Below are 41,918 nucleotides of genomic sequence, written 5' to 3'. Positions count from 1 at the left end.
TTCATAGGCTTTGACTTTTAGTTAATTGTTTTTGCCAATTTCTCTTTGAACAAATCATACCTTAGTTCAGCAACGCCAATAAGCATTTTAAGTGGGTGTGAGGGCTGGAACCCTCCGATATCTAGGAGGACTTCAGTCCTCGCTACAAAGACTTTTATTCAGGTCGTGCGATCGCACATCATATCGATTAGTATTATTTTTCTTTAGGAAACGATCGCACGCCTACAAATAGCATTGCCAGACCACCTGCCAGAATTGCGAAGGCAAGTAAACCTACCACTAAATCTAATCCCGATGTATTTTCCATTAAATTAAATCGTTCTCCAATTAAATACAATTATCGGTATTGGTTCATAGTTGAGTGCTTGCACACAATGGGGAAGATCGCAAGAAAAAAATTAGCCCTTAACTTCTTAGAAAAAAAGCCTATTAATTTCTTCCGTCTTCCCTAAACATCCATCCCTTAAATCCGTTAAATTCTGTACACTGCTGATTTGCCGAACTTCTTATTTTGCCAATTCTCGATCGATAGCAGCGATCAGTTCGGGCGAATCGGGGCCAACACTGCTGCGGAATCTGGCAACCACTTCACCCTGTTTGCTAACTAAGAATTTCTCAAAATTCCAGGAAACCTCACCTTTGGGATCGACTGCACTCGTAAGCTTAGCGTACAGCGGGTGCTGTTGAGTGCCTTTAGCGCGTACTTTGTCAAATAATTCAAAGGTGACGCCGTATTTTGTAGTACAGAAATTGACGATTTCTGGATTACTTCCGGGTTCTTGACCTCCGAAGTCGTTACAGGGAAATCCTAACACACGGAGTCCAGCCGCGCTGTACTTCTGGCTCAATTCTTCGAGCCCTTTGTATTGAGGTGTATAACCACATTTGGAAGCTACATTAACTATCAAGAGTACCTTGCCAGCGTACTCTCCTAGCTGCTTGTCTTCGCCTGCGATCGTTTTTACTTTAATGTCGGAGATTGTGCTGGGCATTTTCAAATACTTTTAAATTTGACCACCACAATTTTACCGCAATTGGCTACAATTTTGTCTAGAGGTCGATTGCTAAAAATTTCAATATCCCGGTCGGGGCGGGTTGACCGATCTCGCCCTTACATTACAGATATGGGTGAACCCGCCCCTACCAAAATTACGGTTAATTTACCGAACACGATCTTAGTAGAAGGCGGTGAACTTTCTCCCCAGCACGACTCGCCACAGTCCGCTCTTAGATTTAAGTTTCTCGCTAATCGCTAAAATCTACACCCAAAAGGACGAAGATTTTAACTCTCTGAGTGGTGTTCCGTCATCCATTTTTGGTAAGTATCCTCAAGTTGCTTGTCTTCCAGAACGAGTTCTAGGCGGACTTTGACGCAACCGTGACGGGGTTGAGAGGCGATCGAATTTAAGATCTTGCTAGCTTTCTGGACAGAGGTAAATTCAGCCTTAACTGTCGGTTCTTGGCGATCGCTCTTAATCTCCGTCAAATCTATACCGGTGATGTTTCCCTCACCTAAATCTATTTCTGCCAACACCTTCGGATCGTCGCCGACTTGTTCGACAATCAGCTTTTCCCACTGGATGGGTACTTGGACCATCCTAGTTTCAATTTCTTTACGCACTATGACTTCGCCGACTTTGCGCTTGCTGCGATTGATCACCAATCGTTCTTCTAGCAGGCGAATTACTTCTTGATCGACAATATCGAAGTTTTCCTCATCCTGATCTGTCTCCAAATTTGCATCTGTGCGATCGGCATCTGTTAGATTTGACATATCTGTTGAGGGATTGGTTAACTCACTGTTGTTAAATTCGCTATGCGTTTCAGAGGGATTTTCTAAATAGGGATTACCCCCATTTGCCGAAACTATCGGCAGCAGATCGACTTGATCCGAATTAATAGTTACAAACAGCGACTTTTGGTGATAATCGACTTTTTTGAGCAGCTTAATACTTAATAAAAAAGTGCGGGGATTTTCGCTACCTAGTCCGGCTACTACAAAGTTTAACTGACCTTTAGCATCAAAATAGACATCTTTAATTTTGCCTACCAAGTGACCTTTGTTGTCTTTGACGGTAAAACTTTTTAGCTTAGTTCTGACTTTTTCAGGCACCCGGTTGAGACGGGTGATTGATTTGGCAGTTGCTATCTTTTCTGCTGATGCTTGACCGTTCATTTTTTAAACTTTCCTGCTTAGGGATTTTTATTATGAAGTGGTAAGGGGAAATTGGTAAAGGCGGGGAAAGGGCATCAACTTTGCCAAAACTAGACAAGTGTTGTACCCCCGCCCCCGCTCACATAGGAATTGCGCGATCGCTACCCATCAAATCAAGCCCGCGCCCTGACAGAATTATGTCATTAAGGCGAAATTCCTATGCAATACCTGTTGCGGTTGGTTTAGATATTTTTATTATCTACAACCGCAGTTCCATCGGTCTTAACCTCTAATTCTTCACGACGCAAGGTTTCTTCGCCCTCAACAGTGGTGCGAACAACTTCTTTTCTGACGTTGACTTCTTCCCGGACGAAAGCTTCCTTGTGGATGTCGGCCGTTTCTTCGTAGACTTCCATGCGTGCAACTTCCCCTGATTGGAAGTCAGCCTCACCGACTGAAACTACTCGACCCGCTTCTACCGGGGTTACTCGATCGATTACGACTCGTTCTTTTTCAATGGGGACTGAAGCTCGCGCTGTTTCAGTTTCGACGCGCTTGCCCACTGTTACTTCGCCTGTTTTTGCGCGGTGTTTGTTGGCAATCAAGCGTTCTTCATAAAGCTTGAGATTTTGGTGCTGCTGTTCGTTGGTTTCGTAGAGGGGGCGGTCCATATCGTAGTTGTAGCTGCTGCGATCGTAGCTAGACGCAGTTGCAGTGCTTGGAGCGGCAGTTTCTTGATTGCGGTAGACGCCTCTTACCTGTTCTTCGCGATCGTAATCTACTGCTTCTAATTCATTGTAAGCCGGCAATTGTTCTGCTTGAGCTTTGTTGCGAAGGCCTGTGGCGTGGACGCGACGGGCTCCGTAGTCGAAGCGAGCCGAGCCGATTGGCAACAATACTTTTTTGCCAAAAATCCAAATACCGGTATCAATTACCAGATAGCGGAAACGACCAGTGTCATCAACCAAAGCATCATAAACAGTGCCTACTTTTTCATCAGAGTCGCCAGCATAAACATCAAATCCCTTGATGTCGTCTCCAGCAAAGATCTCTTCCTGATAGTTAGGATAAAATTCTGCTAATTTTTGAAGTGCCATGTATTTTTTCCTCTTTGCTCTACTTACATTAATAGTAGAAATTAATTCGTTCAGTTCCCTCTCCCTAAAGTCAGAAGTGTATAATTTAGGTTGTTTAATACTATAGGAATACTACGGCATCTCTTCTGGTGTGGTAGCGCACTCAGCTATTTTAAATATTCTAAAACTTTACAATCGTCAATCTTATAACAAGTATTAAAACTCAAAGCCAACCGTAGGGACACCGCATTGCTGTGTCCTACTCCCCCTCCAGGAGACTCCTTCGCGGTGTACCTACTGTTAATAATTGTTAACTAGATGGTGAAAAATCAACATTACATAGTAATAGCCAAATATCAAAGCCCCTCATCTTGCAGGAGAGGGGCTTGCGGAAAGCTAGAAATTTTAAGTTCAGAGTTGATTGAATTGAGTTCTGATAGCTTCTATCCGACTGCGGTTAACTCCCATATCCGACTCTCCCAGACGCGAAGCCGATCGCACATGGATGACTTTTGCTTCATCATCTACCAAAAATTCAACGTCATCAACAAACCCCATCAAAGCACTGGTGAACTCCGCATAGAGGTAATTATCAGTTGCCGTGATAATTTTAGTTTTTCCATAGGAGTCGATCGCCCCTTGGAGCTTTACCATCGCTTCACTCTGGGACGAAGTGTATCCCAAAGGCTCAATTTTGTGTTCGGCATCTTGACTGAAGCTGCTGACGCAGTTGGGGGAACTCGGGCACGCTGCGAGTTTTCCTGACTGAATGCCGATATTGGCAGGTCTTGTTCCAGCAAACATTGTTTTTTCTCCTGGAATAGCGATAAAACTAGCGATCGACAGTACCGCTACTGCTAGCAGTGATATTAAAATAACCAGAACTTTTTTCCATGCTGTCGGGGATTTTGTTTCAAATGTTTGCAAAGGATTAGCCCTCCTGAAAGTATAAATGCGGTCTAATTTTCATCTTAATTTAAATTAACATCAAAAAATTAAAAAGATTTCTTTTGTTCTTCAATTAACCAGTAAGTCAGCATTCTTCCTTTACCTTTAATCGGGATATAACCCCGTTTTTCCAAAACAAACTGATCTTTCAAACGCTCGTAAGTGGCCGCCGTCACTTGAATTTTACCAGGCAATCCGTTAGATTCCATGCGTGAAGCAACATTAACAGTATCCCCCCACAAATCATAGCTAAATTTACTAATCCCAATAATTCCAGCCACCACCGAACCGCTGTCAATTCCGAGCCTCAATTGAAAATTTTCTCCCATTTTGGCATTAAACCTCCTCAAAGCTGCCTGCATCTCCAAAGCTAAAAGTGCGATCGCCTCAGAGTGATCCTCTCGCGGCGTCGGCAAACCCCCAACCACCATGTAAGCATCCCCAATCGTCTTAATCTTTTCCAACCCGTGCAATTCAGATAACCTATCGAACTCCGAAAAAATCCCGTTCAAAATTTCTACCAACTGCGTCGGACTTTTGTGAGCCGAGAACTCTGTAAAACCCACCAAATCAGCAAACAAGACGCTCACCTCATCAAAATGATCCGCTATCAACTTTTGCTCTTTTTGCAAGCGATCTGCAATAGGTTTCGGTAAAATATTCAGCAGCAATTTCTCGGTTTGTCCTTGCTGCACTTTCAGCGCTGCTTCAGCTTGTTTCCGCTGAATCAACGAACCTAGCTGCGTAGCAACCGCGCTCACTAATTCCAACAAGCGCGGCTGACATTTCAGAACTTTTTCGCGATAGAAAATCAAAATAGCTAACACTTGGTTGTCCGCCAAAATTGGCACTCCAAAAGCCGCTTTCAATCCCACACTCACCGCAATTTCCGATCGTAAAAAAACTTGTTCCGGTGCAGTAGAAACATCATCGATCCATTCAGACTGCTGCGACTGCCAAATCCTGCCTGGGAGTCCCACACCGGGAGCAAAAATCAACTGCCAACTTGTTTGTCGGAATTGGGCAAACCTCAAGTCGCTGACGTACCTCCCTGTAGCGCATTTTAAAAAGCCCTCACTGCAAGGAATCCAAGCTTCGCCCAGATTCCATTCAATAGTTTTGCAAATTAAACCTAAAATCACATCTATAGCCGACTCAAAATCCTCAGATTTGCTAATAGCTTGAGTGGCCTGCAGCAGCAATCTTGTTTCCATTTCCACCTGGTGGCGTTCAGCGATTTCTTGGTGCAACTGGATATTTTGAGCGGTCAATTTTTGATTTTTTTGTTGCAATTGTATTTGCAATGAACGCACAGTAAGCTGATTGCTCACTCGCGCCAATACTTCTTTCACTTGAAAAGGTTTGGTGATATAATCTGCTCCGCCCACTTCAAAAGCTTTTGCTTTATTTATTCCTTCTTCTAGCGCGCTGAGAAAAATGATGGGAATTTCCCTAAATTGCGGTTGTGATTTTAATTTTTTACATAGTTCGTAGCCGTCAATATCCGGCATCATAATATCGAGTAAAATCAAATCGGGTGCGCTCGATTGAATTGCATCTAACGCCGAAAAACCATTAGTAACTGGTCGAACTTTATAGCCATTTTTTTGCAAAAGTCTAATCAACAAACGCAGATTATCTGGCGTATCGTCAACTACTAAAATATCTGCTTGATAGTTTTCAGTTTGTTCCGCCTTCATCTGCATGATCTGATTCCTCCGCCTCGGCAATTAAATTGAGAATTTTCTGGTAATCAAAATTATCGAGATGACCCTGGAGGATTTCCGCCAATTCAGGATGAGGCTCCCTTATTTCGTCGATTGTCCTGACAATTAACTCAAAATCAGCACTGCGGATTACCTGCTTCATGTTGTCTATCCATTCTGCGGGAAGTGTAGGTAAATAAGCAAGCGCAGCATTAGGGAGGGAGTCAGATAAATTATTTCGATCGCCTGTTGAGATAAAGTCCGTTGAGTTAGAGTAGACATACTTCACCCCCAAGTGTTTGCTGAGGGTATCAAATATATCTGTTTTGCGGAAAGGTTTGCTAATAAAATCGTCGCAGCCGACTAATAAAGCAAACGATCGCTTTCCTTCAATTGTACTAGCTGTCAAAGCAATAATCTTCGGGCTCGGGGAGTCGGGATGGGAAATATCCATTTCCCCATTTCCTTCCTGCTCTTGGTCTCTCTGCTTGATTCTAGCCTTAATTTGTGTAGTAGCTTCGTAGCCGTCCATCACTGGCATTCGCACATCCATCAAAATTAAATGCGGATGCCAATTTTCCCACATTTCTATTGCTTCCTGGCCGTTGGTGGCTTGTTCCACCACGAAACCTAAAGGAGAAAGCATTTTGACTAAAAGTTGGCGGTTGTCTTCGCGATCGTCCACAATTAAAATCCGGTAGCACGGTTGATTGGGTTCCAACCCACTAACTTGGCGGTTAAGTTGCGGATCTGGAAGCTCAGCAGCATAAACTGCACCGACTGGAATTTCAAATTTAAAAGTGGTGCCGAGTTCCAGTTGACTTTCTACGACAATTTCTCCTCCCATCAGGCGGACAAATTGACGGCTGATCTTCAATCCTAAGCCCGTACCTTTCTGATTTTTTTTACCGGAATCTGTTTGCACAAAAGCCTTAAAAATATTGCCCAATTCTTCCGGACTAATGCCAACTCCTGTATCTTCAATTTCAAACAGAAGGAAAAAAGCATACCCACTTGAATCCTCAGCCTCATCCCTCCATGGAAGCGTTGCCAAATCACTGCTAGTTCTCGAAAAATCCCGAATACTTCTTGTGGTATCAAAGCAAGCTGTGGGACTATCCAATAAATCCAGAGATGCCGATTTTTCTAACTTTATAACTCTTAAGATGATTTCGCCTGTTTCCGTAAACTTAATCGCATTACTCAGAAGATTAATCAGCACTTGCCGCAGTTTAATATCATCGGTTCGCACGTACTGAGGAACGTCAGCATCGCGCTGGAAACGCAACTGCAACTCTTGATTCTCTACCCGCAGTTGAAACATATCTTGCAAATCGTCAAGCAAGCGGTAGAGGTCGAAGTTTTTCGGGTAGAGCGTCATCTGCCCCGCTTCGATTTTTGACAAGTCTAAGACTTCATTGATCAATGTCAGCAAGTGTTCGCCACTACGCCGAATAATTCTCATATTTTCTCGGTTTTCGACACTAAGATCCGGGCTGGGTTCCATGATTTGTGCAAAGCCGAGTATAGAATTGAGAGGGGTGCGTAACTCGTGGCTCATATTGGCCAGAAAGGTGCTTTTAGCTTTGTTTGCTGCTTCAGCAGCTAATGCGGCTTGTTGCAGTTGTTCTGTGCGTTCGTCAATTTGGGCTTCTAAGGTGTGGTGATATTCTGCTAGTATTTTTTCCGCTTGTTTGCGATCGCTAATATCTTGAAAAGCTGCGATCGCATAAACAATATTTCCGCTAGCGTCAAAAATCGGCGTGCTATTGATCTCGATCGCAATTCTTGTGCCATCTTGACGGATTTCTACATCGTCAACCTTGACAGATTCTCCTTTCAGTGTCCGCAAAATTGGCAGATTATGCGGCGGGTACAGCTCATCAGTATTGGCAACATAAAGTTGATAAGTGGCAGCTAATTGTTCCGCAGTGCTTTCCGGGATAGTGTCTGCACCCAGCAAATCCCGCGCTGCCTGGTTGAAATAGGCGATCGAGCCATCGGAATGATAAACAGATACCCCCACTGGCAAAGCTTCTAAAAATTGACTCAGGCGGCTTTCACTCGCAGACAGCGCCTCATTTACTAGCTTTAACTCCTCGTTTGCTTCTTGGCGCTTATGAATTTCCTCTGTTAACTTTTGATCTTGCAAGTAACTGTGAACCGCTTCTACTACCGTTAATTTTAAGTCTTCATTTTGCCAAGGTTTAGGAATATAACGGTACAATTTAGCATACTTGATAGCATTACTCAGGGCTTCTAAATCTGCTTGCCCCGTGAGCATAATGGTCAGAGTTTCCGGCGAGTTCTCGTGAATTCTTCTGAGCAGTTCATCCCCTTTAATATCCGGCATGATATAATCGGAAAGCACCAAAGCAATCTCGTATTCATCTGCCTGCAAATCGGCCAGCAACTCTAAAGCATCAGCCCCCCCTTCAGCGGTTTCAATTATACACCGCTCGCCGATCGCCTTTTTCAGTTCTATCTTTAAACTATTTAAAACGTCAGGTTCATCATCAATACAAACAATCACAGGTTTTTTCATAACTTAGCCACCCCAGATTTTATAATCTCTATTAAGTCTTTGCTTTGCCAGGGTTTGTACAAACAACAGTATAAATCTGCTTCTTCTACTGCCCGCTGAACTGCCGCTGCATCAGCTTGTCCAGTCAACATCACTTTAATAATTTTAGGATACTTTTGGTGAACTTTAATTAAAAGTTCGTCACCTTTAATTCCCGGCATCAGCCAATCAGAAACAACCACAATAACCTGAGCTTTTTCTTGAAACTCCTCCAGTAAATCTAAAGCTTCATCCCCACTTTCAGCTAATTCATAAAAATAATCATTTTTAAATTCATTTTTAAGCTGCATCTTGAGAGTATTCAAGATATCCGGTTCATCATCAACACAAAGAATTATAGGCTTATTCATCTTTTCTTATGTGCTTAAATTTTAGTAGGTTTACTGACATGACTTGCTTTTACATTATTTATTTCGGGCAAGGAAGCAGGATATCTGTCCCCTATCTTATTTTAATAGGACTTCCGAAGATAAACCCGGTTTATTGTAATAAATCTTGTATTTGTCAGCGAGACAGCGACGAGTGTCACCGGGAATCAGCCCCCTGCAGGTAAGTTTTGTTTAATAAATAGGCAGCGAGACTGTAAAAGTTGTCTGCCCCGGTACAGAATCTACAGCAATTGTGCCTTCGTGTTTTTCCACAATTTTTCTCACAATATCCAATCCCAAACCGCTACCTTCGCCCGCAGGTTTAGTCGTAAAAAACGGCTGAAAAATTTTGGGAATAACTTCTGAGGGAATACCTTTGCCGTTATCAGTAAACTTGAGGAAAATAGTTGCCTCTTGTTGCCGAGTTTCAATCGTCAAAATACCTTTATAATCCATTGCTTGCAGCGCATTATGAACGAGATTAGTCCAAACTTGATTTAAGTCATCGGGATAGCACATAATTTGGGGTAAATTTCCATAGTTTTTAACTACTTCTATACCGTGTTTCAGTTGATTTTGATAAAGGGTTAACACCGTTTCAATGCCATCGTGCAAGTCCGCCTGAACTTTTTCTAGTTTGCTATCAAAATGAGCGTAGGTTTTTAAGGCAAATACTACTTTCCCAGACTTCGCTGTTGCTCTTTGGATCAGGCTAATACTTTTTTTAAAGCTCGCAAACTGGTAAGCACTATTTAAAACTACTTCCCAATCCGGCGATTTAAAAAGCGGCAAAAACTCTTCTATTTTTTCGTAAATTTCCATGTCAACTAAAGTATCCGCAATTTCCTCGGAGTTTTCAACAGATTCTGCCATCAAATCCGCCGCTAACTGCTGCTTAAATTTCCGTTTCTCTCTGCTTGTGAATAAAACTTCTTGATGAGTGGCTCTGTACAGTAAAGCTAAAAAATAAGCTTTGCTTTCGTCAGAAAGTTGTTGATAAATTTCAGGAAATTTTTCTAAAAACTCGTCGGAAAAATTAGCTATATTATTAACAGAGGAACCGATAATTCCCAGGGGGGTATTGATTTCGTGGGCAATGCCAGCAATAAGTTGTCCCAGGGCTGCCATTTTTTCCGATTGAATCAAATGCTCTTGGGTGGCTTGCAGTTGGTGCAGCGCCGTTGCTAAATCTTGATTTTTCTCTTGCAAGGTTTGTTGCAGCGAACAAATTTTTAAATGAGTTTCTATCCGGGCTAAAACTTCTTCAACGTGAAACGGTTTAGTAATAAAGTCAACTCCGCCAACTGCAAAAGCTTTAACTTTATCCAGCACGTCATTAATCGCACTAATAAAAATAACAGGAATATCTTTTGTAATTTCAGAAGCTTTGAGTTGCTGACAAACTTGATAGCCGTCCATTTCCGGCATCATAATATCCAGCAACACTATATCCGGGGGTATTTTTTGAGCAGCAGACAATGCTAGCTTGCCATTGGGTACGGGGCGAACTTGATAGCCTTTTTCGCTCAAAATTCCGGCCAGCAGCCGCAGGTTTTCGGGCGTATCGTCCACTACTAAAATATTAGCTCGATTAGTTATAGGTAAAGTTGAAGTCATCGGGTACTTACTGTTTTTCGCTAATATCGATTATGTTCAAAATTCGGTCATATTCAAAATTATTAATGCAATCTTGAAGCTTAGCCGCAAGAGAGGGATTGACAGTGCCGATTTGTGCGATCGAAGTCGCGATCGCCTCCATGTCCACACTCAAAATACTTTGCTTGAATTGGGCTATCCAGTCTGGAGAAAGAGAGGCAAAAGCCTCGGGTGTCAGCACCTCCTGACTTGACTCATCTACACCTGCGGCACTTACTGCGGTTGGATCTTCATAAATATAGCGTACTCCTAAATGTTTTCCCATTGCCACAAAGATATCCTCCTCTCGGAACGGTTTCCGCATAAAATCATCGCAACCCGCCGAAAGAATCACCGCCCGTTCTTCCTCCAAAACGCTAGCAGTTAGGGCCACAATCGCCGTTGCTTGCCCGCCAGTTGTAGTTTTAATCTGTTTCGTTGCCTCATAGCCGTCCATGACAGGCATTCTCATGTCCATCCAAATCAGATGCGGTTCCCACTCCATAAAAATATCAACCGCTTCTTTACCGTTATTTGCTTCTCTCAACTCAAATCCGAGTGGACTGAGAAGTTTTACTAACAGTTGGCGATTCAAAGGTTTGTCGTCCACAATTAGCAACCGATAACTCGGCTGATTCGGTTCGAGGGCAACAACTCGACGTTGAGTTTTTCTGCTTTCAATATCACTAGCTTCAACCAGATGAACTTGGATGTCAAACTGAAATAATGCACCCTTTCCGATGTCGCTGCTAACAGTAATTTCACCTCCCATTAATTGCACGAACTGGCGGCTAATAGCTAAACCTAAACCCGTTCCTTCCTGAGAATCTTTACCTGTTTTCGTCTGCACAAATGCTTCAAACAACTGATGGATTTCCTCAGCAGCAATGCCTGCACCAGTATCTTGAACTTCAAAATGCAGCCAGTAGCGGCCGGGCAATTGGTCAGTGCTGTTTTTATGTATATTCCGCCTTCCTCCTTTGACTTGCACCGACACTCCCCCTTCTGAGGTAAATTTAATCGCATTATTGAGCAAATTAATTAAGACTTGCCGCAATTTAACTTCATCAGTACAAATGTAATGGGGAACTTCTGCGTCTGTGTCGAAGATTAGTTGCAAACCTTTTTGCTCAGCTTTGAGAGCAAACAGATCTTCTAAATCGTCGATTAGTTGGTACAAATCGAAGCTTTTTACATTAAGCGTCGTGCGTCCGGCTTCGATTTTTGACAAGTCTAAAACTTGGTTAATTAAAGCCAGTAAATGTTCGCCACTCCGCAGGATAATTCCGACATTTTCTTGATTTTCCTGAGACAAAGTTTGACTGCGGATCAGGACTTGAGCAAAGCCGATGATCGCGTTCAGGGGCGATCGCAATTCGTGGCTCATATTGGCGAGAAAGGTACTCTTAGCTTTGTTTGCTGCTTCGGCCGCTTCTTTCGCCTGCTGCATTTTGATTTCCGCTTGTTTGCTATCAGTAATGTCTTTAATAAAACCTTCGTAGTAAAGTAAATTTCCTGCTTCATCGCAGACAGCGCGACTATTTTCCGAAATCCAGATTATGCTGCCATCTTTGCGGTAAATTTCCGATTCAAAGTTTGATAGTATCCCGTACTCGTTCATCAGCGCTGCAAATTCGTCGCGGCGGTTGGGTTTCACGTAAAGCTGGTTATTGAAATTCGGCTGTGCTGCTATTAAATCTGCAGGCGAGTCGTAACCGTAGATGTTAGCTAAAGCGGGGTTAGCGCTGATGTATTTCCCGTCAACTGCAGTTTGAAAAATTCCATTCAAAGCATTTTCATAAATGTTGCGGTACTTTTCTTCGGCTTCCCGGAGGGCAGTTTCTGCTTTTTGGCGCTCGGTAATATCGCTAGACATCGACAAAAAACAAGCTTCTCCGTCAATATCGATGGTTTCTATAGACAGCAGTGCCGTTCTTTCTGTACCATTTTTATTGCGAAAGGTTAGCTCATAATTGTGAATTGCTGTCTTGTCTTTTAACATTTGAATCATGCGGTCACGCTCTTTCAAACTCGCCCAAAAGTTGAGTTCAACCGCTGTTTTACCGATAATTTCTTCCTGGGTGTAGCCCATCATCCGGCAAAAACTATCATTAACTTCTAGGTGGCAACCGTCACGAATTCTTGTAATTGTAATCGCATTAGGACTCGAACGAAAAGCTTTAGAAAACTTTTCTTTTGCCTTAGCAAGATCTGCGGTGCGTTCTGCAACTTGCACTGCTAAATTTTGGTTGTATGCCCTTAATAATTTCTCCGCTAGTTTCCGTTTCGTAATATCTTGAAAAGCGCACATTCCGTAAATAATATTTCCTTGGGCGTCGTAAATAGGAGTTCCCCAAACTTGCAGGGGAACAGTTTTGTTATTGGAGGAGATTTCAATGTCATCAACAGTTACAGTTTTGCCCTGCAAAGCATTTAAAATTGGGTCGCGTTCCGCCGGGTAAATTTCCTGAGTTCCAGCTAAATAAACTCGGTAGAATTGGCGCAATTTTTCGGCATCGGCTGCCACAATTCCTTGAGATAAAAGTTTTTTTCCTGTAGGGTTAATGTAGTGAGGTTGACCGTTGGGCTCTGCAATAAAAATGCCTAGCGGTACTGCATTGAGAAATTGTTTGACTCGGCTTTCGCTTTCTGAGAGGGAAGTAAATGAATGCTGCAATTGCTCTGCCATGCTGTTAAAAGCAGTGGCAAGTTCTCCGAGTTCATCTTCGCGATTCAGAGTGAGCTTTGTATCCCATTCATTCCGCGCCAAAGCTTTCGCCGCTGCATTCAATCTTAAAATCGGCTGAACAACCCATTTAGCAGTAAGAATCCCCAGGATTGTCGCCCCCATCAAAGCTGCAAGCGACAGTAAAAAAGTCGTGCGCGTGTTGAGGTTAATTTGCTCCATAAAGTCAGACTCGGGTACAACTACTACAATCAGCCAATCCAACCCTCGATCGTCTTTAAAAGGAGCTACCTGAATAAAATTTCGCTTGCGGTCAACATCAAAAGTAAGCTGTTGAGAATTATTGATTTTAGCTAAGCTGTCGTAGTGTTTATCTAAATGCTGTGCGGTTTGTCGAATTACCGGATTGTCGCTTTCTGAAGCTTTGATGCGTCTTGTTTCTTTACCTTCCACGACGAATTCTGCACTCGCCGTTGAAGTGGCAATTAACATCCCGGATCGCTCCATGACAAAAGTTTGTCCTGATTTGCCAATTTTGAGGCTGACGAGAAATTCTTTGATTCTAGAAAACAGCAAATCGCTGCCAGCTACGCCTAACAATTTGCCAGCGTCGTCGTAGATAGGCAAAGCAGCAGTAATTGCCAGTTCCCTAGTCAAAAAATCTGTATAAATTGGAGTCCAAATAGGTTTTTTTGCCGCAGCCGCAGCTATGTACCAAGGGCGAGTTCGCGGATCGTAAATATCGGGTGAAATTTGCACTAATTGAACGCGGTTTCCCTGAGAGTCAGCAGTATATCGAGCTAATTTATTGCCAGTAGAGCTGTCGGCAGCAGATATCAAAATCCGCTCTTTAGTGCGGATTGCTCCCGAATGTTCTCCATTTTCTTTACCTGTGTAAATGATGCTGATCGAATCAAAATATTGAATTTGTTCTAGGAAATGATGTTCTAGTTTTTGGTTGTCTTCTAGGTTCAACTGCCCCAATTTTATGCCTTGAACGTTCAGGTGGTTGACAATGTGGGGAATTGACATATAATTTTCCATGCGGTCTTTGATGCGATCGCTAATTTCTCCCCGCAACTGAGCGGCAACCTCGTTAACTGCCCGCTGACCGTTTTGAAAAGATAGCCAACCTACAACTCCTACCGTGCCGACAATTTGCACTAAAAAAGGAACCACGAGCACCGTTTGTAATGGAGCTTTGCCGATAAATTTTGTAGCCAAACGATTGAGGGGTTTAGGAAACATATTCATCCTCAAATTAATTAAAAGTGGCAGTTTAAATTAGTAGATGTTAAAATGTTGGAGCGAGAGACGAGCGAGTAATATCAAATCCGGTTAATCACTCAGGGTCAAATTGTTTGATCTCGACCTTTAAGAGTTTTGAGGACTTTCGTCGTCACTAAGTAAGTGCAAATAAACATTACATGGTTCGGGCGGGTGAGAAGACTCATCTACTCGCTTCGATCGTGGATCTTAACTAAACCCTCTCTGATAAGATACTATGGTTATTTTGCTATGACCTACTTACAAACTTACAGTTGGCGATCGCACTCCGACCCAAGACAGCGGGTTATGGCTTCGCTCAACCACCCGGTTTTTTACTGCATCTGCTGGATCGAACGAAGTATTGCTGTGAAAAAACCAAGCTGAGGGTTACCCCTGGCATCGCGAACTAACTTAATCAGGGCTTACGCACTCAAGGGCGTTAAATCAAGGGTTTGAGAGTGCTTCCCTACGTTCGCCACGACACAAAATCTTAGTACGTGTGTAAGTTTTATTAATGAGAGTACGATCGCCCAAATGTTAGCACGATCGCACTATCCACTGCAGCACACAACCCAAAAATCTGTATTTACCTGCGATTCAACTCCATTCTTTCGCCGTAACGTAACAGCATATCCAAACTCTCCAAACGATTTTGCCAAGTTTGCACCTGATAGCTATTTTCAGCAGAATGCAAGCGCATCGAAGATTGAAATTGAGATTGAAAACCCCTTAACAATCTTTTAGTAGTTGCTAAACTTTCCGTAGAAGGATTTGCCGCCAATGTGCTCAAAGCTTGCGCCAATTCCTCCGATCGACTTTGCAAAACTTTTAGTTCAGATTCCGACACCCGCAACTGATTGTTAGCCAACAAAAAACTCCATTCCTGCTTGAGAGCAGTATACCGCGAAGCCGCCGCCGCAAACGGCTGTCGGTAAGGAATCGGTTCCGCAGCAGAAGTGGAACGCACCGGCGGGCCTTGAGTGCGGTTAAAAAACCCCTGCATCCCGCTGCTGATACTTTCCACGGCAAAAATAGCATAGCCCCCAGTCGGCAAATCGCGCAAAGCTTGAATTTGGTCGATCGCCACAACTTCCGGGAGAGTCAACAACTTAACCGACGGAGAAATCAAAGCCGAACCCAGAATTTGTTCCTTTACCAACGGTTCGGTGATGCGCTGAAGTCGGTTCGTATCCAAAGCATAAGTCATCGGCACAATCAAATCTACAATGCCCTGACGAGCCCAAACTTCCCAATTTTGCTGAATTTTGTAAATCCGCTGACTTTCCGGGTGCGGAAACACCGCCACCGAAAGAATTGTGCGCGGATAATTCTGCCGCAAAAGCTGAGAAACTTCAGCTACAAAACTATTAATTTGATTAGTTTTAAACTCAACCCACTGCCGCCACAAACTGCCGTCCCTGGGCGAAATATTCACCGGGTCTGCACCAGTCAACTGCCTAAATTGCTGCCTCGCCGCAATACCGTAACCGTAAGTAAAATTCGCATTGTCATCTTGAAAAGGATAGCGAATATAGTCTAATTGCACCCCATCTACTTTGTAGTTGTTGGCAATTTCGCTGACAATTTGCAGCAAATAATTACGCGCTTCCGGGTTCGCGGGATCGAGATAAAATTTACCATCATTAGGATTTTGCGTGCGTCCTTTATTGTCAATATTCGCCCACTGTGGATGAGCGGAAAGTACCGGCCCGGGATAAGAACTAGGCTGGCCAATTAAAGTATTGTGGCGCTTATTTCCAGTGGCAAAAACCCACACCCAAGCGTGCAGTTCCATGCCTCGCTCGTGAGCTAATTTAACCGCAGATGCCAGCGGGTCCCAGCCAACTGTTAGGGGATTTTGTTGCGGTGCAACTTGACTGGGATAAATCGTATATCCGGCATTCAAAGTTTCAAAGAAAACGGTATTGATACCGGCGGCGGCGAGCCGATCGAACACTGCCGCCAAACCCTGTTCCGATCGCGCTGCGACGATCGTACCGCGATCGAGCCAAACCGCCCGAATTTCCGCCCCAACGCGCTGTCCTTCCTTCGGGTAATTTTGCCACAGCAACTGCCGCGCTTCCACCCACTGCTTTCTAGCCTCCGCGTAGTTTTGCTGTTGCAGGAGTTGGTCGAAAGTTTGCAAAACCTGCCGCGCTTGGGCGATCGCCCCCGTCCTGCTCGCTTGCAGAATAGTCAAGCGGCTGGCTCCCGGGCCGCCGCCCCCCTGTTCAGCAGCCACCAGTTGAGGGGCGGTAGCAGCATTGAGATTGACGGCGGTATTGCCTGAATTAGATGCTGTCAGGGCGCTTTCAAAGCGGCCGAGGAGGTTGGTGAGTTCTTGGCGCATCAAGTACGCTTCAATGCTGACGATCGGCTTATTGGAATTTGCCTGCACGTCCAAACCCGGTGGCGCCGACTGATCCGAAGGATCTGTAAAAGTTGCAGGAACTGGATCGGGAACCGAGCCAGAGGGAGAAAGTCGGCTCAGCGGGTTACTACGCGGCGAACTAGGGCTGTTTCTAGTGACTCGGGAGGGGGGAGTTGGTAGTGGGGTCGCGGCAGCAGTGGGCGGCGCAGAGGGCTGCGAAGCGATCGTGCCTCCCCAGCGGGCGATCGAGGCTTGCAGCCAAGCCTTATCTACATTTCCCGAACCGTCGCTACCCCAGCGCCAGCCGAGATAGGTAGCGCGATCTGTGGCGATGGCTGCGGAGGAACCGGAACTATCTTTCCAAGTAGCAATAGTTTGACTGTTCGCATCAGCCGGAATCAAGACACCACCTTGGACAGAAGCATTTTGTTGTGCAGTCGGCACCCAATTGCTAGAAGTAGTGCAAGCAAGATCCCGACAGCGGCTGCGCGGTTGCGGAGTAGCCGGCTGGGTTAACGGAAAAGCCCAATAGGCCCCGAGGAGCGATCGCAAAGATTGGCGCACCAAAGCCGGGGAACTGCGGCCGACTGGGCCCGAAGCAATCAAGCGGCCGCCCTGTTTTGTCCAAGCTTCTAAAACTTTAATTTGCGCCGGACTCAAAGTTTCAATGTTGGGCAAAAACAGCACGTTAACGCCTGCTAAATCCGCCAAATTTTTGATTTCTTCCAAATTGATTGGTTTGTAAGCAATGCCGCTTTCCCAGAGGCGCGTGGTAATCTTCACCCAATCGGGAGAATTTTCGGAACTGCGAACAACGCCCAGAACTACTTCTGCGAAACTCGGAGAGGGAAATAAAATAAAGAGATTGAGTAATGTACTTGCTAGAGTGCCAATTAAGACTCTTTGCAAGAAAGTGAAAAAGCGAATTTTTTGAGCCTGAGAGCAGGCATCAGGCATTTGATGAGGCTTATTGATTTGTTGCATAAATATGAGAATTACCCACCACACCGCTAGAGAAAAATTCAATAACAATAAAGAGCGATCGATCCGCACCATACAATTTTCTATCCTGTTCTGCAACCTGAATCAGGAAAATGTGCGATCGAGCGATTTTAGATTTTGGATTTTAGATTTTGGATTTTAGATTTAAATCTGGGTCTATTCCTCATGACAGTTGACTGTTGACTGTTGAGTGTTGACTGTTTGGACATTTGAACAATACCGATGCAACCGGAAACGATTTTAGATTAAAATCTGCCTGCATTTGGGTTGAAAAACCAAAAATACAATTTAGATGCCGGACAGTCAACAGCCAACACTCAACACTCAACAGTCAACAATTTTCTAACTTGCAGCTTCATTCACGGGGAATCGATCGATTAACTGCATCGCCCGACAAGCATTCCTCCGCAAAGAATCCGAAACATGAGGAACATGAGGAATCTGAGACAAGAAATCCAAAGTCCGGCGCAAAATCCGCACCACATCCCCTTCATCCAAACTCGTATGGCTAATCAGTTCCAGCCATTCAACGCCCAGAGCCCACTGTTCGACCAAAGTCACTAAATCCCGTTCCAGCCAAATCGGGATTGCAGCTTCATGACGGTACTGCACTTGAAACAACCGGCGGCGCAAGCCTTTTTGCAGATTGTCCAAAGGTGCCAAAACTTCTGGCGACAGCGAGTAGTGAGTCCAACTGTCCGGTCTGGAAACTTCTGTAACTAAGGCCGCGCAAGCAGCAGCGAGGTGGTGGGGGTCGAGTTCGTCAAACTCGGCAGACATCAGGGACAAACCCAGCCACAGTTCGTTATCGCCGCGAATGGCGGCGCAAGCTTGGCCCAAGATTGTGGGCACCAACCTGTCGGAGGAGTCATCTCGGTTTCCAGTTGCCAAAACTACTCTTTCCAAGCAGCCGAAATTCAGCAAGATGTCGATTAAGTTGAGAAATTGCTCCCAGTAGCGAGCTCGCTGCTTTTCTAACTCTTGTTCGCTTTTGCGGATTTCTTTTTTCAATTCTTCCCGGCGGCGCTGGCGTTTGAGCAAAGTACCGGGATTTCCCCATTCTAGAACCGGGTGAATTTCTAGCTGAGCTTCTAGGGCTGCGATTTTCTGCTGTTGCTCGATCGCCTCTGGGCTCGGTTCCGGTGTCGGCAATTGTGGGATCGATGCAGTAATTGAAGCAGTTTCTTCATTTCCCAAGCGGCACTGGCCCAGTCTCAGGGGCATTTCCGGCGGCGGGTTCAAGGTATCTGCAACACTCAAGCGAGGTAATTCGGCGTGCAGGGTAGCGACATCGCTAATGGCGACGACATACCAGCGGTTATCTTTGCCCAAGCACACCAAATTTGGTGCTTGGCCGGAACCTGCGATTTTGGCAACCAATACGGCGGGTACAGGATTTGTGTGCGATCGTTTGGCTGTCGGAACGTGCTTGCCTTTGAGACTCAGAACCGTGCCGAGCACTGCAAAAGCGACAGCTACGGACATCTCCTTAAATCTGGCTTCTTCAGCTTGCTGCAATAGAATTTTGAGCAAACGTTTGTCTTCTTTGAGTCTTGCCTGCAATTTTTCGTAATGGGCGAGGTTTTTTTCCAGGGTGGAGACATTTCCTCCGGCCGCCAGGGACTGTTCAAGCACCGCCAATTCTGTTTGCAATCGGTCTAATTCTTCTTGCTGCGGCTGCAAGTACAAGGTAGACAGGTATTGACCAAAACTCCGCTCTACCAACTCTTGAGCTTCGTCGAGAGTGTGTGTTTGCAGCAAATTCAGCACCATGCCGTAGCTGGGCGTAAACTGACTGGCGAGGGGGTCGGCTTTGGCTGTTGCCAAATACGAGGCTTCTTTTGCGCCTTCAAAGCGCGTCTGAACTGCGACCACGTGCCCCAGCTTGTCCATGCCCCGCCGACCCGCCCGACCGGCCATTTGCAGGAATTCTGAAGCGTTTAGCAGTCGGTGTCCCTTGTCGGTGCGCTTGGACAGGGTGGAAATGACTGTGGTGCGGGCGGGCATATTAATCCCGGCTGCTAGGGTTTCGGTGGCAAATACGACTTTAATCAAACCTCTGCCAAAGAGTTCTTCTACTAAACCTTTCCAAGCGGGCAAAATGCCTGCGTGGTGGGCGGCGATGCCTTTTAAAAGAGCTTCTTTTTGACCGAAGCGTTCTGCTTCTGGGTTTCGCTGTAAAAAATCGTCAATGATGCGTTTGAGTTCGGCTGTTTCGGCTTCGTTAACCAGGGAGAAATTGCCGACTTCTGCGACTGCTTGGTCGCACCCGCGACGGCTGAAGATGAAGTAAATTGCTGGTAGCATATCTCGATCGTCCAACCGCGCCAAAACATCGGTCAAACTCGGAGTGGGAATGCTGCCTCTTTCTACTTTTTGCCCCTTCTTTTTGGGGACTAACCGGCCATTAACTCTTTTGCCGGTCTCGTCTAGCAGGGGAAATATCCCTTTTTGGTTGGCGAAGTGAAATTGCAGCGGCACTGGCCGAAAGTCTGAGTAGACGAGCTCTGTGGGCCCGTGGACTTTGTTAATCCAGTCTGTGAGTTGCTCGCTATTGGCAACGGTTGCTGAGAGGGCGAGAAGTTGAATTTCGCTCGAACAGTAGATGATGGATTCTTCCCAGACGGTACCGCGCTGGCGATCGTTCATGTAGTGACACTCGTCGAGCACCACGGTTTCGACTCCGGTGAGGGAAGTACCGACTGCTCCGATCGGCGTACCGTAGAGCATATTCCGAAATATTTCGGTAGTCATCACCAAAATCGGCGCATCTCGATTGACGGAGATGTCGCCCGTCAGCAAACCTACGTTGTCGTCTCCAAATTGACTGCGGAAGTCGCGCAGCTTTTGGTTAGAGAGTGCTTTGAGGGGAGTGGTATAGAAGACGCGCCGCCCCCTGGAGAGTGCTTGATGGATGGCGTATTCCCCGATTAACGTTTTCCCAGAGCCTGTGGGAGCACACACGACAACCGATTTACCTGCATCGAGGGCGGCGATCGCCTCTCTCTGAAAGTTATCTAGCTCGAAGGGAAATATGGTCTTCAGATCCAGCTCTGGGCGGTTCTGGGCAGTGTCTGACACAAGGATTATTATAAGGTTGCAGGATAAGTATGCTTAAATCTTGCTGAAAGCAAGTCAGCAGAGGACTGTATTGATTTTAGACCTTCGTCAGCAAATCGGCTATTAAGGAATAAGTCAGTTGGCAGTTGGCAGTTGGCAGTTGGCACAATAAAGAAAAAAATTTTTGCCTTCTTCCCTCTTCCCTCTTCCCTCTTCTCTCTTCCTTCTTCCTTCTTCCCTCTTCCCTTTTCCTTCTCTATGATTCCTGTTATTTCGACTATTCCTGTGGTGCAGCTTGCTTCGGGCGATCGGCTTTCACTGCAAGTCTATCAGTTCCAAGGTGCGATTCCCGGCAAAAAAGCTTATCTCCAATCTAACCTCCACGGCGCTGAGATTAGCGGTAATGCTGTGATTTACCAATTAATTGAGTTTTTAATGTCTTTGGACAGCAGCCAGTTAAGCGGGGAAATTTGGCTAGTTCCTGTTTGCAATCCTGTCGGTGTCAGCCAGCGATCGCACCATTTTTCTCCTGGTCGCTACAATCTTTATGATGGGGTAAATTGGAACCGAATTTTCTGGGATTTTGAAAAACAAGGGGAAGATATTCTGGGTTTTGCTAAGTCTCACATCCATCTCGATGCGGATACTGTCAAAGTTAATTACAGAAAAGCTATTGCTTTGAGTTTTGCGAAAGAGTTGGAAAAAATTAACGCTCCTAGTTGCCGCCCCTACAGCGAAGTTTACCGATATCAGCTACAATCTTTGTGTTTGGATGCTGACTATGTGCTGGACTTGCACAGTTCTACGAATCAAAGTTTAGATTACCTTTACTGTTTTAATTCCCGCGAGGAGAGTGCGAAAGCTTTTTTGCTCGATCGCGCAATCTTGATGAACGAGTACGACGGCGATGCTTTTGACGAGGCATTTCTCAAGCCTTGGCTGGCTTTGGAGAAGATTTTGGCAGAGTTGGGAAGTGCGATCGAATTTGACGTGGAAGCTTGGACTTTAGAATTAGGTTCGGGGATGGAAATTCATCCCGAGTCGGTGGCGAATGGCTTGCGGGGCATCAAAAATTACTTAGCAAGTAAAGGTTTATTGAAAATAGATGGATTTCCCCTGCCGGAAACAGCGGCGCATCAAGTTATTTTCACTCCCAAGAATTCAGCGATCAAATACTACGCGCCGGCTGGCGGGATGATTCAAAATCGAGTGGAGTTGGGGAGTTATGTCAAAAAGGGCGATCGGCTTTATCAAATTCTCAGCTTTAATAAGAATGGGGAATTTCCGAGTTTGGTTGATGTTGGTGCTGAGTCGGATGTTTTCATTTTTGATGTTTCGACAAATCAGTCAGTAAATCAAGGAGAGTATGTGTTGTCTGTGATGGCAGATTGAGAATACCAAGAAACCCGGTTTCTTCAATAAACCGGGTTTCTGAAAACCTATGGGTAGTCGAACCATAAATTACGATATACTATTGAATAGGGCTTGTTTAAATTCCGCTGCACTTTTATAATAACTGGAGTTTAGACTAAAAAAGAGAGAACGGTGGCAAAATAAAAACTTGAGCCACCGTTAAGGAGAGAATGAGGGTGAAAAATAAAACCCATCCACTCCCTAAATGAACAGTGAACGATTAAAGGACTTTCGTCAAGCAGCATACGAATTATTGGTGCGAGCGAAGGATGCAACATTCGAGCTGATAGATGCAGTGATGACCACCAGGAATGCGTCATGTTTAGCGGAATTTTCGCTCAGTCCGTTATTCAGTCGTCAATGGTCAAGCATATACCAGGGTAAACGCATCTTGTCAATAACGAGGGGTTTTAGAGCAATAACTCGGCTTTATTGTTGTTTATTGAGAACAGTTTTTCCACCTGTAGCGCTTTTGTCTCTACTCAAACGCTATATATGGGAATTTAGAAATTAGATGCGTTTACCCTGAAGCATATACGAAGCCTTACAAGACAGTAGGCCAGACCGGAGAAAACTAATGGAGTTGTATATTAAGCAATTAGAGCAGGAAGCACCTGCAATGGAACATATGTTAGTAGCAATCGACCATACCGCATGGGGGAGACCAGATGCTAAAACATTAAAAGACAGAACCCATGAATATCAGGGGGGCGTAATTATTGGACAAGGATACAGCACAATTGCGTGGATACCCGAAGCAGAAGGAAGTTGGGCACTACCGTTGCTGCACGAACGGATTAGCAGTGCACAATCCCCAATACAAAAAGCGGCAACACAACTGAAGCTGGTCTGCCAACAGAGCGTCAATCCAGTATTAGCAGTTTTAGACAGAGAATATGGCAATGCAAGTTGGGTACTAGCGATAGCAGATATTGAAGCTGATTGTTTAATGAGAGTCCGAAGCAATGCCTGCTTGTGGTCAGCACCACCAGCCTATAGTGGTCGCGGCAGACCACGGAAACACGGGTCCAAAATCAAGCTCAACGACCCAACCACATGGCTCGAAGCGGATACTGTGATTGAAATTGACGAACATCCACAGTTGGGACAAGTCCGAGTTAGGCAATGGCTTGACTTACATTTTTATCGTGCTGCAGGACAGAGAGTCAATTTAATCCTTGTGGAAAGAATGAATCTCATGTCAAGCGGTCAGCCGTTTCCACCCTTGTGGTTGGCTTGGGTCGGAGAGCGCACTCTACCCTTAGAAACTGTTTGGTTTAAGTATTTACGACGTTTTGGAGTGGATCATTGGTATAGATTTGCTAAGCAACGATTACATTGGACATTACCTAACTTAAGAACTCCCGAACAATCAGAGCGGTGGAGCGATTTAATCCCGTTGATGAGTTGGCAACTCTGGCTGGCTAAGGACTTAGTGGTCGAGAATCGACTGCCTTGGCAATCTGCTAGTATCAATTTAACTCCTGGACGTGTTGCCCAATCAATGTTGTCGATTTTAGTTGACATTGGTACTCCGGCTCAACTGCCTAAACATAGGGGAAAATCCCCTGGTTGGGAAAAAGGAAAGGCACGTACTAAAGCACCGTACTATCCCACTGTTAAAAAACGGGTTTCTCGACGCAAAAAATCTTCAAAATTAGCTGTTTAATCTTCTACCTCTTGAGTTGTTGAGTAACAGCTTGCCTTCTAGTAAAAGGCAGCTACTTTTAGCTGCGGCCATTGTTTAGTCTAAACTCCAGATAATAAATATCAGGATTGTCAATTAAAGCGCGATCGATAACGGTGGCTAGCGCTTGAGGAATTGCAGAAGTGCGATCGCGCACAGGAACCGCATCATTTTGTAAAACCGCCAAAAACGGGTCTTGACCCTGCAAATTTCGCGGGGAATATCCCGTTATCATCACATACAAACAAGCCGCTCGATTTGCGATTTTGGATTATAAAAACTTCTACTCCCCCCCTTAGCAAGGGGGGGGACAAGAGTTTGTAAGGTGCGTCAGTGCGGAGATTCTAGATTGTTGAGAAGATAACGCACACTGACTCACCCTACAATTTAAGGTGACGGTTTATGGTTGAATGAAAATACCGATCGCATTATGAACTCTCGCAGCAGTTGACGGAGGTCGATCGAGCAAACTACCTCCCAAATACAAACTCGTCGAACTTCCCCCATCCAGATTTAAAGCCTCCACAGCACCCATTTGCTGCAATATCTGCGCCAGTTCTGCGAAATTGGGCCCCGCCCCGCCCGCGCGATTGTGCACCGCTACAATCAGCAAATTCCCCGCAGCATTTCGCCCGATCGCACTTCTAATTGCTGTCTGTCGAACATACGCATCGCTAAACCCTTCCGCCTTAGCATCCAGCACAACTTGACTGTTTTGTACCAACACCGGCCCGCCGCCGAGAATGTAAGGAAAACGGTTAAAATCCGCAGGAAAAGTGTTAGTTTCTAAACGCAATAAAGTGCCGATGGAGAGTTCAGATGCAGGGAATAAATCCGAACGCAAAGCCAAAATATAACCGTTAGCTGGAATGGGAAAAGTTGTTGTTCCCGCCGCACCTCCGGGCGAGTGGCTGACAACTCGCTCGCCCGCAACTGTCACAACTATTTCATTGCCAGACAACGGAGTATAAGTTGTTCCCCACTCAGAATTGTAGCGACCGATTCCCGGTTGTACATAGGCACTATTGAGATGAGAAACGGGCAAAGGTTGATTTGCCGGAGTGATCACAGTTTCTTGCAAAGTTAAACGATCGATCGCAAATTCTCCCCGATCGTTCCAGCCGATCGCCCCCCGGTTCAATATCGGCCCGGAAAGCCATTTATTGTCACGCCGAATTGCCCCTAAAGCTAAGCGATTAATTCGATTGAAAAAACCTGCATTAATCGCAGCAGCCGCACCCGACACTTCTGCTGTTTGCAATAAAGGTGCAGTGCCTTGAGCGGTCGGCGGATTGCTGAGAATTGGTCGAATTTTTACACCGGATTGACGCGGATTAACTTCTAACCAAACTACTGGAAAACGAGCAGTTCCTAAATTTTGATACTGCTGCCGCCACTGCACACCGGGCGCCCAAACAATGTTTTTTTCTACTAACGAATCTGGCCGAATGTCGATAACTAATCGATTGGGATTTCCCATGCTGAAAACTTGCGGCCGCCAACCTAAAGGAATCTTCACTTTGACTTTAGTTTGAGCGCCGTCAGGTTCGACTTTTAGTGATAGCAATTGTTTGCTGGTTTGAAAAGTGTCCTGAAGTAAGGCGGGAGCGACTTTGGCATCGATCGCGATCGACCATTCTTGACCGGCGATCGGCGCTGCGGGCGTTATTTGCACCGGGAGGGCGGGTTTAGTCGGGTCGTCTGGTGTTTCGAGGTTTGGCGCTGCGCGGAGGTTTTGCAGTGGGATAGCGGGCTTTGTGGGGTCGTCCGGGGGGTTGGGTGTGGGTGTCGGCGACGGGATCGGCGTATTGACAAAGTTAACTTGCCAAGGGGCGGGCCGATCGAGATCTACAACAATGCGATCGCCCCATTCTCTTTCTGCTTGCCCAATTCCGGTAACACTTGCAGTTTGAGAAGTAATTTTTAGAATATTCCCATCAGCAGATATCTCCCAGCCCGCAAGTCTAGCAAAATCTGTAACATCTAAGTAACGATACGAGCCTGTTGCTCGCGCTGCTAAGCTTTGAGCGTCGGTTAAAGATACCGAAAACCACTGCACCGGTTGTTTGGCACTGTCGGCGCTGCTGAGCAAATCCACTCCCGCACTTTGCATCAATCCAACGTCAGCAATCCAAGTTCGGAAATTCGCAGAAGTGCTGTTTGCCGGCTGCTGAGTCCAAGCTAGCGGCAGAATACGGCCGTTTAGAGACACTTGGTTGCCTTGTCTAACTCTCGAAGATGGCGATACAGATTGAGCCACAAGCCTAGAGTCCGACAGGGGTTTCAACCCCTGTCTCATAGCGGAAGTCCTCTCAAGAGGACTATAGGTCAATATTTCAGTCGGTTTTAACTGAGATGTTGCACCATTCTCAAGAACAGGCAAGATGCCTGTTCCACAATAAAATTCATCTCTTGTGGAACAGGCATCTTGCCTGTTCCTAAACAAGTAATTGACAATGGTGCAACATCTCTGTTTTAACCGACTTTCGCTATCAGCCAGGGAATTCATTCCCTGGCGGGATATCGAAGCATGAATCAGCCCAGCCCTCTCCCCCTGTTGCGATCTTCCGGGTTGATTCCAGAGCAAAGACGGGGCGATCGCCAGTACGGGTAAAATCGAAACTGACAATATTGGACGCCAAGAGGACAAATTACGTTTCACAGCTTACAACTCACAATTTCACTTCTAAACGCATGGGTGTCTAGAAACCCGGAATATCCGTATGTTTCTTCCTACTAAACCCGATATTTTTGACGATGACTACGATCGGCCTGAAGCTGTCGATCGAGTCTAAGTTAGCCGATGGCGCTAATTGCGCTAAAGACCTACTGCGAACTGCTCACCCCGGAATACAAATAACAAACTCCGAACCCTGCCCTAGGGAGGAATTCACTGTTAACGTACCTCCATGTTTTTCCACAACAATCTGGTGGGCGATCGACAATCCTAATCCGGTTCCTTGGCCGACAGACTTGGTTGTGAATAAGTGGTTAAAGATGTTTTCCCTGACTTCCTTAGACATCCCCACTCCATTATCCTTAATGCGAATCAAAACGTGATTTTGGTCTTCGCTCAGAACAGTTTGAACCGTTATTTGATTAGCTAGGGCTTTAATTTCACTAAAACGGAGCCCCTTATTTGACTCCTCCAGAGCGTCAATGGCATTTGCCAGTACGTTCATAAATACTTGGTTTAACTGTCCGGGAAAGCATTTCACGAGGGGCAAGTTACCATACTCTTTCACAACTTCAATGGCAGGGCGAAACTCGCTCGCTTTTAAACGGTGCTTGAGAATCAGGAGAGTGCTTTCGAGTCCGTCATGAATATTGAAAGCAACTGGTCGATCGCTATCTGCCCTCGAAAACGTTCTCAAACTTGTACTGATATTGCGAATGCGCTCGACTCCCTCCTGCATCGAGCCAATCAATTTGGGCAAATCTTCTCGCAAATACTCCAAGTCTATTGCCTCGATTTTTTCTTCAACTTTAGCTCCTGGCTTGGGAAAACTATCTTGATATACATCGATTAGCTCGAACAAATCTTGTAGGTATTCTTGAGCCGGTTGCAAGTTGCCGGCGATAAAGCCTACGGGATTGTTAATTTCGTGGGCTACTCCTGCGACTAAATTTCCGAGAGCAGACATCTTCTCATTCTGTACCAGTTGCAGTTGCATCTGTTTGAGATCCTTGAGATAAAGCTCTAGTTTTTGGGCATACTCCTGGGATTGCTGATACAGTCGGGCGTTCTGTAAGGAAATTGCAGCTTGGGAGCACAGGATGTTGAGGATGGCGACGCGATCGCTCGTGAATACCCCTGTTGCTAAATTATTTTCCAAATACAAAATCCCGAGCATTTTCCCTCGCTCGCTGATCGGAGTGCAAAGCAGGCTCTGAGGTTGCTGTTGGATAATGTAGGGGTCTGATGCAAATCTTGGTTGACTGCTAGCATCATCAAAAATCAGGGTTTCTTTTGTACGTTTGACGTAGTTGATTATGGTTAGAGGAACTACATCGCTCTCCTCAACAGGAATTGATTGCAGAAGGCAGTCTTGACGGTTTGTGCAGTGAACGTTTATCCTCCAGTTTCCCTCTTCATTCAAAATTAATGCTCCGGTTTGTGCTCCGGCATTCTTCACCGCCACTTGCATGAGGGTAGTGAGCAATTGATCGAGTTTAATTTCGCTAGATAGAGTTTGAGAAGCTTTGATAACTGTCGGCAAATCTACTAACCCGCAACTGGTGGTGCTACCGATAATTGTTCTAGTCGTGTTAGATAGGGATGATTCACTATGGGTGGATGTGTGAATTGTTTCGCTCGGATTCTGGCGAGTTCGCTCCTGTTGCAGGATCACAGCAAGCAATTGGGGATAACGCTGTTCTAGATAATCAATCTTTGCTTTTGCTCCCCAACGAGCGTAAGCATAGTAAGCATCAATTAAATAGGGTTTGGCAATTTTTTCTTTGCCCCATTCCAAATAGAATTTGGCGGCGAGTTCGTGAGCAAGAGCTTCTTCGTTGATGTACTCGTTTTCTTTAGCAACATTGATCGCTTTGTCGTACATCTCGATCGCTTCTATTTTTTGGTCTAAAACCCGATGCCGTTCAGCCTCCACTAGATAGAATTTATGCAGATGATTCATGGGGGCATGATGCGCCCATTTCTGCATTTTTTCTTGATTAGCTTGTACTCTGTCAAGAATGCCCTGTTGCTCTGACTGTGGAGTGTCAGAATACACCGCCAACCACACCAAAGAATCGTAGAAATAGAAGATAGCAACAACGGGCATTCCTACCACTGCATCTAAATACTTCTGTGCTATAGCGATATTCTCAATCGCTTCTGAGTAATTTTCAAACCAATAACAAAGTAAAAGTTTGTTTAAATATATGTATGCAACCCCCACTTTATCGTTCGCTTGCTGGTAAAATGGCAACTTCATCTGCTCATCGCAGGCTTCACCCTTTAGAAGGCAGTAATTCTCACTTTTTCCCAGCAAATTCAAGATAGCCTGCCAATATATTTCTATATAATTAAGCGCTGTTTCTTGCTTAATTTTATGAAGAGCATCTCTGTTTCTTGCTATCTCTCTTTCCAGGACAGTCAGTTCTTTGCCACTATAGTAAGCTGAACAGGAGGACTGTAATAAATTATAGCCGGCATATTCTAAATCTCCTGCCTCCATTCCGCTAGAGTAAGCTGACACCAAAGGCTCTAAGGTTTCTCTGAGATGCTCTTTGCAATGTCGGATAAATAAATTTACTATGAAGGCTGTCTTGGCTTTGATTTCTTGAGAATTTAACTTTGACACTAGACTTAAAGCCAATTGACCAAACTGATAACCTGACTCAATATCTCCCACAACTCCACAAAGAAGAAAACCATAATTGGCGTAAGCAAAGGGAGAAACAGAAGCATTCCCATATTGGACGGATAATTGTACTTGTTTGCACACCGTCAAAGGCAACAGTGCAGGAGCAGCAATGTATGCAGGAGCAAAGATACTTGATAAAAGTCTCATAGCTGCTAGTTTATAGGAATCGCTCATTTGAGGCAGGTCAACTAAATCTTCAATTCGCAAGCCATTCAAAATTACCGAAGTTTCCCCTAGTGCCTGCCCGATATCTGACGAGTTTGGCTCCGAGGGAAACTCTACCCCCAACTGCTTTAAAAATTGTAGTCCCGTATTCAGTGCTTCCTGTAGATTATTTTGCGCCATATAAGCTTGCATCTGTACTTCATATACCTTCACTTTGTCCAGTAGCGTTTTGGCGCAGTTTTCCACGACAGATGCTAATTTTTCCATCAGGTCAAAGTCACCGCTTAGATATGCCGCCTCTGCTGCTTCGGTATGGAGCGCTAATGTTAGTTCGTATTGAGGGAGCCCACTATTTACTGCCAGTAATTCTATGCCCATATTGAAATATTCAACCGCAGCAGAATAGGCAGTAGCAGCTTTGGCTTTCTTTCCAGCAACTAGATTCAATCGTGCTAATTGTCCCCGTTCTACTTCCTGGGTAATTAGCCCTACTCCCACATTTAAGTGGTTTACAATATCAAAAATTCTTTCTTCTCGATCTGCTTCTGGCGTATTCTCTAACAGCAGTTGACCGATTTTTAAGTGAGTCGATCGCTTTTGCTCCTCGGGAATCAGGGAATAGGCTGCTTGTTGAACCCGATCGTGTAAAAACTTATATTTGGGTAATTGGTCATGGGTAATTGGTAATTGGTCAGATACCTTCCCATTACCGATTACCGACTTGCTATTCCCCTCTGCTTGATAAAACTTATAAACTTCGCTAATGGGTAAAATTAGCCCTTCTTGTAGTGCCTTCCATAACGCGGATGCGGTTTCTACGGCAACTTTTTCATTAATAATTGCCAGGGTCGCCAAATCGAACTGATTGCCAATACAGGCTGCCAGCTTCAAAACTTCTTGCGTTTGAGTTGGCAACTTTTGCAACTGAATCGCCACCAATTTAACCACATCATCGGTGATCGCTAGCGATCGCACTCGTGCAATATCGCACTGCCAATAGCGGGTATCTAAGTTAAATGTGATCGATCCATCTTCGTGTAAAGACTTGAGGAATTGAGTTACAAAAAATGGATTACCTTGAGTTTTTTGATAAACCAATTCTGTCAAGGGTTCCGCTAACGCTTTAGAACAAGCTAGAGTGTCGGCAACTAAACAATTTACGCCCGAGCGTTCGAGCGGCGCTAAGGTAATAGTGTTCACCTTTGCTTGAGTTTTTTGAATCTCTGCTAACGTTAGCATGAATGGATGTGCTGGAAAAACTTCGTTATCCCGATAAGATCCTATTAATAATAGATAGGCGTTATCAGTAGCACTTATCAGCAGTTGAATTAATTTTAACGATGCTGAGTCTGCCCATTGCAAATCGTCTAAGAAAATCACTAAAGGATGTTCTTTTCTTGCGAAAATTTGAATAAATTTATCAAACAATAAATTAAATCGATTTTGAGCGGCACTGCCAGAAAGTTCTGGGACTGGCGGTTGCTGTCCGATAATACGTTCTAGTTCGGGAATGACTTCAATTATCGCCCCAGCGCTATCGCCCAAAGCTGCCAAAATTTCCAACTTGCATTGTTCAACTTTAGCATCTGTTTCCGATAGCAATTGTCCCATAAAGTCGCGAAAAGCTTGGACAAATGCTGAAAAGGGAAGATTACGTTGGAATTGGTCAAATTTGCCTTTAATAAAGTATCCGCGCTGTCTCACAATTGGTTTGTGAACTTCGTTGACAACAGCGGTTTTGCCAATGCCGGAGAAACCGGCAACGAGCATCATTTCGGCGCTGCCTCCACTCACGCGCTCAAACGCCGCTAGCAGGGAGAATACTTCGCTTTCTCTACCGTATAATTTTTCGGGTATGATGAAGCGATCGCACAAATCTCGCTGCCCTAAATCAAAGTTAGCGAGCGTCCCTGTCTCTTGCCACTGGGATAAGCAAGTTTCTAAGTCGTACTTGAGTCCTAGGGCGCTTTGATAGCGAGCTTCCGCATTCTTCGCCATCAGTTTGCTTACCATCTCAGACAGCACCAATGGAACGCTTTTGTTGACACTAGAGACTGGGAGTGGCTGTTTGGCGAGGTGGCAGTGTACCAAATCTATTGGGTCATCCGTTTGGAAGGGTAACTTTCCTGTTAGTAATTCGTAGAATGTTACTCCTAGCGAGTAGAAATCTGTGCGGTAATCAATGCCTCGGTTCATTCGCCCAGTTTGTTCGGGAGATATGTAAGGTAAGGTGCCTTCAAGGACATTGGGATTTTGAATTTCTTGGGTTTCGCGAGGCAGCAGGGAAGCGATGCTGAAGTCAATCAGCTTCACTTCTTTGCTGGTGGGGTTAATTAGAATGTTGGCCGGTTTGAGGTCTTTATGGATGACGTGGTGGCGATAAAGTCCGTCAAGGGCGTTGGCAATTTGAATTGCAATGGGAAGAAACTCGTTAACGGGCAAGCCTTCTAGGGGCTCCTTACTCTCGAGTGCTAGACGAGCGAGGTAGCTACTCAAGGAGATTCCGCCAAAGTCTTCCATTACCAGAGCATAGTGGTTATGGTAGTTTTCCAGGCTGTATGCCTTGACACTGCCGGGGATATCTAAGTTTTTAGCAATGACGTACTGGTTGCGGAAGTGAACTAGCTCGTTGAAGCGGGGAAAGTCATTTCGCAGCAGTTTGATCACGACGGGCTCCCCATTTGAAGTGCGAAGACCGCGATAAACTAGAGTGCGATTACCTACATATATTTGCTCGTTAATGTGATATCCTAGAAAAAGATTTGTTATGCTAGCCATATCTACGTATTCCTACTGCTTCTTTCAAGCCTGAAGATTCTTAGAGTTCATATCTACTATTTTCGCTCTATCTGCGGTGCTATTCATTAATTACATTTTTCTTAATATATTTTGAACAACCAATTATGAAAGAGCGATTTTAAGAGCAAGACTTAATATTTTATGTAAGAGATGTTGAGACGGGAGTTGAGACTAAGTAGAAAATGACTCCGCGATCGCTGATGGAACGACCGCAGTTCATTGAAGAGGAACTTAAGAAGCTCATTAATAGGGGTGGCATCATTATGGATAGAAAGGAAATGTCCCAAATGCCAATCCCCTCGAATCCGTAAGAACTGCCACCGTTGAGCTAAACAAAATTACTACTGCCAAGTTTGTAAGCGTCAGTCGATTTGAGATTTGAGATTTACCGCACAAATGAATCTGGGAGATTCAACAAGAGTCTAAAATTTTTGCCTCTCCACTACTCCTGTCAGCAAGTAAGTATCTGTTTTTGGGCGCGGTAAAAAAGGCTGCGCTGGCTCTACCAGATGCTCCCAAGGTGTCAGAAATCCTTGAAATAGGCTTCGTTGATGAGTTACAAACGTTGGTGGCTCAAAAAATACAAATTAGGGTTATGCACAACTGTCAACATTTTTCGGCCAGGCATCTTAGCGTGAGTTCTGGACGATCGCTTACAAGACTTGCGCGCAAACTCTGACTGTAATCGGTGAAATTTTATCAATTTCTTGATACAATTGATGTTCGCGGTTCGAGAGTTGACTGCACAATAAGACAGGTTTCACCAGTTGTGAACCGCGCGGCTACATTGCACCTACCGACTGAGCGGGCAGGTGGCTTTTGTCTCTGCGGGCGCTGACGAAAGCAACTCAACAGCGCAGCAAGCAAAATAACGCTAAAGTTACTATCTACCTGTGTTCGCTGCAAGGCTACCCTTGCGGACTCAGGAAAAAAACACACAAAAAACTCGTGAAGCGCAGCTATCCCGTAGGGAATCGCCTGCAATGTATCTAGTTGCAGGGCGGCAATTTCCCAAAGAATCACTGCCTTTTAACAGCAGGGTATTCTAGGAGACATCTCCGAGACGATGCGAGCGAGATAATTTAAAATCTGCAAACAGGGTTTCAGTGCTAAGTAGAGGCAGTAGCGAGGTAAATTTTTATCAATCAGCTTCCAATATGCTGTTTTAAAGTTTACTAGGCTCCCACCGCTCGGCAGCCTTCTCTCTCCGAGCTCTAAAAACGCATCCACCACACAATCACGGAAATAACATTCAATCAACATGGGTAACACGATCGATCCAAACAGAAACAGAAACGTGCATCAGACTGAGCGAGGAACTCCATTCGCCGGCCAAAGCTGGTTAGTGGAAGAAAGAGATGCCTGCGGTGTGGGGTTTATTGCCAACCAAAGCGGCGAAGCTACGCACTCGATTATTGAGAAAGCGCTGCCAGCTTTAACTTGTCTGGAACATCGTGGCGGTTGCAGCGCCGACTCTGATTCCGGCGACGGTGCGGGTTTGATGACCGCGATTCCTTGGGAATTGCTGGATACTTGGTTTGCCGAACAGGGAATTGTGCCTCCCGCGCGGGAAAATTGCGGCGTGGGAATGCTGTTTCTGTCTCAAGATAAATTTCAAGCGACTATAGCGCGGCAGGTGGTTGAGCAAGTTCTGACCGATCGCGGGCTGACACTTGTGGGATGGCGCAAAGTTCCCATTGTACCGTCGGTTTTGGGCGAGCAAGCGCTAGAAAATCAACCTCAAATCGAACAAGTAATTGTCAGTTCACCGCAATTAGCCGGAGACGAACTCGACAGACATCTATTTCTGGCGCGCCGCACGATCGGACACGCGCTGTCAAATCGCCCCAACTTCACCCGCGAAGACTTTTATACTTGCTCTTTCTCCTGCCGCACGATCGTCTATAAAGGCATGGTGCGATCGGCCGTACTGGCAGAATTTTACCCAGACCTGAAAAATCCCGCTTATAAAAGCTCTTTTGCCGTCTATCACCGGCGCTTCAGCACCAACACCCTGCCCCGCTGGCGCTTAGCCCAGCCGATGCGCTTGCTGGGACACAACGGAGAAATTAACACGCTGTTGGGCAATATTACCTGGATGAAGGCGCGGCAAGCGAATTTAGCTCACCCGAATTGGAGTCAAGCTGATATCGACACGTTTAACCCAATTGTCAATCCTGACAGCAGCGATTCGGCAAACTTGGACAACGTGATGGAGTTGTTGGTACACTCCGGCCGCACCCCCCTGGAATCCCTGACAATTCTGGTGCCCGAAGCTTACAAAAATCAGCCGGATTTGGCTGACTATCCAGAAATTGTCGATTTTTACGAATATTACAGCGGCATTCAAGAACCTTGGGACGGCCCCGCACTGCTGGTGTTTAGCGACGGCAAACAAGTAGGTGCTACGCTCGATCGCAACGGTTTGCGGCCGGCCCGCTACTGCATTACTAAAGACGGTTTGGTAATTGTGGCTTCCGAAGCAGGAGTTGTCGATATTCCCGAAGCAGATATTGTCGAAAAAGGCCGTTTGGGCCCCGGACAAATGATTGCAGTTGACCTGCAAACTCAAGAAATTCTCAAAAATTGGCAACTCAAACAGCGAATTGCTAAGCGGCATCCCTACGGCGAATGGCTGAAACAAAACCGCGAAACCTTGGAACCGCAGCCTTTTGCCGAAACAGCAACCCTCGACTCGCAAACGCTGTTAGCAACCCAAACTGCTTTCGGTTATACAGCCGAAGATTTGGACATGGTAATCGTTGAGATGGCCAGTTCTGGGAAAGAACCGACTTTCTGCATGGGCGATGACGTTCCCTTGGCTGTGTTGTCAGAAAAGCCTCAGTTGCTGTACAACTATTTCAAACAGCGGTTCGCTCAAGTGACAAATCCGCCGATCGACCCCCTGCGCGAGGGGATGGTGATGTCGCTGACGATGAATGTTGGCCTGCGGGGCAATTTACTGCAAGCAGTACCAGAAAATGCCAAGCGCATGAAAATTGATTCCCCCGTACTCAACGACGCTGAACTGTCTTTCTTGAAAGAGCAAAAGTCTTTCCCCGCAACCGAATTGTCCACGCTTTACAAAATTGCGGCCGGGCCTGGAGGTTTGAAAACCGCAGTCGAGCAACTTTGTCAAAAGGCGGCTCAAGCGGTGCGCGAGGGTTCGAGGATTCTGGTTTTGAGCGATCGAGTCTCGAAGGCCGAAGGCGAATCTTCTGTGGGATTAAGTGCAGAATGCACTTATATTCCGCCTTTCCTGGCAGTTGGTGCGGTTCACCACCACTTAATTAGCGTCGGCCTGCGGATGCAAACTTCCCTAGTTGTGGATACCGCCCAATGTTGGAGCACTCACCACTTCGCTTGTTTGCTGGGTTACGGGGCGGTGGCTGTTTGCCCTTACTTGGCATTGGAAAGCGTGCGCGCTTGGTGGTCTGACCCCAAGACTCAAAATTTGATGCAGCACGGCAAAGTTCCCAATATTACCGTGACACAGGCTCAAGCTAGATACCGCACAGCGGTGGAAAACGGCTTGCTGAAGATTCTCTCGAAAATGGGGATTTCGCTGTTGTCTAGCTATCAGGGGGCGCAAATCTTTGAGGCGATCGGCATTGGCGGTGATTTGCTCGATTTGGGCTTCAAAGGCACGGTTTCTCGGATCGGCGGTTTGAGTGTCGCTGAACTGGCTAACGAGGTAATGTCTTTCCACAGTCAGGCTTTCCCAGAATTGATTCTGAAAAAGCTGGAAAACTTCGGCTTCGTGCAGTACCGCCGGGGTGGTGAATATCACATGAACAGCCCGGAAATGGCGAAGGCTTTGCACAAGGCTGTGACTACTTTTAAGGCTCACACTAACGGTAACGGCAATGGGGCCGAACCAAAAATGACACCAATTGGTGACAAAAATGGTGAAAGTGCCTACGACCATTACGAGGTTTACAAGCAACAGCTAGAAAATCGCCCGGTAACGGCTTTGCGGGATTTGCTGGATTTTGCGAGCGATCGTCCTCCCATTGCAATCGAAGACGTAGAATCTGTAGCAGATATTGTCAAGCGGTTCGCCACGGGCGGAATGTCTCTCGGCGCTTTGTCCCCGGAAGCCCACGAAACGCTAGCGATTGCGATGAACCGCATCGGTGGCAAATCCAACTCCGGCGAAGGCGGCGAAGACCCGGTGCGCTACAAAGTGCTAAACGATGTGAGCGCGGCGGGTTTCTCACAAACGCTACCTCACTTAAAAGGTTTGCAAAACGGCGATACAGCTTCTTCATCCATCAAACAGGTAGCCTCGGGACGCTTCGGGGTGACACCTGAGTACCTGATGAACGCCGAACAAATCGAAATTAAGATCGCACAAGGTGCGAAACCGGGTGAAGGCGGTCAATTGCCGGGGGCGAAAGTGAGCGAGTACATTGCTTATTTGCGCCGATCGAAACCGGGTGTCACGTTGATTTCGCCTCCTCCTCACCACGACATTTATTCGATCGAGGATTTGGCGCAGTTGATTTTTGACTTGCACCAAATCAATCCGAAAGCAGGAGTTTCGGTGAAGTTGGTGTCCGAAGTCGGCATCGGGACTGTAGCCGCCGGTGTCGCTAAGGCAAATGCTGATGTGATTCAAATTTCCGGCCACGATGGCGGCACCGGTGCTTCGCCACTGAGTTCGATTAAGCACGCAGGTTCTCCGTGGGAACTCGGATTGACAGAAGTTCACCGGGTGCTGATGGAGAATAAATTGCGCGATCGAGTTTTACTGCGCGTGGACGGTGGCTTTAAAAGCGGCTGGGACGTGATTGTAGGCGCTTTGATGGGCGGCGAAGAGTACGGTTTCGGCACGGTGGCAATGATTGCAGAAGGCTGCATTATGGCTCGCGTTTGCCACATGAATAGTTGTCCGGTGGGCGTGACAACTCAACAAGAACACTTGCGGAAACGGTTCCCCGGAACCCCGGAACACGTTGTTAATTTCTTCTATTTCGTAGCACAAGAAGTGCGGAGTTTGCTGGCGAAATTGGGTTATAAGTCGATCGCAGATATCATCGGCCGCGCGGATTTGCTGAAAATGCGCGATGGGGTGCAACTAACTAAAACGCAAGCAATTAATTTGGATTGTTTGACCAAGTTACCGGATACTAAGAGCGATCGATCTTTCTTGATCCACGGCGACGTACATACCAACGGGCCAGTGTTAGACGATGATTTGCTCGCGGATGCTGAGATTCAAAGTGCGATCGCCAATCACGGCACTGTTAGCAAGAATGTAAAATTGGTGAACACCGATCGCACTGTGGGAGCACGTTTGGCAGGTGCGATCGCACAGCAACACGGTAACACCGGCTTTAGCGGTCAAATCACCCTCAACTTCACTGGTAGCGCAGGCCAAAGCTTCGGCGCGTTCAATTTGCCGGGGATGACGCTGGTGCTGTCAGGCCAAGCCAATGACTACGTTGGTAAAGGAATGCACGGTGGCGAAATCGCGATCGCACCGCCGGATGGTGCGACTTATGATGCTTCCGAAAATGCGATCGTCGGTAACACTTGTTTGTATGGTGCGACGGGGGGAACTCTTTTGGCTGCGGGTAAGGCTGGCGAACGGTTTGCGGTGCGTAACTCGATGGCGAAAGCAGTCATTGAAGGTGCGGGCGATCACTGCTGCGAGTACATGACTGGTGGCGTGATTGTGGTGTTAGGAAAAGTCGGCCGGAATGTCGGCGCTGGAATGACTGGCGGCTTGGCTTATTTCCTCGATGAAGATGGGACTTTCCCGGCTCACGTCAACGGGGAGATTGTGAAGATGCAGCGGGTTTGTACGGCCGCTGGGGAGGCGCAGTTGAAGGAGTTGATTGAGGCTCAGTGCGATCGAACGGGTAGCAAGAAAGCTGAGAAGATTTTAGCAAATTGGTCGGAATATTTGCCTAAGTTCTGGCAAGTTGTGCCACCAAGTGAAGCGAATTCGCCGGAGGCTTCGGAACAAAAGATTCCTGTGGAAGCGTAATTTTGCAGTTGGTTAAATAGATGAGGGGCGACGCGAGTTGCCCCTTTTTTAATTTACTTAAGTTGCAAATTATTAATAATTGCTATTTTTTACAGCCCGTTCTCGAACCCAACGCTCTAATAATGGCACTTCAAAAACATAACCATTATCTGTTTGCTCAATCACATGATATCGTCTCAATCGCCTGATTGCCGCATCTGTTAAATCCTGTACATTGCCCGGAGCTAAGCCATTTGCTAATTCTAACAGGAATTCTTGTCCGGCGATTATTTCTGCGGGATTATTACCTGTAAATTCTGTCCAGACATTGGTAAAATAAGGTTCGCCGTTGGTGAAAGCTTCAGGAATCGCAGCTTGCAATAAATCTGGTGTTACCAATTGAGTATGATTTAAGTTTGCCTGAGTAACAAGAGCAGAGCCAAGGAGTTGCAGCAGGTAGGGCTGACAGCGAGTCAGTTGAATAATTTCCTCTACAATACCGCGATCGTAACGCAGGGCAAATTCTGGATCAGGATCAGTTAATAAACCTTCGGCTTCATCGGGTTCTAGATAAGTCATTTCTAGGGGGACAACGCTGATAAAATAGCTACTCCAGTTGGGGCCGAGTTCGTCTAGAGTTTGAACGCCAGAGAAGAGAAAAGCTAGGGAATCATAGTGCTGAATCAGGTGGCGGAGTTCGTCAAATAAGTTGATACTTAAGCGGTTTTCCTTGATAGCAGTGCCAATTTTTTCAAATTCATCGAGGTTGAGGAGAAGGCGTCGTTCTCCAAGTCTGGGAATTGCTTGTTCGAGCCAATCTTCTAAGACAATATAAGGAGTTTCCATAAAATCATTGCGTGTGGGAATGATTGGTAATTCGATGCCTTGACAGCGACTATCGCGGTCGATGGCACGAATTAATCCTTGACAAAATGCAGCTTCATCTGTAGTTATAGCGGAACTTTGTAAATCTACGTAAACGGGGAGTAAGTTACTGGGCAAAAGACCGCGTAAGTTGTAGAGAAATGAGGTTTTGCCACAGCGTCGGGGGCCGTGTAAAACGAGGGTGGGACGATTGCGATCGAGAATTAAGAGGACAATTTGATCGGCAAAGGTTTGGCGCCCTCTGAACAGGTTAGCACGGTCATATCGCAGTGGATTGCCGTATTGGAAGGGGTTAAGTAGTTCATCTTGAGATTGTTTTTGCTGTTCTTGCAACTCTAGCTCGATTACTCGTTGCCACCTTACTAAAACAGGTTTCCAGCGTTTTAGTGGCCGTGTTGTGAGTCCTAATTCAGGCAGTTGTAACTGCAATCTGAGCAGATAAGTGAGGATTGGCTCTAAGGCGCGTTTGCGTATACCAATGTTTCCTGCTTTTAAGGCAGCATCCACATCTTTAGCAACTGTTTGCAGGCGTGGCAATAGTTTATTGATGTCTGTACCATCTTCTATCTCAACTGACCAATTGTTTGCGAAATAGCTTGTCAGGAGACCTGCCATAACACTGCCAACAATACTTCCAATAATTGTTTCTATCAGTCGGGTACTTGTAATAAAAATAACACCTGTTATTATGCTACCTAAAACGCTTGTAAAAATGAACAAAAAGCGAAATATAGAGTTGGTATTTGAGGATGATTTTTGTAGAAACTCTGTGTCTCTTACTACATTTCGCCTTTGATAGAATGTTGGTGCTAGTAAAGGTAAAAATGGATGCTCTGGTGTGGCTATGGCGATGAGTTCCGAAATATTTTTAATTGCCGTTAATTGATCTGTAATAAGTTGAGGTAATGCCTCTTCAATCGTCATTCTTAAGCCTGGTAGCGGTGATGCTTGCATTTTCTGAAAAGTTGCCAGTGTTGCTGAGGCATCGGTGCGGAAGGCGGCAGCTAAGATGCGATCGTGATTAACGAGAGGCATCCAAAGCAACTCGGTGGTGTAAGGGGGTAGTAAGTAAAGTAATCGCACAGGATTGCGATCCTCGAAAGGTTGTACTAAAAGGATTGCTAGTACAGAGTCGATTAGTGTGAGGATTAAATAGTCTGGTAGTCGATAGTAACTCATCAAAGTTACTGGCACTGCTAAAATTGATACCCAGCCCTGATGCTCGAAGCCTAAAGCTGTTAGCGTGACTGCCGTAATTATTGCTAACCAATTTTGCATGATTGGGGAGAGACTGGCAGCAATTAGCCAGCACATTAGCAAAAAGAGAGGCAAAGGTAAAATTGCAATCCTTCCGACGACGCCTCCGACAACGCCTCCCACAACGCCTCCCACGACGCCTGCCACGATGCTTCCCACGATGTTTAGTACGATGTTTCTTACGATCATCATGATGCTGATGTTTCGCACGAGGTCTGGCACGATGTTTATTAGAATTCCTGCCAAAACCCTTATTACGACAGCCGCCACGACGCCTCCCACGACGCCTCCCACGACGACCGTTGCGAGACCTCCCACGACGCCTCCCACGACGACTGTCGAGAGGCCTCCCACGACACCTCCTGCGACGACTGCCACCATGCTTCCCATGATGCGTTCCACGACAAATAACATCATGGAGTCGCTCCTTTCGACTTGAGCGCTATAAACAAATATCAACAGTAATAAGCCAATCAATGCAGTGGCAGCCAGAACAAAATACCAATTCTGTGTCGCCAACCAACTTCCTAACCATGTACTTAGTGTTCCGCCGATCGCGATGACATTGCGAGCTAAAAAAATGCGCTTTCTATTTAGCAGCCACGCACAAAACAACGTGGTAATAATTAAACCCAATATGCCGAAAAATAGACCCATTGCTAGTTGAGAAAATGGAGGTAAAATACCACTTACCTGATCCAGTACAATTAGAGAAACTTGAGGATTTATCAGATAAACAAAATCAACCAGTAGTAGTAGATGCAAGCCCATTGATAAGTAGAAGGAGCCAATGCTATAAGCAGTCGCGATTGCTCCAAACAGCAACAGTAAATCTAGGGCGTGACCATGCAATGCAATTCCCGAAATCAGCGGTAAACTAAACAAAAATATCAGCAGTAAAAACTGACCAATAAAGCGATTATTTCCAAACAGTAAAATATCCCAGGAATGTGTATCCGATCGCAATCCATCGTTTTCTTCAGCAGGAGCCCATTCATTCATCCGCTGCTGAAGCCTTGAAGGACAAAACATTGCCCAGTACCACAACTCCCAAGTCTCCCGGAGAAACCTCTTCATCGCTGATTCCTCACAAACTCTGCAAAAGCACTGCTAAATAATCTACCATCTGACCTCAACAAACCGTGACGCTTGAGGCTATCAACTACAGCATCAGATTGAGTTGAAATCTTACCACCAGCATTTTTCATAATTTGACGTTCCGATGCAGTCAAATCATCCCAAAGTTCTTCAAAGCGGGGAGTTGCTTGGTAAATAAACTTAGTCCGTGCTTCTTCGTAATCCCTGTACTGCCAAAACATTGATGCTGCCATTTTGACATAATAAGGCCAACCGCCAGTAAGTTCATCAATCCAGTCGATTAACTGATCGAATACAACATCCCTTTCACCGCTTTGGATCAATACGGTTAAGTTAAGGCTCAAATAGTGGTAAATTAGGTATGGTGTCCAAAAATGGAGAGCAAGTAAGGTGCATCTCAAAGAATTC

The 41,918-nt window shown here is 45.8% G+C and carries 19 protein-coding genes; 3 read left to right on the top strand and 16 right to left on the bottom strand.

Annotated elements, in window-relative coordinates:
* Positions 1-506: 506 nt before the first annotated feature.
* The 11 genes from QUA47_RS22020 to QUA47_RS21970 all read right to left on the bottom strand — a co-directional run bounded on the left by QUA47_RS22020 (position 507) and on the right by QUA47_RS21970 (position 20,881).
* Positions 507-992, bottom strand: a complete 486-nt coding sequence (locus tag QUA47_RS22020) for a glutathione peroxidase (RefSeq protein ID WP_190662475.1) — start codon at positions 990-992, stop codon at positions 507-509.
* 290 nt (positions 993-1,282) lie between these two features.
* Positions 1,283-2,176 (bottom strand): DUF2382 domain-containing protein, encoded by an 894-nt coding sequence (locus tag QUA47_RS22015; protein WP_333432326.1) that lies wholly within the window; start codon positions 2,174-2,176, stop codon positions 1,283-1,285.
* Positions 2,177-2,397: 221 nt separating this feature from the next.
* Positions 2,398-3,252 carry a DUF2382 domain-containing protein gene (locus QUA47_RS22010; protein ID WP_333285063.1) on the bottom strand — a complete coding sequence of 285 codons (855 nt, stop codon included), beginning with the start codon at positions 3,250-3,252 and terminating at the stop codon, positions 2,398-2,400.
* A 390-nt stretch (positions 3,253-3,642) separates the two neighbouring features.
* Positions 3,643-4,158 (bottom strand): DUF1499 domain-containing protein, encoded by a 516-nt coding sequence (locus QUA47_RS22005; RefSeq protein ID WP_333285066.1) that lies wholly within the window; start codon positions 4,156-4,158, stop codon positions 3,643-3,645.
* 68 nt (positions 4,159-4,226) lie between these two features.
* On the bottom strand, positions 4,227-5,885 hold the full coding sequence (locus QUA47_RS22000) for an adenylate/guanylate cyclase domain-containing protein (RefSeq protein WP_333432325.1): 1,659 nt from the start codon (positions 5,883-5,885) through the stop codon (positions 4,227-4,229).
* Positions 5,860-8,430: a response regulator gene (locus QUA47_RS21995; RefSeq protein WP_333432324.1), complete on the bottom strand. Its 2,571-nt coding sequence runs from the start codon at positions 8,428-8,430 to the stop codon at positions 5,860-5,862. Before QUA47_RS21995 ends, QUA47_RS22000 begins: the two co-directional genes overlap by 26 nt.
* Positions 8,427-8,819 carry a response regulator gene (locus QUA47_RS21990; protein WP_333406963.1) on the bottom strand — a complete coding sequence of 131 codons (393 nt, stop codon included), beginning with the start codon at positions 8,817-8,819 and terminating at the stop codon, positions 8,427-8,429. The genes QUA47_RS21995 and QUA47_RS21990 overlap by 4 nt, the downstream gene beginning before the upstream one ends.
* A 210-nt stretch (positions 8,820-9,029) precedes the next feature.
* A complete protein-coding gene (locus QUA47_RS21985; protein WP_333432323.1) occupies positions 9,030-10,454 on the bottom strand; it encodes a response regulator in 1,425 nt (474 codons plus the stop codon).
* Positions 10,455-10,461: 7 nt separating this feature from the next.
* Positions 10,462-14,406 carry a PAS domain S-box protein gene (locus tag QUA47_RS21980; RefSeq protein ID WP_333432322.1) on the bottom strand — a complete coding sequence of 1,315 codons (3,945 nt, stop codon included), beginning with the start codon at positions 14,404-14,406 and terminating at the stop codon, positions 10,462-10,464.
* A gap of 607 nt (positions 14,407-15,013) precedes the next feature.
* Positions 15,014-17,755, bottom strand: coding sequence for a family 10 glycosylhydrolase (locus QUA47_RS21975; protein ID WP_445302538.1), 2,742 nt, complete (start codon positions 17,753-17,755; stop codon positions 15,014-15,016).
* 387 nt (positions 17,756-18,142) lie between these two features.
* A complete protein-coding gene (locus QUA47_RS21970; RefSeq protein ID WP_333432320.1) occupies positions 18,143-20,881 on the bottom strand; it encodes an RNA helicase in 2,739 nt (912 codons plus the stop codon).
* 237 nt (positions 20,882-21,118) lie between these two features.
* Here QUA47_RS21970 and QUA47_RS21965 point away from each other — a divergent pair, with 237 nt between their 5' ends.
* Both QUA47_RS21965 and QUA47_RS21960 read left to right on the top strand, forming a co-directional pair.
* Positions 21,119-22,252: a succinylglutamate desuccinylase/aspartoacylase family protein gene (locus tag QUA47_RS21965; RefSeq protein WP_333432319.1), complete on the top strand. Its 1,134-nt coding sequence runs from the start codon at positions 21,119-21,121 to the stop codon at positions 22,250-22,252.
* Positions 22,253-22,805: 553 nt separating this feature from the next.
* Entirely contained in the window at positions 22,806-23,942 is a 1,137-nt protein-coding gene (locus QUA47_RS21960) for an NF041680 family putative transposase (protein ID WP_333432327.1), read from the top strand.
* 58 nt (positions 23,943-24,000) lie between these two features.
* Here QUA47_RS21960 and QUA47_RS21955 read toward each other — a convergent pair whose 3' ends face one another.
* The 3 genes from QUA47_RS21955 to QUA47_RS21945 all read right to left on the bottom strand — a co-directional run bounded on the left by QUA47_RS21955 (position 24,001) and on the right by QUA47_RS21945 (position 32,275).
* Positions 24,001-24,195, bottom strand: a complete 195-nt coding sequence (locus QUA47_RS21955; protein ID WP_333406989.1) for a hypothetical protein — start codon at positions 24,193-24,195, stop codon at positions 24,001-24,003.
* A gap of 165 nt (positions 24,196-24,360) precedes the next feature.
* Entirely contained in the window at positions 24,361-26,622 is a 2,262-nt protein-coding gene (locus QUA47_RS21950; protein ID WP_333432318.1) for a phosphodiester glycosidase family protein, read from the bottom strand.
* A gap of 178 nt (positions 26,623-26,800) precedes the next feature.
* Positions 26,801-32,275, bottom strand: a complete 5,475-nt coding sequence (locus QUA47_RS21945) for an AAA family ATPase (RefSeq protein ID WP_333432317.1) — start codon at positions 32,273-32,275, stop codon at positions 26,801-26,803.
* Positions 32,276-33,557: 1,282 nt separating this feature from the next.
* On the opposite strand from QUA47_RS21945, the gene QUA47_RS21940 reads away from it, so the two are divergent.
* Positions 33,558-38,291, top strand: a complete 4,734-nt coding sequence (locus QUA47_RS21940) for a glutamate synthase-related protein (protein WP_333432316.1) — start codon at positions 33,558-33,560, stop codon at positions 38,289-38,291.
* Positions 38,292-38,363: 72 nt separating this feature from the next.
* On the opposite strand, the gene QUA47_RS21935 is transcribed toward QUA47_RS21940, so the two are convergent.
* The gene (locus QUA47_RS21935; protein ID WP_333432315.1) at positions 38,364-41,489 is read right to left on the bottom strand and encodes a hypothetical protein; all 3,126 of its coding nucleotides are present in this window, start codon (positions 41,487-41,489) and stop codon (positions 38,364-38,366) included.
* Positions 41,486-41,918: hypothetical protein (locus QUA47_RS21930; protein ID WP_333432314.1), on the bottom strand; the 433-nt coding region annotated here is incomplete at its 5' end. The genes QUA47_RS21935 and QUA47_RS21930, both read right to left, overlap by 4 nt.

This window comes from Microcoleus sp. MON2_D5 (genome assembly GCF_036701905.1).
Lineage (GTDB): Bacteria > Cyanobacteriota > Cyanobacteriia > Cyanobacteriales > Microcoleaceae > Microcoleus.
The sequence above is the reverse complement of the archived record's forward strand: the minus strand, read 5'-3'. Positions and strand labels throughout refer to the sequence as shown.

What these genes read in the sequence shown, in the direction of transcription:
- QUA47_RS22020 (WP_190662475.1), bottom strand. Translation starts at nt 992, where the DNA reads ATGCCCAGCACAATCTCCGACATTAAAGTAAAAACGATCGCAGGCGAA.
- QUA47_RS22015 (WP_333432326.1), bottom strand. Translation starts at nt 2,176, where the DNA reads ATGAACGGTCAAGCATCAGCAGAAAAGATAGCAACTGCCAAATCAATC.
- QUA47_RS22010 (WP_333285063.1), bottom strand. Translation starts at nt 3,252, where the DNA reads ATGGCACTTCAAAAATTAGCAGAATTTTATCCTAACTATCAGGAAGAG.
- QUA47_RS22000 (WP_333432325.1), bottom strand. Translation starts at nt 5,885, where the DNA reads ATGCAGATGAAGGCGGAACAAACTGAAAACTATCAAGCAGATATTTTA.
- QUA47_RS21995 (WP_333432324.1), bottom strand. Translation starts at nt 8,430, where the DNA reads ATGAAAAAACCTGTGATTGTTTGTATTGATGATGAACCTGACGTTTTA.
- QUA47_RS21990 (WP_333406963.1), bottom strand. Translation starts at nt 8,819, where the DNA reads ATGAATAAGCCTATAATTCTTTGTGTTGATGATGAACCGGATATCTTG.
- QUA47_RS21985 (WP_333432323.1), bottom strand. Translation starts at nt 10,454, where the DNA reads ATGACTTCAACTTTACCTATAACTAATCGAGCTAATATTTTAGTAGTG.
- QUA47_RS21980 (WP_333432322.1), bottom strand. Translation starts at nt 14,406, where the DNA reads ATGTTTCCTAAACCCCTCAATCGTTTGGCTACAAAATTTATCGGCAAA.
- QUA47_RS21975 (WP_445302538.1), bottom strand. Translation starts at nt 17,755, where the DNA reads ATGCCTGATGCCTGCTCTCAGGCTCAAAAAATTCGCTTTTTCACTTTC.
- QUA47_RS21965 (WP_333432319.1), top strand. Translation starts at nt 21,119, where the DNA reads ATGATTCCTGTTATTTCGACTATTCCTGTGGTGCAGCTTGCTTCGGGC.
- QUA47_RS21955 (WP_333406989.1), bottom strand. Translation starts at nt 24,195, where the DNA reads ATGATAACGGGATATTCCCCGCGAAATTTGCAGGGTCAAGACCCGTTT.
- QUA47_RS21945 (WP_333432317.1), bottom strand. Translation starts at nt 32,275, where the DNA reads ATGGCTAGCATAACAAATCTTTTTCTAGGATATCACATTAACGAGCAA.
- QUA47_RS21940 (WP_333432316.1), top strand. Translation starts at nt 33,558, where the DNA reads ATGGGTAACACGATCGATCCAAACAGAAACAGAAACGTGCATCAGACT.
- QUA47_RS21935 (WP_333432315.1), bottom strand. Translation starts at nt 41,489, where the DNA reads ATGAAGAGGTTTCTCCGGGAGACTTGGGAGTTGTGGTACTGGGCAATG.